Below are 54368 nucleotides of genomic sequence, written 5' to 3' on the forward strand. Positions count from 1 at the left end.
GCCGCGTGAAGGTCTACGAGGCCATCGTCAAGGGCGAGAACATTCCCGAGCCCGGCATTCCGGAGTCCTTCAAGGTCCTCATCAAGGAAATGCAGTCGCTGTGCCTGAACGTCGAGGTGCTCTCCAGTGACGGCATGTCCATCGAGATGCGCGACACCGACGAGGACGTCTTCCGCGCCGCGGAGGAGCTCGGCATCGACCTGTCCCGGCGTGAGCCGAGCAGCGTGGAAGAAGTCTGAGGGGGAGATCGCACAAATGCTAGACGTCAACTTCTTCGACGAGCTCAGGATCGGTCTTGCGACCGCCGACGACATTCGTCAGTGGTCGCACGGCGAGGTCAAGAAGCCGGAGACGATCAACTACCGGACCCTCAAGCCGGAAAAGGACGGGCTCTTCTGCGAGAAGATCTTCGGCCCCACCCGGGACTGGGAGTGCTACTGCGGTAAGTACAAGCGCGTCCGGTTCAAGGGCATCATCTGTGAGCGCTGTGGCGTCGAGGTGACCCGGGCCAAGGTGCGTCGTGAGCGGATGGGCCACATCGAGCTGGCCGCGCCGGTCACGCACATCTGGTACTTCAAGGGCGTCCCGTCGCGCCTCGGCTACCTGCTCGACCTGGCCCCGAAGGACCTGGAGAAGGTCATCTACTTCGCGGCGTACATGATCACGCATGTCGACACCGAGATGCGTGAGCGTGACCTGCCCTCGCTGGAGGCGAAGATCTCCGTCGAGCGGCAGCACATCGAGCAGCGTCGTGACGCTGATGTCGAGGCCCGGCAGAAGAAGCTCGAGGGCGACCTGGCCGAGCTCGAGGCGGCCGGCGCCAAGGGCGACCAGCGCCGTAAGGTCCGCGAGGGCGCCGAGCGCGAGATGCGTCAGCTGCGCGACCGGGCCCAGCGTGAGCTGGACCGGCTCGACGAGGTCTGGAGCCGCTTCAAGAACCTCAAGGTCCAGGACCTCGAGGGCGACGAGCTGCTCTACCGCGAGATGCGCGACCGCTTCGGCCGCTACTTCAAGGGCGGCATGGGCGCGCAGGCGATCCAGGACCGCCTGATCAGCTTCGACCTCACCGCCGAGGCCGAAAACCTGCGCGAGACGATCCGCAGCGGCAAGGGCCAGAAGAAGGCCCGTGCGCTCAAGCGGCTCAAGGTGGTGTCGGCGTTCCTCAACACCACCAACTCGCCGCGTGGCATGGTGCTGGACTGCATTCCGGTCATCCCGCCGGACCTGCGCCCGATGGTGCAGCTCGACGGTGGCCGGTTCGCGACCTCCGACCTCAACGACCTCTACCGCCGGGTCATCAACCGGAACAACCGCCTCAAGCGTCTGCTCGACCTCGGCGCGCCCGAGATCATCGTGAACAACGAGAAGCGGATGCTCCAGGAGGCCGTGGACGCGCTGTTCGACAACGGCCGTCGCGGTCGCCCGGTCACCGGTCCCGGCAACCGTCCGCTGAAGTCCCTCAGCGACATGCTGAAGGGTAAGCAGGGTCGTTTCCGCCAGAACCTGCTGGGCAAGCGAGTCGACTACTCCGGCCGTTCGGTCATCGTCGTCGGCCCGCAGCTCAAGCTGCACCAGTGCGGTCTGCCCAAGCAGATGGCGCTGGAGCTGTTCAAGCCGTTCGTGATGAAGAGGCTCGTGGATCTCAACCACGCGCAGAACATCAAGTCGGCCAAGCGGATGGTCGAGCGCGCCCGCCCCGTGGTGTGGGACGTGCTCGAAGAGGTCATCACCGAGCACCCGGTGCTGCTCAACCGCGCCCCGACGCTCCACCGCCTGGGCATCCAGGCGTTCGAGCCGCAGCTGGTCGAGGGCAAGGCCATCCAGATCCACCCGCTCGTCTGCACCGCGTTCAACGCGGACTTCGACGGCGACCAGATGGCCGTGCACCTGCCGCTGTCGGCTGAGGCCCAGGCCGAGGCACGCATCCTGATGCTCTCGACCAACAACATCCTCAAGCCGGCCGACGGCAAGCCCGTGACGATGCCCACCCAGGACATGGTCATCGGCCTCTACTGGCTGACCACTCAGAAGGACGGCGCGATCGGCGAAGGCCGCGTGTTCGGCTCGATCGCCGAGGCGCAGATGGCCTTCGACCGCAGCGAGCTGGAGATCCAGGCGAAGATCCAGATCCGGTTGAAGGACGACGTCCTGCCGCCGCGCGACTGGGTGGCTCCCGATGGCTGGGAGCAGGGCGATGCGATCCGGCTGGAGACCACGTTCGGACGGTGCCTGTTCAATCAGACGCTGCCTGAGAGCTACCCGTTCGTCGACTTCCAGGTCGGCAAGAAGCAGCTGTCCACGATCGTGAACGAGCTGGCGGAGACCTACCCCAAGATCGAGGTCGCCAACTCGCTCGACGCGCTCAAGGACGCCGGCTTCCGCTGGGCGACCCGCTCCGGCGTCACGATCTCGATCGAGGACGTCGTCGCGCCGCCCAACAAGACCGACATCATGGAGAACTACGAGCGCCGGGCCGACAAGGTCCAGCGCGAGTACGAGCGCGGTCTGATCACCGACGAGGAGCGCCGTCAGGAGCTCATCGAGATCTGGACGCACGCGACGGCCGACGTCGAGACCGACATGGTCAACGCCTTCCCGGCGACCAACCCGGTCTGGATGATGGTCAACTCCGGCGCCCGTGGTAACAAGATGCAGGTCCGGCAGATCGCCGGCATCCGCGGTCTGGTGTCCAACACCAAGGGTGAGACGATCCCGCGGCCGATCAAGGCCTCGTTCCGCGAGGGTCTGTCGGTGCTGGAGTACTTCATCTCCACCCACGGTCAGCGGAAGGGTCTGGCCGACACCGCGCTGCGTACCGCCGACTCGGGTTACCTGACCCGTCGTCTGGTGGACGTGGCCCAGGACGTCATCGTGCGTGAGATCGACTGCGGCACCGACCGCGCCGTCCCGCTGCACGTGGCCGATCGGGACGCGACGGGCAACCTGGTCAAGGCGGAGAACGCCGAGTCCAACGTGCACGGCCGCATTCTGGCCGAGGACGTCGAGGTCGACGGCAAGGTCATCGTTCCCGCGGGTGTCGACATCAACGACATTCACGTGACGAAGCTGGTCGAGGCCGGGGTCGAGACCGTGCGCACGCGCAGCGCGCTCGTCTGCGAGGCGAAGATCGGTGTCTGCGCGACCTGCTACGGTCGCTCGCTGGCCACCGGCAAGCTCGTGGACGTCGGCGAGGCGGTCGGCATCATCGCCGCCCAGTCGATCGGCGAGCCCGGCACGCAGCTGACGATGCGGACCTTCCACACCGGTGGTGTGGCCGGCGCCGACATCACCCACGGTCTGCCCCGTGTCACGGAGCTGTTCGAGGCGCGCATCCCCAAGGGTGTCGCCCCGATCTCCGAGGCCGAGGGCCGGGCTCGCATCGACGAGACCGACAAGACCAGGAAGATCGTCATCACTCCGGACGACGGCTCGGAAGAGATCGCCTACCCGGTGTCGATGCGCTCGCGCCTGCTCGTGCAGGACGGCCAGCGGGTCACGGTCGGCCAGCAGCTGGTCGCCGGTGCGGTCAACCCCAACGAGGTGCTGCGTATCCTCGGCCCGCGGGCCGTGCAGCTGCACCTGGTGGCGGAGGTCCAGCAGGTCTACCGGTCCCAGGGTGTGTCGATCCACGACAAGCACATCGAGATCATCGTTCGGCAGATGCTCAAGCGCGTCAACGTGCTCGAGTCCGGTGACACCGACCTGCTGCCCGGTGAGCTCGTGGAGCGGCCGCGCTTCGAGCTGATGAACCGCGAGACCGTGGCGGAGGGCGGCTCTCCGGCCGCCGGTCGTCCGGTGCTCATGGGCATCACGAAGGCGTCGCTCGCGACCGAGTCGTGGCTGTCGGCGGCGTCCTTCCAGGAGACGACCAGGGTGCTGACGGACGCGGCGATCCACGCCAAGTCCGACTCGCTGCTGGGTCTGAAGGAAAACGTCATCATCGGTAAGCTCATCCCGGCCGGTACGGGCATGCCGCAGTACCGGAACATCCGGGTGGAGCCGACCGAAGAGGCCAAGGCGGCCATGTACACCGTCGGTGGCTACGACGGCTCCGCGGCCGACTACACCTTCGGCACCGGCAGCGGCGAGGCCGTCCCGCTGGAGGAGTACGACTTCGGCCAGTACAACCGGTGAATTCCTAGTCAGCTCTAGGTGACGCGCCCGGATCTCTCATCCGAGAGGCCCGCGCCGTCCAGGTGCTCTAGGCAACGCGCCCGGATCTCTCATCCGAGAGGCCCGCGCCGTCCAGGTGCTCTAGGCAACGCGCCCGAGTCTCTCGTCCGAGAGGCCCGGGCGCGTTGCTTTTCCGCCGAGGTGCTCGACGCGCTCGGGTCGCTCGTTCGACAGGCCCGCGCCGTCTGGGTGCTCTACGTGACGCGCTCGGGTCTCTCGTTCGACAGGCCCGCGCCGTCTGGGTGCTCTACGTGACGCGCTCGGGTCGCTCGTTCGACAGGCCCGCGCGCGTTGCTTTTCTGCGTGGGGTCCGTCGCGCAGGTGGACCGGGCGCGTGTCGCCAACCCCTTCTTTCGTTACGGCGGTGCCGTGGCCGCTCCAGACGCCGTACGGAGCTGAGGGCCCTCCAGGGAGACGGTTTCTGAGCCCTTCAGTGGCGAGCCGCCGTTACGGCGCACAGTGGGCCGGGTCCCTGGGCGAGGCGTGGGCCGCTGCGCCCCTCAGCGGTCTCCTGGCGGCCGTTACGGCGTGCTGTGGGGCTTGTTCCGTGGTTGGGCGGGAGACCCTGGGCGACAGGTCAATCGAACCCCGCGACACCTCGGGATACGGTCGTTGGTTGGTCGCGGTCGGGTGACGGTTGGGCGTACCGAGGACGGAACGCGGCGGGAGCCTATATCATTAACGTGGAGCTGTAGATGGGCTGGATGAATAGGCCCCAGCGATCCGGAGTGGCACGGCCTGTCGGCTTGCCGCGCCGTTTTGACGTGTCGCATGGGCCTGGGTAGTCTTGGACATCGTGCCCGTCTCTATGCGGGCTCTCGACCGTGCGCTCATTACGGGCGCGGGACGGCTTCCTGGCTCGTAATCCTCGCGGGACGTCTGCGTGAATAGCGCGACACGCCCGAGCGCGGGGGCGCCGAGACAGACAAAACCAGCAGGTCATGACACCGGCAGAACCTGCGAAATGCATCACAACTGACGTAACACCGGCCAAGGCACGAAACGGAGTGGCAGTGCCCACTATTCAGCAGTTGGTCCGTAAGGGCCGGCAGGACAAGGTCTCCAAGACCAAGACTCCTGCCCTTAAGGGGAGTCCGCAGCGGCGCGGCGTGTGCCAGCGCGTTTACACCACGACTCCGAAGAAGCCCAACTCGGCACTGCGCAAGGTGGCCCGCGTTCGGCTCACGAACGGCATCGAGGTCACGGCCTACATCCCCGGTGTGGGTCACAACCTGCAGGAGCACTCCATCGTGCTCGTGCGTGGCGGTCGTGTGAAGGACCTGCCTGGTGTTCGTTACAAGATCATCCGCGGTTCGCTCGACACCCAGGGTGTCCGCAACCGCAAGCAGGCCCGTAGCCGCTACGGCGCGAAGAGGGAGAAGAGCTAACAATGCCTCGTAAGGGATCTCCTGGCCGTCGTCAGCTCATGGCTGACCCGGTTTACAGCTCGCCGCTGGTCACCGCTCTGATCAACAAGGTGCTCCTGGACGGCAAGCGCTCCATCGCGCAGTCGATCGTCTACGGCGCCCTCGAGGGCTGCAGGGAGAAGACGGGCAACGACCCGGTCGTCACCCTGAAGCGCGCGCTCGACAACGTCAAGCCCACCCTCGAGGTCCGCAGCCGCCGGGTCGGTGGCGCGACCTACCAGGTGCCGGTCGAGGTGCGCGCCGCGCGCAGCACCACCCTGGCCCTGCGCTGGCTGGTGCAGTACTCCCGCGCCCGCCGCGAGAAGACCATGACTGAGCGCCTCATGAACGAGCTCCTCGACGCCAGCAACGGCCTCGGGGCGAGCGTCAAGAAGCGTGAGGACACCCACAAGATGGCCGAGTCCAACAAGGCCTTCGCCCACTACCGCTGGTAACAGCGGGTTCGACGAGACGACGAGGACGCGAGTTAAAGTGGCCGCTACGACCGCTCTTGACCTGGCCAAGGTCCGCAACATTGGGATCATGGCCCATATCGACGCGGGCAAGACCACCACGACCGAGCGCATCCTGTTCTACACCGGCATCAACTACAAGATCGGTGAAGTCCACGAGGGCGCTGCCACGATGGACTGGATGGAGCAGGAGCAGGAGCGCGGCATCACGATCACGTCTGCCGCGACCACCTGTGAGTGGATCGGTCACACCATCAACATCATCGACACTCCGGGTCACGTCGACTTCACCATCGAGGTGGAGCGTTCGCTCCGCGTCCTCGACGGTGCGGTCGCCGTGTTCGACGGCGTCGCGGGTGTCGAGCCGCAGTCGGAGACGGTGTGGCGCCAGGCTGACCGCTACGAAGTTCCGCGGATCTGCTTCGTCAACAAGATGGACCGGGTCGGCGCGGAATTCCACCGCTGCGTCGAGATGATGGTCACCCGCCTGGGTGCGACCCCGGCCGTGATCCAGCTTCCGTGGGGCGTTGAGGCCGACTTCAAGGGCGTCATCGACCTCATCAAGATGAAGGGTCTCATCTGGAGCGCCGAGGCCGCCAAGGGCGAGATGTACGACACCGTCGACATCCCGGCCGACCACGCCGAGGCCGCTCGCGAGTGGCGGGACCGTCTCATCGAGACTGTCGCCGAGAACGACGACGAGCTGATGGAGCTCTTCCTCGAGGGCCAGGAGCCCACCGAGGAGCAGCTGGTCGCGGCCATTCGCCGCGCCACGCTGGCCAGCGCCATCAACCCGGTGCTGTGCGGGACCGCGTTCAAGAACAAGGGCGTGCAGCCCCTGCTCGACGCGATCGTCGCCTACCTCCCCGCCCCGACCGACCTCAAGGCGTTCAAGGGTCATGCGGTCGGCAAGGAGGACCAGGTGATCGAGCGTCACGCGGACCCGGCCGAGCCGTTCTCTGCTTTGGCGTTCAAGATTGCCAGTGACCCCCACCTGGGCAAGCTCACCTACATCCGCATCTACTCCGGCACGCTCGACACCGGTTCACAGGTTGTCAACTCTGTGAAGGGCAAGAAGGAGCGGATCGGCAAGATCTACCAGATGCACGCCAACAAGCGCGAAGAGCGCCCCTCGGCGATCGCTGGTCAGATCGTGGCGGTCATGGGTCTGAAGGACACCACCACCGGTGACACCCTCTCTGACCCGTCGAACCAGGTCGTCCTCGAGTCGATGACGTTCCCGGCTCCGGTGATCAACGTCGCCATCGAGCCCAAGACCAAGGGCGACCAGGAGAAGCTGTCGACCGCGATCCAGCGGCTGGCCGAGGAGGACCCGTCCTTCCAGGTCCGCCGTGACGAGGAGACCGGCCAGACGGTCATCTGGGGCATGGGCGAGCTTCACCTGGAGATCCTCGTCGACCGTATGCGTCGCGAGTTCAAGGTCGAGGCCAACGTCGGTCGTCCGCAGGTGGCCTACCGCGAGACGATCCGCCGCAAGGTGGAGAAGCTCGACTACACCCACAAGAAGCAGACCGGTGGTTCCGGTCAGTTCGCGCGGGTCATCATCAACCTCGAGCCGCTGGGCGAGGGCAACGACGGCTACGAGTTCGAGAACAAGGTCACGGGTGGCCGGGTCCCGAGGGAGTACATCCCCTCGGTCGACGCGGGCGCTCAGGAGGCCGCCGAGTTCGGCGTGCTGGCCGGATACCCGATGGTCGGCGTGAAGGTTACGCTGGTCGACGGTGCCGCGCACGACGTCGACTCCTCGGAAATGGCGTTCAAGATCGCTGGCTCGATGGCCTTCAAGGAGGCCGCGCGCAAGGCGGACGCCGTGCTCCTCGAGCCGATGATGGCCGTCGAGGTCACCACGCCCGAGGACTACATGGGTGACGTCATCGGAGACCTCAACGGCCGCCGCGGGCAGATCCAGTCCATGGACGAGCGGGCCGGCGCCCGTGTCGTCACGGCGCTCGTGCCGCTGTCTGAGATGTTCGGCTACGTGGGTGACCTGCGTAGCAAGACGCAGGGGCGGGCGAGCTACAGCATGCAGTTCGACTCCTACTCGGAGGTGCCTCCGGGCATCGCCAAGGAGATCGTCGCGAAGGCCCGGGGCGAGTAGTTCCTGGTCCGATCCCGTGAGGGATCGGGTCAGGACTTCTGTCCTGGTCCCTGGTGGGGTGGTGAGAGCCACCCCGCCGCCAAGGGGTTCGGGAGTTCCCGGGCCCGAGTGTGTAGACGAAAGTCAGTCAGATTCTCAAGGAGAGAACCAGTGGCTAAGGCCAAGTTCGAGCGGACCAAGCCGCACATGAACATCGGCACCATTGGGCACATCGACCACGGCAAGACCACGCTGACCGCGGCGATCACCAAGGTGCTTCACGACCGTTTCCCCGAGCTGAACAAGGCGACCCCGTTCGACAAGATCGACAAGGCGCCCGAGGAGAAGGCTCGCGGCATCACGATCTCGATCGCGCACGTCGAGTACCAGACGGAGAAGCGTCACTACGCGCACGTTGACTGCCCGGGTCACGCGGACTACGTCAAGAACATGATCACCGGTGCCGCTCAGATGGACGGCGCCATCCTCGTGGTCGCCGCCACCGACGGCCCGATGCCGCAGACGAAGGAGCACGTCCTCCTGGCCCGCCAGGTCGGCGTCCCCTACATCGTCGTGGCCCTCAACAAGGCCGACATGGTCGACGACGAGGAGATCCTCGAGCTCGTCGAGCTGGAGGTCCGTGAGCTCCTGTCCGCTCAGGAGTTCCCCGGCGACGACCTGCCGGTCGTCCGCGTCTCCGCGCTCAAGGCTCTCGAGGGCGACGAGAAGTGGGCCGACAGCATCGTCGAGCTGATGAACGCCGTGGACGAGAACGTTCCCGAGCCGCCGCGTGAGACGGACAAGCCGTTCCTCATGCCGGTCGAGGACGTCTTCTCGATCACCGGTCGCGGCACGGTCGTCACCGGCCGTATCGAGCGCGGTGTCGTCAAGGTCAACGAGCAGGTCGACATCATCGGCATCAAGCCGGAGAAGACGACCACCACCGTCACCAGCATCGAGATGTTCAACAAGATGCTCGACACGGGCGAGGCCGGCGACAACGCCGCCCTGCTGCTCCGCGGCATCAAGCGCGACGAGGTCGAGCGCGGCCAGTGCATCATCAAGCCGGGCACGACCACCCCGCACACCGAGTTCACCGGCCAGGTCTACATCCTGTCCAAGGACGAGGGCGGCCGCCACACGCCGTTCTTCAACAACTACCGTCCGCAGTTCTACTTCCGTACGACTGACGTGACCGGTGTCGTGCACCTCCCTGAGGGCACCGAGATGGTCATGCCGGGCGACAACACCGAGATGCGCGTTGAGCTGATCCAGCCCATCGCCATGGAGGACGGCCTCAAGTTCGCGATCCGTGAGGGTGGCCGCACCGTCGGCGCCGGCCGGGTCGTGAAGATCATCAAGTAGCTAGACCGTCGGGGCGGCGGTCGGCCCCGAACCTTCGGGTCCGACCGTCGCACCACGTAAGGGCTCCACGTAAAGGGCCGTGATCCAGCAGTAGCTTCGGCCTCGTGACCGAAGTCACTGCCGGATCACGGAAGAAAAGGCAGATCGACTGCGTCTGCCTCGTGGGGTCACGCAGGCTTTGACCTGCACCAGCACAGCGGCAACAGGCCGCACGATACTTTTTCAGACGACAGCGAAGGACACCGAGGCCATTATGGCGGGACAGAAGATCCGCATCCGGCTTAAGGCCTATGACCACGAGGTCATCGATAGCTCGGCCAAGAAGATTGTCGAGACGGTGACGCGGACTGGCGCGAAGGTCGCGGGCCCGGTGCCGCTGCCGACCGAGAAGAACGTGTACTGCGTCATCCGCTCGCCGCACAAGTACAAGGACAGCCGCGAGCACTTCGAGATGCGCACGCACAAGCGGCTGATTGACATCATCGATCCGACGCCCAAGACGGTTGACTCGCTCATGCGGCTCGACCTTCCCGCGGGCGTCGACATTTCGATCAAGCTCTGAGGGAACGCACTGACATGGCTAAGACGATCAAGGGCGTCCTGGGCAAGAAGCTCGGCATGACCCAGGTCTTCGACGCGGACAACCGGATGGTTCCGGTGACCGTGGTCGAGGCCGGTCCGTGCGTGGTGACCCGCGTCCGTACTCCCGAGAAGGACGGCTACGCCGCCGTACAGCTCGGCTTCGGGCAGGTCGACCCCAGGAAGGTCAACAAGCCGCTCGGCGACTACCTGCGCAAGCACGACATCACCCCGCGCCGTTACTTCGCGGAGATCCGCACCGACGACGCGAGCGACTACACCCTGGGCCAGGAGCTGCTGGCCGACACCTTCGAGGCCGGCCAGTTCGTCGACGTGACGGGCAAGAGCAAGGGCAAGGGCTTCGCCGGTGTCATGAAGCGGCACGGCTTCGGTGGTCTGGGCGCGTCGCACGGTACGCAGCGCAAGCACCGCTCGCCGGGTTCCATCGGTGGCTGCGCCACCCCGGGCCGCGTATTCAAGGGCCTCCGCATGGCTGGTCGGATGGGTAACGTCCGCACCACTGTGCAGAGCCTCAAAGTTCACTCCGTGGACGCCGAGAACGGTCTCATCCTGATCAAGGGTGCGATCCCCGGCGCCAACGGCAGCCTGGTCCTCGTCCGCACCGCTGCCAAGAAGGGGGCATCCAAGTGAGCACCACTATCGACGTCCTCGACCCCAGCGGGGCGAAGACCGGCACGATTGACCTGCCCGAGGACATCTTCGGCACCAAGGTCAACATTCCGCTGATCCACCAGGTGGTCGTGGCCCAGCTCGCCGCTCGCCGGCAGGGCACCCACAAGGCCAAGACCCGTGGTGAGGTCTCCGGCGGTGGCAAGAAGCCGTACCGCCAGAAGGGCACCGGCCGCGCCCGTCAGGGCTCGACCCGTGCGCCGCAGTTCGCCGGCGGTGGCGTCGTCCACGGCCCCGTGCCGCGTGACTACGCGCAGCGCACGCCCAAGAAGATGAAGGTCGCCGCCCTGCGTGGCGCCCTGTCCGACCGCGCGAGCGGCGGCCGCGTCCACGTGGTCAGCTCGGTGGTCCCGGGGGAGACCCCCAAGACCAAGGCCGCGCTGGAGGCGCTGCGCAAGGTCACGCAGGCTCCCCGGGTGCTCCTCGTGGTAGACGAGGCCGATGAGCTGACGTGGCTGAGCCTGCGCAACGCCCCTGAGGTCCACCTGCTGGACGCGGGGCAGCTCAACACGTACGACGTGCTCGTGTCCGACGACGTGGTCTTCACCCAGGAGGCGTACGACCAGGTTGTCGCTCGGCTGAGCGGCAGCGGGAAGGAAGAGGCCTGATGGAGAAGATCGCCGACCCGCGTGACGTCATCATCAAGCCGGTCGTCTCTGAGAAGAGCTACGGCCTGATCGATGAGCACAACAAGTACACGTTCCTGGTGAAGAAGACCGCGAACAAGACCGAGGTCAAGATCGCTGTTGAGCAGATCTTCGGGGTCAAGGTCACCGATGTGAACACGATCAACCGGCAGGGCAAGCGCAAGCGCACCCGTACCGGCTTCGGCAAGCGTCCCGACACCAAGCGCGCGATCGTGAGCCTGGTCGAGGGCGATCGGATCGACATCTTCGGTCAGATCGGCTAGCAGCCTTAGAAGTGAGCGTGGGTCGTAGGCCTGCGCGGGGCTGAGACCGTCGCACTTCGGTGCGGCGGGCTCACCCATGTAACCGACGAAGGATGAACGAAAAAGATGGGCATCCGTAAGTACAAGCCGACCACTCCGGGTCGCCGCGGATCGAGTGTCTCGGACTTCTCCGAGATCACCCGCAGCGAGCCCGAGAAGTCGTTGCTTGCGCCCCTTCATGGCAAGGGCGGCCGCAACGTACACGGCCGGGTCACCGCGCGCCACCAGGGCGGCGGTCACAAGCGCGCCTACCGGATCATTGACTTCCGTAGGCATGACAAGGACGGCATTCCGGCAAAGGTCGCTCACATCGAGTACGACCCCAACCGCACCGCCAATATCGCTCTGCTCCACTACGCCGACGGCGAGAAGCGCTACATCATCGCGCCGACGGGCCTCAAGCAGGGCGACCGTATCGAGAACGGCCCCGCGGCCGACATCAAGCCGGGCAACTGCCTGCCGCTGCGCAACATCCCGACCGGTACCTTCATCCACGCGGTGGAGCTCCGTCCGGGCGGCGGCGCCAAGCTCGGCCGTAGCGCGGGCGCCCAGATCCAGCTGCTCGCCAAGGAAGGCCAGTACGCCACCCTGCGTATGCCGTCCGGTGAGATGCGCATGGTCGACGTGCGCTGCCGGGCGTCGGTCGGTCAGGTCGGCAACGCCGAGCAGGCCAACATCAACTGGGGCAAGGCCGGCCGTATGCGGTGGAAGGGCAAGCGCCCCACCGTCCGCGGTGTCGCGATGAACCCCGTCGACCACCCGCACGGTGGTGGTGAGGGCAAGACCTCCGGTGGTCGCCACCCGGTGAACCCGAAGGGTAAGCCCGAGGGCCGCACCCGCCAGGCCAACAAGTCCAGCGACCGGCTGATCATCCGTCGTCGGAGCAAGAGGAAGAAGCGGTAGGAGCAGCCGAAATGCCACGTAGCCTTAAGAAGGGTCCCTTTGTGGACGACCACCTTCAGAAGAAGGTCGAAGTCCAGAACGAGAAGGGCACCAAAACCGTCATCAAGACGTGGTCGCGGCGCTCCATGATCGTTCCCGACATGCTCGGGCACACGATCGCCGTGCACGACGGCCGCAAGCACGTCCCGGTGTTCATCACCGAGTCGATGATCGGCCACAAGCTCGGAGAGTTCGCCCCGACGCGGACGTTCCGCAGCCACGTCAAGGACGACCGGCGCAGCCGGCGATAGACGCCTTCAGAAGCATTAGAGGAGTAAGCGATGGAAGCCAGGGCTCAGGCACGGTTCGTCCGTGTCACGCCCCTCAAGGCCCGCCGCGTGGTGGACCTTATTCGCGGGCTGCCCGCTTCGGAGGCGCAGGCCGTGCTGCAGTTCGCTCCCCAGTCGGCGAGCGAGCCGATCTACAAGGTGCTCAGCAGCGCCATGGCGAACGCTGAGCACAACTTCGATCTCGACCCGAGCACGCTCGTCGTGAGCCGCGCGTGGGTCGACGAGGGCCCGACGCTGAAGCGGTTCCGTCCGCGTGCACAGGGTCGCGCCTATCGGATCAACAAGCGGACAAGCCACATCACTGTGATCGTGGAGTCCCGCGAGCCGAAGGGAAGGACCCGATAGTGGGCCAGAAGGTTAACCCGCACGGGTTCCGCCTCGGCATCACGACCGACTTCAAGAGCCGGTGGTACGCCGACAAGCTGTACAAGTCGTACGTCGCCGAGGACGTGGCGATCCGCCGCATGCTGCAGAAGGGCATGGAGCGGGCCGGCATCTCCAAGGTCGAGATCGAGCGCACCACGGATCGCGTGCAGGTGGACATCCACACCGCGCGTCCGGGCATCGTGATCGGCCGGCGCGGCGCCGAGGCGGACCGTATCCGTGGCGACCTGGAGAAGCTGACCAAGAAGCAGGTCCAGCTCAACATCCTCGAGGTCAAGAACCCGGAGATCGACGCGCAGCTCGTCGCGCAGGGCGTGGCCGAGCAGCTGTCCAGCCGTGTCTCGTTCCGCCGTGCCATGCGCAAGGCGATGCAGTCGGCCATGAAGTCCGGCGCCAAGGGCATCCGTGTCCAGTGCGCCGGTCGTCTGGGCGGCGCCGAGATGTCGAGGTCGGAGTTCTACCGCGAGGGCCGGGTGCCGCTGCACACGCTCCGCGCGGACATCGACTACGGCTTCTACGAGGCCCGTACGACCTTCGGCCGCATTGGCGTGAAGGTCTGGATCTACAAGGGCGAGGCTCCGACCAGCCGCGCCGAGCGCGAGGCGGCTGCCGCCGGTGCTCGTGCCGGCCAGCGTCGCGAGCGCGACGACCGTCGTGGCGGTGGCGAGCGTCCCCGCCGTGGTGGTGGTGGTGACCGTCCGCGTCGCGGCGGCGGCCGCGCCCCCCGTACTGAGGCCGCCTCCCAGGCTGCCCCCGAGACCGGCCCGGCCGCGCAGCCGGGTGCTGAAGGGAGCTGACCATGCTGATCCCGCGCAGGGTCAAGCACCGCAAGCAGCACCGGCCCGACCGCAGCGGAGCCGCCAAGGGCGGCACCAGGGTCACGTTCGGCGAGTTCGGCATCCAGGCGATTGAGCACTCCTACGTGACCAACCGCCAGATCGAGTCCGCTCGTATCGCCATGACCCGTCACATCCGCCGTGGCGGCAAGGTGTGGATCAACATCTACCCCGACCGTCCCCTCACCAAGAAGCCCGCCGAGACCCGCATGGGTTCCGGTAAGGGCTCGCCGGAGTGGTGGATCGCCAACGTCAAGCCCGGACGCGTGATGTTCGAGCTGTCCGGCGTGGCGGAGTCGGTCGCGCGTGAGGCGCTCACCAGGGCGATCCACAAGCTGCCAATGAAGTGCAAGATCGTTAAGCGTGAAGTGGGTGAGGCCTGATGTTCGCTTCGCGAACCACAAGCTGCCAATGCTGCGCTTATTCAACAAGCAAGATTGTTAAGCGTGAAGTGGGTGAGGCGTGATGGCTAAGAGCCTGACCGCCGGCGAGCTGCGAGTGGAGGACCAGGACACCCTGGTCCAGAAGCTCAAGGAGGCCAAGGAGGAGCTTTTCAACCTCCGCTTCCAGGCGGCGACCGGTCAGTTGGAGAGCCACGGGCGGCTGCGTGCCGTCCGCCGCGAGATCGCCCGTATCTACACCGTGATGCGCGAGCGCGAGCTGGGCATCGTCACGGTCGAGAAGGAGACGAGCGATGGCTGAGACCGAGACCACCGAGAACACGACCGAGGACGGGCGGAACTTCCGCAAGGTCCGCGAGGGCCTCGTCGTCAGCGACAAGATGGACAAGACCGTCGTCGTCGCCGTCGAGGACCGCGTGAAGCACCGCCTGTACGGCAAGGTCATCCGCCGTACGACCAAGTACAAGGCACACGACGAGGCCAACGCCTGCGGCGTCGGCGACCGCGTGCTGCTCATGGAGACCCGCCCCCTCTCCGCCACCAAGCGGTGGAGGGTCGTGGAGATCCTCGAGAAGGCCAAGTAGGCCCTCTCGCATATACCGCGCCTCGTGGGGGCTCTGAGAGCCCCCATGACGGCGTCCAAGGACGCGGGGCCAGTGGTCCCGCGTCGCCTGCGGTGCGGGCCTCTGAGAGGGCTGTGGCCGTGGGAACAAGACAACGACGGTTCCGCCAGGCTCAGAAATGAGAACCGGCGCGACTAACAGGAGTTCAACGTGATCCAGCAGGAGTCGCGGCTCAAGGTCGCCGACAACACGGGCGCGAAGGAGATCCTTTGCATCCGTGTGCTCGGTGGCTCGGGCCGACGCTACGCCGGTATCGGCGACGTCATCGTCGCCACTGTCAAGGACGCGCTGCCCGGCAGCACTGGCGTCAAGAAGGGCGATGTGGTCAAGGCCGTCATCGTCCGCACGGTCAAGGAGCGCCGCCGGCCCGACGGCTCCTACATCCGCTTCGACGAGAACGCCGCCGTCATCATCAAGGACAGCGGTGACCCTCGCGGCACTCGTATCTTCGGCCCGGTCGGCCGCGAGCTGCGTGACAAGAAGTTCATGCGCATCATCTCGCTCGCCCCGGAGGTGCTGTAATGCCGAAGTCGTTGCATGTGAAGAAGGGTGACCTGGTCCAGGTCGTTGCCGGCAAGGACAAGGGTGCCAAGGGCCGTGTGATCGCCGCTCTTCCGAGCGAGGACCGCGTGGTGGTCGAGGGCGTCAACATGATCAAGAAGCACTCGAAGGAGACCCACCAGGGTCCGCGCGGCGCCAAGACCGGCGGCGTGCAGACCATGGAAGCCGCGATCCACGTCTCGAACGTGAAGAAGCTCAAGGACGACAAGCCCGCCGACGAGAAGCCGGCCGACGAGAAGCCGGCCGACGAGAAGACGGGTGAGGACAGCTGATGACCGCCACGACCACTGAGACCGAGCGTCAGACGCCGCGACTCAAGACGAAGTACCGCGAGGAGATCGCGCAGCAGCTTCGTGAGCAGTTCGGCATCGAGAACGTCATGCAGATCCCGGCCCTGACCAAGATCAAGGTCAACATGGGCGTCGGCGAGGCGGCTCGCGACTCGAAGCTCATCGAGGGCGCCGTCCGCGACCTCACCGCGATCACCGGCCAGAAGCCGGCCGTGGTCCGGGCCCGCAAGTCCATCGCCCAGTTCAAGCTGCGCGAGGGCATGCCGATCGGTGCGCACGTCACGCTGCGCGGCGACCGCATGTGGGAGTTCTTGGACCGGCTGCTGTCGCTGGCGCTGCCCCGTATCCGGGACTTCCGCGGCCTGTCGCCCAAGCAGTTCGACGGCAACGGCAACTACACGTTCGGTCTGACCGAGCAGGTCATGTTCCACGAGGTCGACCAGGACAAGGTCGACCGGCCGCGGGGCATGGACATCACGATCGTGACCACCGCGAAGAACGACGACCAGGGCCGGGCGCTGCTGAAGCTCCTCGGCTTCCCCTTCAAGGAGGCCTGATCCAATGGCGAAGAAGTCGCTGATCGCCAAGGCGGGGCGCAAGCAGAAGTTCGAGGTCCGGGCCTACACCCGGTGCACGCGTTGTGGCCGGCCGCGCGCCGTCTACCGCAAGTTCGGGCTTTGCCGCGTGTGCTTCCGCGAGATGGCGCACCGGGGCGAGCTGCCCGGCATCACCAAGTCGAGCTGGTAGATACCCTGGGGGGCGGCCCCGCGTCGCCCCCCTGTCAATAGAAGACCGGACGCTCTGTGTAGCGTCCATGACCACGCCGAAGGTCCACCGGTAGAGCACGGAGAGGTAGCCGAAGCGAGACGCTGAGGGATGCGAAGCAGCCCTCAGGGAGCAAGCTGAGGCGGACTCGACCATTAGCACTGCTTGGCCGACTGGAAACCGCGGCGAGGAAGGCCACTGGCCATCATGACGATGACCGACCCGATCGCAGACATGCTGACACGTCTGCGTAACGCAAACTCGGCGTACCACGACAGCGTGTCGATGCCGTATTCGAAGATCAAGGCGCACATCGCCGAGATCCTCCAGCAGGAGGGCTACATCCAGGCCTGGACCGTCGAAGACGCCAAGGTCGGGAAGAACCTCGTGGTGGAGCTCAAGTTCGGGCCCACCCGTGAGCGGTCGCTCGCGGGCCTGCGCCGGGTTTCCAAGCCCGGTCTGCGGGTTTATGCGAAGAAGGACAACCTGCCTCGAGTCCTGGGCGGACTGGGCGTCGCGATCATCTCGACGTCCCACGGCCTCATGACCGACAAGCAGGCCGGCAAGCGTGGTGTGGGCGGGGAAGTCCTCGCCTACGTCTGGTAGAGGGGAGGAACACAGCATGTCGCGAATCGGACGGCTGCCCATCCCTGTGCCCAGCGGCGTAGACATCACGATCGACGGCCAGGATGTCCAGGTCAAGGGCCCGAAGGGCACGCTTTCTCACAAGGTCGCCGAGCCCATCAAGGTGGCTCGGGACGACGACGGCGCCATCGCCGTCAGCCGGCCCAACGACGAGAACAAGGTCCGTGCGCTGCACGGCCTGTCCCGGACGCTGATCGCCAACATGGTGCAGGGCGTCACTCAGGGCTACTCGAAGTCCCTGGAGATCGTCGGCGTCGGTTACCGCGTCGCGGCCAAGGGCCCGACGCAGCTGGAGTTCTCGCTGGGCTTCAGCCACCCGGTCATCGTCGACGCTCCCGAGGGCGTCTCCTTCCGCGTCGAGAGGCCGACCCTGTTCCACGTGGACGGCATCGACAAGCAGAAGGTCGGCGAGGTCGCGGCCAACATCCGCAAGTTGCGCAAGCCAGACCCGTACAAGGGCAAGGGCGTGCGTTACCAGGGCGAACAGATCCGCCGCAAGGTCGGAAAGGCTGGTAAGTAGGCATGGCTCCGAAGACTGCGTTCAGCAAGCACACGGCTGCCCGCACCGTCTCGCGGGCTCGCCGTCACCGCCGCGTCCGCAAGAACGTCGTCGGTACGACCGCGCGCCCGCGCCTGGTCGTCAACCGTTCGACCCGTCACATGTTCGTCCAGATCGTGGACGACACCGTCGGCCACACGCTGGTGAGCGCGTCCACCATGGACCCCTCGCTGCGCTCGCTGGAGGCGGACAAGACGGAGAAGGCCAAGAAGGTCGGCGAGCTCCTCGCTCAGCGGGCCAAGGAAGCCGGGATCACGGCGGTCGTCTTCGACCGCGGTGGCAACCGCTACGCCGGTCGCATCGCGGCCCTGGCGGACAGCGCCCGCGAAGGCGGGCTCGAATTCTGATGGCAACTGAGATGAGGAACCACTGATGGCTGCAGCTCCGCGTCGCGGTGGCGGCACCGGTGGCGAGCGGCGTGACCGTCGTGACGATCGCCGCGGTGGCGCCGCCGACAAGGGCGTCTCGTACATCGAGCGCGTAGTGAAGATCAACCGAGTGGCCAAGGTCGTGAAGGGTGGTCGTCGCTTCAGCTTCACCGCCCTCGTCGTCGTCGGCGACGGCAACGGCCTGGTCGGCGTCGGCTACGGCAAGGCCAAGGAAGTCCCCGCGGCCATCGCCAAGGGCGTCGAGGAAGCGAAGAAGCACTTCTTCAAGGTGCCCCGCATCCAGGGCACCATCCCGCACACCGTGCAGGGTGAGGAGGCGGCCGGCGTCGTCTTCCTGCGTCCGGCCTCGGCCGGTACCGGCGTCATCGCCGGTGGCCCGGTGCGTGCGGTGCTGGAGTGCGCGGGCATCCACGACGTGCTGTCCAAGTCGCTCGGCTCGGACAACCCGATCAACATCGTGCACGCCACCGTGGCGGCTCTGAAGGGCCTTTCCCGGCCCGAGGAGATCGCCGCCCGCCGTGGCCTGCCGATCGAGGACGTGGCTCCGGCCCGGATGCTCAAGGCTCAGCGCGAGGGCATCGCGGAGGCCGCGGCCGCGAAGGCGGTGAGCTAGTCATGGCACGCCTGAAGATCACTCAGGTTCGCTCGAAGATCGGTGGCAAGCAGAACCAGCGTGACTCGCTGCGTTCGCTTGGCCTGAAGCGAATCGGCGATGTCGTCGTCAAGGAGGACCGGCCCGAGATTCGCGGCATGGTCTCCGTGGTGACGCACCTCGTCGAGGTGGAAGAGGTCGACTAGTCATGACTGACAACGCTCCGCTCAAGATTCACGACCTGCGTCCCGCCCCCGGCGCCAACAAGGCCAAGGTCCGCAAGGGCCGTGGCGAGGCGTCGAAGGGCAAGACGGCCGGTCGCGGCACCAAGGGCAGCCACGCCCGCACGACGGTCCCCCTCGGTTTCGAGGGTGGCCAGGTGCCGCTGCAGAGGCGTCTGCCGAAGCTCAAGGGCTTCTCGAACGCCCTGTTCAAGACGACCTACCAGGTCGTCAATCTCGACAGGCTCGGCGAGCTGTTCCCCGAGGGTGGCGAGGTCACCGTCGAGGCGCTGGTCGCCAAGGGTGCTGTTCGTAAGAACCAGCTCGTCAAGGTGCTCGGCACCGGCGAGATCTCGGTCGCGGTGAACGTGCAGGCTCACGCCTTCTCGTCCGCCGCGAAGGAGAAGATCGCCGCCGCCGGTGGCTCCGTTACCGAGCTGTAGTAACGCTATGACGAGGCGTGGGGGCTCTGACAATGGGCCCCCACGCCCGTAGTGCGTTAGAGTTCGCAGACGGCAGGCTTCTGTCCGGCTCGTTTGACAATGAGACTCAGATGACAGATTCCCGCACCATCGCCGCACACTCACATCGCCTTATAGGCGCGCAGGAGGGACCGTGCTGACCGCGTTTACCCGGGCGTTCCGGACGCCGGACCTGCGCAAGAAGTTGCTCTTCACCCTGGGCATCATCGCGCTTTTCCGTCTCGGCTCGGTTCTTCCGACTCCGGGAGTTCACGTACAGAATCTGGCGGCCTGTTTCAACCAGGCGCGCGCTGATCAAGACACCGGCAACATCTACGGGATGGTGCAGCTGTTCAGCGGCGGCGCCCTCCTGAAACTTTCAGTGTTCGCGCTCGGCATCATGCCGTACATCACCGCGAGCATCATTCTCCAGCTGCTCGTCGTCGTGATCCCGCGCCTCGAGGCGCTGAAGAAGGAAGGCCAGTCCGGCCAGACCAAGATCACGCAGTACACGCGTTATCTGACCATCGGACTCGCGGTCCTGCAGTCGACCGCGTTCATCGCCCTGGCCCGCACCGGCCAGCTCTTCCCGAACTGCCAGCAGGACGTCCTGCTCGACCCCGACAACATCTTCGGCATCGTCACGATGGTGGTCATCATGACGGCCGGCACGTCCGTCATCATGTGGCTGGGCGAGCTGATCACCGACCGGGGCGTCGGCAACGGCATGTCCATTCTGATCTTCACCCAGATCGTCGCGGTCTTCCCGTCCGAGTTGGCCAACATCTTCCAGGCCAACAAGTTCACCTTCGCCGTCGTCATGGTGGTCGGCATCTTCATGATCGCCGCGGTGGTCTTCGTCGAGCAGGGGCAGCGGCGCATTCCCGTCCAGTACGCCAAGCGCATGGTCGGTCGCAGGATGTACGGCGGCACCTCCACCTACATCCCGCTCAAGGTCAACCAGGCCGGCATCATTCCGGTCATCTTCGCTTCCTCGCTGCTCTACCTGCCGCAGCTGGTGACGTCGCTCTTCCAGACCACCGACAACGTGGTGATCCGGTGGATCTCACAGAACCTGGCCACGGGCGACACGCCGATCTACATGGCCACGTTCTTCGCGCTGATCGTCTTCTTCACGTACTTCTACGTGTCCATCACGTTCAACCCCACTGAAGTCGCCGACAACATGAAGAAGTACGGTGGTTTCATTCCGGGCATCCGCCCCGGCCGGCCGACGGCTGAATACCTGAACTTCGTGCTCACCCGTCTGACCACACCGGGCGCGATCTATCTGGGTCTGATCTCCATGGTCCCGATCGTCGCGCTGGCGGTGGCCGGTGCGAGCCAGAACTTCCCGTTCGGAGGGACGAGCATTCTGATCATGGTAGGCGTCGGACTGGACACGGTTAAGCAGGTTGAGAGCCAGCTTCAGCAGCGTAATTACGAAGGCTTCCTGCGGTAGTGCGTCTCGTTCTGGTCGGGCCCCCCGGAGCGGGTAAGGGGACACAGGCCCAGTACATCGCATCGAACCTGTCCATCCCGAAGATCTCGACAGGTGACATCTTCCGTGCCAACGTTTCGGGGGGCACGGATCTTGGCAAGCTCGCCAAGACATATATGGACCGTGGCGACCTGGTGCCCGACGAGGTCACCATCGCCATGGTCCGTGACCGTCTCTCGGAGCCGGACGCGCAGGACGGCTTCCTGCTCGACGGCTTCCCGCGGAATGTCGCGCAGGCGGAGATCCTGCGCGACATGCTCAAGGACTGGGGCCAGGCACTGGACCTCGTCCTTGAGCTCGTCGTGGACGACGACGAGGTGGTCAGGCGGCTGGCCGGCCGGCGCACGTGCAGCCAATGCGGCCGTATCTGGCACGTCGAGTTCGATGACAAGAAGGACGACAGGTGCGACGCGTGCGGGGGCGCGCTGTTCCAGCGGGACGACGACAAGGAGGAGACCGTTCGGCACCGCCTGGAGGTCTACCAGGAGCAGACGGCGCCGCTGGTCTCGTACTACGCCGATGAGGGCATCCTCGTGGGGGTCGACGCGACCGGTCCGGTCGAGGAAGTCACCCAGCGAGCCATGGAGGCGATCCGCCCGTTCATGGGCTAGCTGCGGCGGCACCGATGTGCGGAGGTGGCACGGGTTTCCGTGCCACCTCGCGGCTATTGTGGGGGAATTGGGCCCCCAGGTGGCCCGTTGAGACCCAGGGGGGCAGAACATGTTCAAGAGGAACCGCCACGGAATCCAGATCAAGTCACCAGAGCAGCTCGAGAAGATGCGGGCGGCGGGGCTGGTGGTCGGGCGCACGCTCGACCTGCTGAAGCGCTCGGTCGAGCCCGGCATGACGCCGCTCGACCTGGACTCCATCGCCGAGAAGGCGATCAGGGGCGAGGGCGCGGTCCCGTCGTTCAAGGGCTACCAGGGCTTTCCCGCGACGATCTGCGCGTCGGTGAACGACGAGGTGGTGCACGGCATCCCGGGCGACGCCCGCGAGCTGCGCGAGGGCGACATCATCTCGATCGACTGCGGTGCCATCCTCGATGGCTGGCATGGCGACTCGGCGGTCACGGTCCCGGTCGGCGAAGTGGATCCCAAGCTCACGGAGCTGATGCGGGTCACGGAAGAGTCCATGTGGCGCGGCATCGCGGCGCTGCGGCCTGGCCGCCACCTGTCCGACATCGGCCACGAGATCGAGCGGTACGTCAAGTCGCAAGGCCGGTTCGGCATCCCTCAGGAGTACGGCGGCCACGGTATCGGCACCGAGATGCACATGGACCCGTGGATCGCCAACCACGGCCGGCCAGGCCGGGGCCCGGTGCTGGAGGAGGGCATGTGCCTGGCCATCGAGCCGATGGTCAACCTGGGCACGGAGCGTACGCGTGTGCTGGCCGACGACTGGACCGTGGTGACGATCGACGGCAAGGCCTCCGCACACTTCGAACACAGCGTTGCCGTGACACATAATGGTCCTTGGGTGCTGACCGCCCTTGACGGGGGCAAGGAGCGCCTAACTCAACTGCAGACCTAGCCCTGGAGTGGGTGGGATGGCGAACAGCCCCGAAATGCGAGCATCCGACTCCGACCGCGACCGGGTGGCCGCCATCCTTCGCGAGCACACCGCCGAGGGCCGCATCTCGATGGACGAGTTCAACGAGCGGCTCGAAGAGCTCTACAAGAGCAAGACGTATGGTGAGCTCGCCAAGCTGACGGCCGACCTGCCCGACGTGGACCTGCGCAACCGGCCCGCCAAGCAGGCGAAGGCCATCGAAAGCAAAGACGGCATGCATTCGGGCATGAAGGCGGCCTGGGGCGCCTGGGCCATGGCCAGCGGGATCAACTGGGTCATCTGGCTGATCGTGAGCATTTCGGCGGGCGGCGGGGTCTATCCGTGGCCGATGTGGGTGATGGGGCCGTGGGGCGTGATTTTGCTGGTGAGCACCATTTTCGGGAGCGATCCGCCGAAGAAGAACAAGAAGAAGAAGTAGGACATTGTGCATTAGTGCACTGTGTGGATTCGTGCGCAGAACGGATAAGCGCGACTTCCTAACGTGAGCGGTGTCGGGAACACGACTCACGGAGGAAATCCAAATGCGTAAGGTCCTCGCAGCTGCCGCCCTCGCCGGTTCGATCGCCGTCACCGGCCTCGCCATCGCCGCCCCCGCCGCCCAGGCGGCCACCGCAACCCAGACCGCCGCCTCGACGGCGACGTCGATGGGCAACTGGGGCAAGTACTACTCCAGCAACCACAAGGCCTACACCTACGGCAAGACCTGGAAGCAGAACGGCAAGGTCTACACGAAGTGGTACGGCAAGGAGTCCACGTCGAAGCACGGCTACGTGTGGTTCAAGTACTACTCCAGCGGTAGCTGGCACAAGTTCTACCGCGAGTGGAACGGGTCGTACAGCGAGACCTGGTCCAAGCACGGGATCAAGAAGCTGTACACCTACACCTGCTGGGGCGGCAAGTTCTCCTACTGCGGCTCGCCGCACCGCATCTACTAGTCATCTCATGTCGCGAGGCACCGCACTGCCCTGTGAGCCCCATCCCCTGGAAGGCCCGCCGAGTTCTCTCCCTCGGCGGGCCTTCCGCTGTGTGCCTCAGGCCCCAAGAACGTGGGGTAGACTGTCACGTGGTTGTGTCAGGACACCTGGCACGCGTTTCGCGTTTTGAAGTCAGGTGTCGTACACTCCTTAGTCGGCTCACTATGACTATCACGCGTCGGCGGTCCTTGCTGACCGTCGCTCTCTTCGAAGCGTGAAGGTCGCGGCTGCGTAGTGAACCGGAGCCTCAGACGACCGATCAGTGAAACGCGAGGAATTTTGGCCAAGAAAGACGGCGCCATCGAGATCGAGGGCACTGTGGTTGAGTCGCTCCCGAACGCCATGTTCCGGGTGCAGCTCGACAACGGCCATAAGGTCCTGGCCCACATCAGCGGACGGATGCGGATGCACTACATCCGGATCCTTCCAGACGACCGGGTAGTCGTTGAACTGAGCCCCTACGACCTGAGTCGTGGGCGGATCGTCTACCGATACAAGTAAGACGTCTGAGGAACACAAAGGACAATGAAGGTAAAGCCGAGCGTCAAGAAGATCTGCGACAAGTGCAAGGTGATCCGCCGGCACGGTCGCGTCATGGTGATCTGCGACAACCTGCGCCACAAGCAGCGCCAGGGCTAGTCGCCGCAAGGCTTCTCCGAGTCCGCCCCGCGAGGGAGCGGGCTCGACGCATGAGAAGCCTGCAACAGTTAGCGCGTTTCACACCCGGGTAGGCAGGCCTTTTCGTAAGGACCTGAACCACTCGGAAGACCCCCGGTCGGAGGCCGGGGCCCTCACCCCGGGCATTGGGGAGGGGCAGTGAGGCGCAAGACCTCCGCCACAAAGAAGGAGAATGCCCGACCATGGCTCGCCTGGTTGGCGTCGACCTCCCCCGCGACAAGCGGCTGGAGATCGCTCTCACCTACATTTTCGGAATCGGCCGCACCCGCGCCCAGGAGATCCTCCAGGCCACCGGTGTCAGCGGCGACCTCCGGGTCCACCAGCTCTCCGACACCGAGCTCGTCCCGATGCGTGACTACATCGAGGCGAACTTCAAGATCGAGGGTGACCTGCGCCGCGAGGTCCAGGCCGACATTCGTCGCAAGATCGAAATCGGTTGCTACCAGGGCATCCGGCACCGCAAGGGCCTGCCCGTGCACGGTCAGCGCACGCAGACCAACGCGCGCACCCGTAAGGGCAAGAAGAAGACCGTCGCCGGCAAGAAGAAGCCCGGTAAGAAGTAGTCCACGCAGCCGCGGGACCGAAGACCTCAGGAGTAATGGCAAACAATGCCTCCTAAGAGCCGTCAGGGCGCACCGAAGAAGGTGCGCCGCAAGGAGAAGAAGAACGTCGCTCACGGGCACGCCCACATCAAGAGCACGTTCAACAACACGATCGTTTCGATCACTGACCCGCTTGGGAACGTGATCTCCTGGGCCAGCGCCGGCCACGTGGGTTTCAAGGGCTCCAGGAAGTCCACCCCGTTCGCCGCGCAGATGGCTGCGGAAAACGCCGCTCGCCGCGCCATGGAGCACGGCATGCGTAAGGTCGACGTCTTCGTCAAGGGTCCCGGCTCCGGCCGTGAGACCGCGATCCGCTCGCTGCAGGCCACCGGCCTCGAGGTGGGTTCGATCCAGGACGTCACGCCGGTTCCGCACAACGGTTGCCGCCCGCCCAAGCGCCGCCGCGTCTGAATCCCAGGAGATAGAGAGAAATGGCTCGTTACACGGGCGCGGACTGCAAGCTCTGCCGTCGCGAGAAGACCAAGCTCTTCCTCAAGGGCAGCAAGTGCGAGTCCGCCAAGTGCCCCATCGAGATCCGTCCTTACCCGCCGGGTGAGCACGGCCGCGGACGCCCCAAGGAGTCCGAGTACCAGCTTCAGCTTCGTGAGAAGCAGAAGACCCGCCGCATCTACGGCGTCCTCGAGAAGCAGTTCCGCAACTACTACGAGGAAGCTGCGGGCAAGAGCGGCAAGTCGGGTGAGGTGCTGCTCCAGATCCTGGAGACCCGTCTCGACAACGTCATCTACCGCGCCGGGTTCGCCCAGTCGCGTGACGCCGCTCGCCAGCAGGTGCGCCACGGCCACATTCTGGTGAACGGCAAGAAGGTGGACATCCCGTCCTACCGCGTTCGCGAGCACGACATCATCGAGGTCCGCGAGAACAAGCGCAACCTGCTGCCCTACGAGGTCGCTCGGGCGACCGCTGGCGAGCGCTCTGTTCCCGCGTGGCTCGGCGTCGTGCCCGACAAGCTCCGCGTCCTGGTTCACCAGCTGCCGGTTCGCCAGCAGATCGACACCCAGGTGCAAGAGCAGCTCATCGTCGAGTACTACTCGAAGTGAGCCTGAGTTGAGGTGCGGGTTTCCGCACCTCAACTATGCTTTTTATCGGAGTGGCGTCATATAGCGGGCGCCACACGAAAAAAGGGGAGAACCCGCCATGCTGATCGCTCAGCGCCCGACTCTTCTCGAAGAGTCGATCGACGACACCCGGTCCCGATTCGTCATCGAGCCGCTGGAGCCGGGCTTCGGCTACACCATCGGCAACTCGCTGCGCCGCACGCTGCTCTCGTCCATTCCGGGCGCGGCCGTGACGAGCATCCGCATCGAGGGCGTGCTGCACGAGTTCTCGACCGTTCCCGGGGTCAAGGAAGACGTCACCGACATCATCCTCAACCTCAAGGAGCTGGTCGTCTCCTCCGAGCACGACGAGCCGGTCGTGATGTACCTGCGTAAGCAGGGCCCGGGTGAGGTCACCGCCGCCGACATCGCGCCGCCGGCCGGTGTCGAGGTGCACAACCCCGAGCTCCGCATCGCCACGCTCAACGGCAAGGCGAAGCTGGAGATGGAGCTGACGGTCGAGCGTGGCCGTGGCTACGTCTCCGCCGCTCAGAACAAGCAGCCGGGTCAGGAGATCGGCCGTATTCCGATCGACTCGATCTACTCCCCGGTGCTCAAGGTCACCTACAAGGTCGAGGCGACCCGAGTCGAGCAGCGTACCGACTTCGACCGCCTCATCCTCGACGTCGAGACCAAGCCGGCCATGAAGCCCCGCGACGCGGTGGCCTCCGCCGGTAAGACCCTCGTCGAGCTCTTCGGCCTGGCCCGCGAGCTCAACGTCGAGGCCGAGGGCATCGACATCGGCCCGTCGCCGACCGACGCCGCTCTGGCCGCCGACCTGGCGCTGCCGATCGAGGAGCTCAACCTCACCGTCCGGTCGTACAACTGCCTCAAGCGTGAGGGCATCCACACCGTGGGTGAGCTCGTGGCGCGCAGCGAGCAGGACCTGCTCGACATCCGCAACTTCGGTGCGAAGTCGATCGAAGAGGTCAAGCAGAAGCTGCACGAGATGACGCTGGCGCTCAAGGACTCCCCGCCCGGGTTCGACCCGAGCGCGGTGGCCGGGGCCGGCTATGACGACGACGACAGCGCTTACGTCGAGACGGAGCAGTACTAGACACATCCCGCGCTATCGTCTCCGCGCCTTTCTGAGGGCTGAGGTCCCTTGGGGAGGAGAAGACCGGCGAGGAGTCGTCGGTCTTCTCGGGCGTGGGGTGTGCGGGTGAAAGTAACGGTGTCGCGCGTTCGCGGCGCCGGCCCGACCCCGGTACCTGGTACGGCCGGGGCGGGTTAATCCACAAGGAGAGATGAAATGCCCAAGCCCACCAAGGGTGCACGTCTTGGCGGCAGCCCGGCGCACGAGCGGCTGATCCTGGCCAACCTGGCCACCGATCTGTTCCGCCACGGCAAGATCCGTACGACGGTCACGAAGGCCAAGCGCCTGCGTCCGCTGGCGGAGCGCCTGATCACCAAGGCGAAGAAGGGCGACATCCACAACCGTCGCCAGGTCCTGACCGTCGTCAAGGACAAGGGCGTCGTGCACCACCTGTTCACCGAGCTCGCGACGACGTTCGCCGAGCGTCCCGGTGGCTACACCCGCATCACCAAGATCGGCCCGCGTAAGGGCGACAACGCCCCGATGGCGGTCATCGAGCTGGTGACCGAGCCGCTGAACGCCGTCACCACCCGCCGCACCGAGGCTCCCGCCGCCGCCGCGGCGCCCGCCGCGGAGGAGACCGAGGCTCCCAAGGCTGAGGAGGCCGAGGCCGCGGAGGCTCCTGAGGCCGCTGCCGAGGAGGCTCCGGCCGCCGAGGCTGAGGCGAAGAAGGACGAGGCCTGATATTTCAGGCTGAATGAATCGGGCCCGGACCCCTCGGGGGGTTCGGGCCCTTTTCGGTTAAGGAGGATCATCGTGGTACGGCTCCGCCTCGACCTCGCGTACGACGGGACCGACTTCTCCGGGTGGGCCAGGCAACCCGGGCGGCGCACGGTCCAAGGCGAGATCGAGCAGGCGCTCGGCCGGATCCTGCGCCTCGGCGAGCCCGCCATGTTGACCGTGGCCGGGCGCACCGACGCCGGCGTGCACGCCCGCGGTCAGGTCGCCCACGTGGACGTGCCCGACGGGTCGCTGGCCGAACTGGACGGGAACCGAGGGCCGCTCAGCGTGGATGAGCGGCTCTCTGCGCTCGTGCGACGGCTGGGTGGGGTCATGCCACCCGATGTACGGATTTATCGGGTCTCCGTGGCTCCTGAGGGCTTTGACGCACGGTTCTCGGCGACGTTCCGGCGGTACGCGTACCGGGTGAGCGACGCCGTCGGCGGCGTCGACCCGCTGCGACGGCACGAGGTGGTCTGGCACAACCGCCCGCTGGACCTGGACGCGCTGAACGCGGCGGCGGCGCGGCTGATCGGCGAGCACGACTTCGCGGCCTTCTGCAAGAAGCGCGAGGGGGCCACCACGATCAGGGAGCTGCAGCGGCTGGAGTGGGTACGCGAGCCGGACGGCGTGCTGGTGGCCACCGTCGTGGCCGACGCTTTCTGCCACTCGATGGTGCGGGCGCTGGTCGGCTCGCTGCTGGCGGTCGGCGACGGGCGGCGGCCGGCGGAGTGGCCCGGGGAGGTGCTGACCCGGGCAGTACGCGACTCCGGGGTGCACGTGGCGCCCGCCCACGGGCTGTGCCTGGAAGAGGTCGGCTATCCGCCGGAGCCGGAGCTGGCCGCGCGGGCCGAGGCCACCCGGCGCGTACGGATGCTGTCACCCCTTGGTGGCGCGGCGCTCCAGGACGAGTGAGGTCTGGTCGCGGAACGCTCCGCTGACCTTGGTCAGCGTCTTCTCCTTGGCCGCCGGAGTGTGGCCGTCGGCGTGGGTGGCGTAGCTGAAGACGATGTACCGGCCCCACACCAGGCCGGCCGCGTAGCCGCCGGCGATGTGTACGCGCTCGCCGCCTGACCCGTCCGCTCCGGGCAGAGGGCGGAACCAGACGTTCTTGGCGAGGTTTTTCGCTTGGTCGACGGCCGTGGCCGCGTCCTTGGTCGGGAGCACGGCGATGCCCGTGGTGACGGCGTAGCGGCGCTTGTTGTCGACGTATGTGGCGCGTAGGACGCGGCTGCACTTCTGCTCTTTCAGCGCCTCGGCGAAGGCGCCTGCCGCGGCCTTGTCGCAGGTCGTCTCCACGCTGGCCTTGACCCGGGTGAACGTGGTGCCCGCCGCGCTGACCTTCTTCTTCGGGAACGCCTCCGACAGCGACAATTTCTGCGGGTCGGTCTGCTCGGAATTGAGCACGGACGCGCCGGGCGGCTCGGTGGGCGTCGCCTCTGGTGCTTCGGCGGGTGGTTGCGTGGACGGAACGGCGCTGCCGGGGGCGGCGGCCGTGTTGGGGGTGGGGTTGCTCACCGTTTGAAAGGCGAAGAAGCCGCCGGTGGCCACCCCGGCCAGGGCCAGCGCGCCCAGCGTCACCAGGAGGGCTCGTTTGCTCGTGCCTCGAGGCGCCGGGGGAGGGGGCGGGGTCTGGAACGGTGGTTGTTTGAACGCTCCAGGCGGGAAGGCCGGGCCGCCGCTTTGGGGCTGCGTGGGCAGGTCCAGCGCGGTCGACGGCCTCTGGCCCCAGGTGTCCCGGGAGAACGGCAGGTCCGGGAGTTTCTCGGTGACGGGAGGATGGGGCGGCCAGACCGGTACGTCGCCTGGCTCCGCGGGGCGGGCGGTTGCCGGGGTCGGGGCGTTGGGGTCGAAGCCGTGGGCGGCGGTGGGGTGGGGCTGGTCGCGCTTGGCCGCCTTGGGGTCGAAGAACTGGGCTGGGTGCTTGGTCTCGCCAGAGGCCGGTCGTGAGGTGTCCTCGTGGGCGACGGGGCGGGTGTCCTCGCGCTCCGGCGCGATGGGCGCGGCGAGGGGGACGGTCGCCCGCTGCAGGGCGGTGCCCTCGTCCGGCGTGCCCTGCTGCGGTGCGTCGTCGTGTGGCGTGCTTTGAGCGTCCTGCGGCGCGCTCTGCCGCTCGATGGCGCTCGCCTGCCCGGCGGTCGTCTGAGGAGCGGCTGGTTGCGCACCACCCGGCTCAGCGGCGCCAGGGACTCCATTGCCCGGCTGATCGGGTCGCTGCTGGGCGGCTTCCTGTCGTGCGGCCTCAGGGTCGAAGTAGTGGGCCGGCCTGGTGGGGCCGTCCGGCTGGGTGGCGTTCGGGTCGAAGGGTGGGGTGTCCGGCACGTCGGCGTCCGGCTCGGCCACCAGTTCGCCCGTGGCGGCCGGCCACGGTGGCAAGGCGTGCGGATCCGAGATGGGGCCTGGCCACACCGGCATGCCCGCCGCTGCGGCGGTGAACGCGGGCGGCGGCTCCCACGGCGGCGCACCGGGCACGACGGGATCAACGGGCCAGCGCGGCAGCTCCCGCCCGGGCTCCGCCTGCGATGGCCCGTTCCACGGTGGTGCCTGGCCTGCCCAGGGGGTCTCCGGCTTGGCCGGCGCCTGCGCGGACCAGGGGATGCCGGCGGCTGGGCGGTGCTCGGCCGGCGGCGTGTGGCCGGGGTCCGAGGGTCCCTCCGGTGCGTGGTCCGCGCGGGTGGAACCGGTCGCCGGAGGGCGGGCGAGGGCGGGGTCGGTGTCCGTGTGGTCGGCGAACCAGTCGTAGGGCGCGGCGTCGTCGCCGGGCACCTCCCACGGCTGTGCGTCCTCACGCACCGGCTCGGGCAGCTCAGGCGGCGGTCCGTTGGGCACGGGGACGACGGACAGGGTCGCGTCGTCCTCCGCCTCATCGAAAGGTGGGAACGCCGGTGGAACGTCTCCCCCGTTGGTCTGGCCGAAGCTCGGCGGTGGCGTCGCAGGTCTGGCCGAGTCGGCGGCCTCCCTGTGATCGTGCTCGGACCCGGGTTCCTGACCACGCATAGGGCGAGCCTAGCGAGAGTAGCGAGATCGTTATGTCGGTATGGGCGTTCCCGAAGGCATCCGGCATCCCGTTTGGGGGCTTAAGGCATGTAAAGCCGGGTTACGTCAGTGGGCTGCCGGTCAGCGTACGGTTATCCAGGGCCTTGAACACGGTGGCCTGGGTGATGTCGTCGATGGCCTGGAAAAGCCGCTTGGAGCCCTTCTTGTCGGGCTTCGTGCCGTCCTTGTTCTGGAACCAGACCATGATCGCGTAGTGCCCGTGCGTCCAGATCTTGGTGCCGCCGCTGCCCGAGCCGAGGAACTTGGTGACACTGTCCTTACCCGACAGCGGCTTCACGTAGTTCTTCTCGTCGCCGCTCTTGGCCACCTTGCCCGCGGTCTTGCCGGTCGTGAGGTTGGCCACGCCGACCGTGCCGATCACCTTTCCCTCCTTGTCACGGAAGCTGGCCCGGACGAGCTGGTTGCACTTGCCGTCCTTGAGCGCCTTCTGCAGCTTGTCGCCCAGGGCGCCGTCAGTGCACTTCTTGTCCTTGCTGGTGATCGTCATCTCGTAGGCCCGGCCGGAGACCGTGAGCTTCTTCTTCGAACCGAAGATCTCCTTGACCGTGATCGCCTCGGGGTCCGTGGAGCGGGACTCCGCGAAGCCGTACTTGCCGGGCGGAGCCGATGGGAGCGGCGCGGACGTCCGGCGGGCGGTGGCGGTCTCGGCGGTGCCGGCGCCGCCGGCGTTCCACATCACCGCGATGCCGCCGCCGAGCAGCCCGAGCACCAGCACACCGCCGATGGTGAACCACAGCGGCGCGCGCGAGCGCGGGCCGTCGTCGTACGGGCTCCAGCCGATTCTGCTCTGCGGCGCCTTCTCGGAGTCGCCGGTGGGTCCGCCGGTGGGTCCGCCAGTGGGTCCGCCAGTGGGTCCGCCAGTGGGTCCGCCGGTGGGTCCGCTGGTGGGCGCTTCCTTCCGGGAACGGGCGCGGGAGCGGCGCGAGGGGGTGGCCGTCTCCTCCTTCGGGGCGCCTTCCGCGCCGGGCGTCTGCGGGGCACCCTCGAAACCGGCGCCGCCCTGCGGAGCGCCTCCAAAGCCGCCCCCCTGCGGGGCGCTTCCCATTCCATTCGCGGGCGGGGCGCCTCTCATGCCGTTAGCCTGCGAGGCGCTTCCCATGTCGGTCCATGGCGGCGCGCTGCCCATCCCGTAGGGGGCGCTGCCCGTGCCGTTCTCACGTTCCTCGGGAAAAGCCATGCGGCGACATTACCGTGATGAGCGTCATTGGGTTCCGAAGTCCTGAGTCCACCATGGGCCGTTCGGGCCGGAGGCGACGCCGACGCCGATGGCCTTCAACCGGCAGTCCAGGATGTTCTTGCGGTGGTCGCGGCTGCCGAGCCAGCCGCGTATCGCCTCCTCAGGGCTGTTGTATCCGGCGCCGATGTTCTCGGCGGCGCCGTAGCGGTAGCCGGCGCGCTCCATACGGTCCCACGGGGAGGCGCCGTCGGGGGAGTTGTGTGTGAGCTGCCCCATCCTGGCCATCTCCAGCGAGTGTGTACGCGCCGAGCGCATGAGCCCTTGGTCGACCCTGAGCGGCCCGCAGCCCTGCTTGGACCTGGCCGAGTTGGTGAGGGACACGACCTTGGACGCCATGCCGGGGATCACCGCGACGGACGACTGCTCGCCGAGGAACGTCTGGGCGGGGTCGTCCTGGGAGTCGAAGCCGGGGATCTGGCCGTCGGACGTCTTGCCGGTGGGCTTCGGGGTGGCCGCGCCACGCGGGACCCTCTTGGTCGTGACCTCTCGCGGCACGCTCTCCAGCTGCTGCAGGGCCTTCTTCGCGGCCGTCGGCGCGGGGTTGGCCGTGGCGGCGGCGGGCGGGGCGGTTCCGTTGAGGTAGATGTGCGGGTTCGCTTGGGGATCGTCGGTCAGCCGGCCGATCAGCACGCCGGTGAACAGGACGGCCGCCATGAGGCAGGTCAACACGCCCAACTGACTCCGGCGCCGAGCGCCCCGCTGGGTTGGCCGGGTGTGAGAGTTCTGCCACATACCGCAGCCAACGATAGAGATGTCTGGTCCTGAGAAAGAAGAGGTCCCAGGGAAACGAAATCGAACCGTTCTGCGGTCGGGTAGACTCATGCCAGGTTACCGGTCTTTTGACCAGCGCGCCTGTGTGCAGGTAGCCTAATCGTTCGTTGTGTGCATAGGTCCAGCGTGACCAATGCGCGGCGCGTCCGGCGTCATCTCCCATCCTGAGGAGACGGAAGGTCCGGGCTGCCGTGTGCCCGCACCGACCGACCAAATGTAGCTGTCGCATCCGACAGCGCCGAAGACGCGAGCATAAAGAAGGCTACGACCGTGCGCACGTACTCACCGAAGCCCGCCGACGTTCAGCGTCAGTGGTACGTCATCGACGCGACCGATGTCGTGCTGGGCCGGCTGGCCAGCCACGTCGCGACCCTGCTCCGCGGCAAGCACAAGCCGATCTTCGCCAACCACGTCGACACCGGTGACTTCGTCATCGTCATCAACGCGGACAAGATCGCGCTGAGCGGCAACAAGCTTGAGCAGAAGAAGGCTTACCGCCACTCGGGCTACCCGGGCGGTCTGCGTTCCGTCTCGTACGGCGAGCTCATGGAGAAGCGGCCGGACAAGGCCGTCGAGAAGGCCGTCAAGGGCATGCTGCCCAAGAATTCCCTCGGCCGGAAGATGATCAAGAAGCTGAAGGTCTATGCGGGTTCCGACCACCCGCACCAGGCCCAGCAGCCGGTGCCGTTCCAGATCACCCAGATCGCCCAGTAGTAGTTCGAAAGAGTTAGAGGAGAACCGTGGCTGAGCCCACCGGTGTCGAGACGGTCGTCGAGGCCGAGCTGGAGGAAATCTCCAGCGAGGACTTCCCGTCCGAGTACACCACCGAGTCCGCCGCCAGCGCCGAAGCGCCCGTGCGTAAGCCCGTCACCACGGGCAACTCGTACGGCACCGGCCGCCGCAAGGAGGCGATCGCGCGCGTGCGCATCGTCCCCGGCACCGGCAAGTGGACGATCAACGGTCGTTCGCTGGACGCCTACTTCCCGAACAAGGTCCACCAGCAGATCGTCAACGAGCCCTTCGTGGTGCTCGGCGCCGAGGAGGCGTTCGACGTCATCGCGCGCATCGACGGCGGCGGCGTGACCGGCCAGGCCGGCGCGCTGCGCATGGGCCTGTCCCGCGCCCTGTCGGTCCTGGACGTCGAAGTCAACCGCCCGCCGCTGAAGAAGGCCGGCTTCCTCACCCGTGACGCCCGCGCCACGGAGCGGAAGAAGTACGGCCTCAAGAAGGCCCGTAAGGCTCCGCAGTACAGCAAGCGCTAACGTTGGCGCGCCTTTTCGGCACCGACGGGATACGCGGGGTCGCGGGTCGCGACCTCACGGCCGAGCTCGCCATGGACCTGGCGGTCTCGGCGGCTCACGTCCTCGGCGATGCAGGCGCGTTCGCGGCCACGGGATCCAGCCGTAAAAGCAGGCCCGTGGCCGTCGTAGGCCGGGACCCGCGTGCCTCGGGAGAGTTTCTCGAGGCCGCAGTGGTCGCCGGCCTTGCGGCGTCCGGAGTGGATGTGCTGCGCCTCGGCGTGCTGCCCACCCCGGCTGTCGCCCACCTCACGGCCGCGCTCGGCGCCGATCTCGGCGTCATGTTGTCGGCGTCGCACAACCCGGCGCCGGACAATGGCATCAAGTTCCTGGCCAGGGGCGGCTTCAAGCTGTCCGACGCGGTCGAGGACGAGATCGAGCGGCGGCTCGGCGAGGAGTGGACCTTCCCCGTCGGCTCGGGCGTGGGTCGCGTGCGGGACGCGTACGGCGAGGCCGACCGCTATATCTCGCACGTGCTGACCACGATGAGCGCCTCGCTTGACGGCCTCAGCGTGGTGGTCGACTGCGCTCACGGCGCTGCCCACATGGTGGCCCCTGAGGCGCTGGTCCGCGCGGGTGCCAGGGTCGAGGCCATCGGCGCCAGGCCCGACGGCCTCAACATCAACGCCGCCCACGGTTCCACTCATCTGGACAAGCTCCAGCAGGTGGTCGTGTCGCGCGGTGCGGACCTGGGCGTGGCCTACGACGGCGACGCTGACCGCTGCCTGGCGGTCGACCACACGGGTGCGATCATCGACGGCGACCACATCATGGCCATCCTCGCCGCGTCCATGCACGACGAAGGTGTGCTGGCCAAGGACACCGTGGTCGCGACCGTGATGTCCAACCTGGGCTTCAAGCTGGCGATGCGCGATGCGGGCATCACCGTGGTGGAGACCGCGGTGGGGGACCGCTATGTGCTCGAACGCATGAAGTCCGACGGCTACAACCTGGGTGGCGAGCAGTCGGGTCACGTCATCATGCTGGACCACGCCACCACCGGCGACGGCCTGCTCACCTCGCTCCAGATGCTGGGCGTGGTGGCCAAGTCAGGCGTGCCGCTGAAGGAGCTGGCCTCGGTGATGACGCCGCTGCCGCAGATCCTGATCAACGTCAAGGACGTGGACAAGGGCAAGGCCTCCGTGCCCGAGCTCGCCGAGGCCGTGGCCCTGGCCGAGGCGGAGCTGGGCGAGACGGGCCGGGTTCTGATCCGGCCGAGCGGCACCGAGCCCATGATCCGCGTCATGGTCGAGGCCGCGTCGGAGGAGCACGCCACTCAGGTGGCGGGCCGCCTCGCGGACGTGGTCCGCAAGGCCTGCGCTTCCTGATCGGGTACGGCACGTTCGTGTGCCGTACCCGATCTTTTTATTCGTCGCCGGTGAGTGAGAAGGCGCGCAGGCGCAGGCCTGCCCAGAAGACGCCGCCGAGGGTGACGACGATCAGCGCCGGGACGGCGAAGCTCAGCGTGACGTCGGCCTTGAGGAACGGCGAGGCCGAGATCTGGTCGGCGATCGTCGTGCCCCAGTGCTGGATCGAGAACTTGCGCGCACCCGTGATGAAGCCGCCGACCACGGTCTCCCACACCAGGGCGTAGATGACGCCGATCGTGACCGCGTGCCGGGTGACGACGCCCAGCAGCAGGAAGACGGCGGCGTAGGCGATGCCGGCCACCAGGGCGCCCAATGCGAAGCCCGCGGCGATGCCGTCCTCGTTGCTGACCAGGAGCCAGGCCGCGAAGTACGTCGGCACGGCGCCGAACAAGGCCAGCACCGAAGCCGCCACCAGGAACTTCGTCTGGACGATCAGCGGGCGGGAGATCGGCTTGGACATCAGGTGGATGATGGTGCCGTCGTCGATCTCCGGGGCGATGACCCCGGTGCCCGCGATCACGCCGAGCAACGGCAGCACGGTGCCGATGGCGAATTTCATGAGCACTACGGCCGTGTCCTGGTCGGCCTCGCCGAGGAGGCGGAACAACACGGCCAGGCCGACGAGGGCCAGGGGCAGCAGGAGGAGCAGGATGATCCGGCGGCGGCCCAGCAGGGCGCGGTAAGTGATGCCGGCGACCACTGTGTTCATTGCCTCACTCCGTTCGGCGCTCGGTCGCCATATGCCGTCGCACTCCCTCGCGGGTTCATCAGGTGCTCCGGTTGATCAGGTAGGAGAAGACGCTCTCCAGGTCCTCGTCCGCCGGGGAGACCTGGTGCAGGCGTACGCCTTCCGCCTGGGCGAGCTTGGGCAGGAGCCGGGCGAAGCGGCGGAACTCGATGGCCTGGACCTCCAGGCCGTCGGAGCGGAGCGTGATGCCCCCGGCCGAGTGGTCGCGGATGAGGGCGGCGGCGAGTTTCCTGTCGTCGCTGGAGCGGATCATGAACAGGTGCGGCCGGTCGGTCATCAGCCGCCTGATCTCCCGGAAGTTGCCCGACGCCGCGTGCCGCCCCGCCATCAGCACTTCGATGTGCTGGGCGACCCGCTCGACCTCCTCCAGGATGTGGGAGCTGAACAGGATGGTCTTGCCGGCCGTGCCCATGGCGCGGATCAGGTCCATCAGGTGCAGGCGCTGGCGCGGGTCCATGCCGTTGAACGGTTCGTCGAGCAGGAGCACCGGCGGGTCGTGGACCAGCGCAGCGGCCACTTTGACGCGCTGGCGCATGCCCTTCGAGTACGTCTCCACACGCCGGTCCTTCGGCTCCTCCATCTCGACCGTGGCCAGGGCCTTGCGGGCGGCCTCGACCGGGTCGGAGAGGCCGTGGAGGCGGGCGGCGGAGAGCACGAACTGCCAGCCGGTCAGGAACCCATACACACCCTCCCGTTCCGGGACCAGGCCGATATTTCGGTAGATGTGGTGGTTCTTCCAGACTGTGGTGCCGTCCATCGTCACCGTGCCGCCCGACGGCGACAGGAACCCGGCCATCATGTGCAGGAGCGTCGATTTGCCCGCGCCGTTGGGCCCGAGCAGGCCGGTGACGCCAGGGCCGATCGTCATCGTCACGTCGTTGACCGCCACCACGTTGCCGTACCAGCGGGACACCTGCGAGAGCTCGATCTTCATTGCGCGGCCGCCTTCCTGTAACGCAGTGCGAGAGCGGCCAGGCCGATGCCGATCAGCACCACCAGGATCACCGCCGAGGCGGGGCCGTTGGGGTAGCCGCTGCCTTCGATGGAGTGCGGCGGCGTGTTGAACAGCCAGGACTGCACGGAGTCCACCAGCCAGAACGGGTTCAGCAACCATGCCCAGGCGGCACCCGACTCGTTGCCCGAGGAGTACAGCGCGCCGTAGACCATCGGGACCGACGCCGACGACAGCAGGTAGACGACGATCACCGAGGCCACGCCGAGCCCGCGCCGCGGCGTGAACGAGGCCAGCGCCAGCCCGAACGCCGCGAGCAACAGCGCCAGCACCAGGGCCATGGCGATGGAGCCGACGTATTCACCGGTGGCCGGCGGCCCCGGCATGTCCACGACGACCTCGCCCACGTAGACCAGCGTGAGCGGCACCGCGACCAGCAGGAACAGCGCCACGGTCATCGCGGCGACCTTGGCGACGACGTACTCGGTGATCGAGACGGGGCGCGACAGGTAGAGCGGCAGCACGCGGAACCGTAGGTCGGGCGCGACGACGGTGGGGGCCTGCGAGGCCAGGAAGATCGCCACCACGGCCTGCATGAGGACCGCGAAGCCGCTGTACTGGATGATGCGCTGCTGGGCCAGGGCCATCGTGGCGATGCTCACGACAGCGGGCAGCAGCATGATGACGAACAGCGCGAACGGCATGATCTTGCTGCGCGCCGGCCGGCCGAGTCCGAAGACGCCACGCAGGCTGTGCAGGGTCAGCGCCCTGGTCGAGTAGCCGCGCCCGAGCCGGGGGCCGTCGTAGTGGCGGTAGCCGATGTCGTAGATCTCAGACACCCGCGATCTCCTCCCTGAAGACGTCCTCGATGCGGTGACGTCCCTGTTCCAGGCGGATCAGGCAGAGGTCCAGGTCGGCGGCGGCGTCCCTGATGGCGTCGTAGGTCTCGGGCCCCAGCACCTTGACCACCAGCATGCGGCCCTGCTGCGAGACCGTCTGCCCGGCCTCCGTCAGGCGCGCGGCCAGCGGCTCCATGCCCTCGTCGACTTCGACCGTGACCGTCTGCGTGGCCTGCGTGAACTCGCCGATGGCCGAGGAACGCAGCAGCCGCCCGGCGTCGATGATGATCACGTGGTCGCAGATGCGCTCGAGCTCGCCCAGCAGGTGCGAGGTGACCAGGACGCTGATGCCGAACTCGGTGCCGATGCGCCTGATCAGCATGAGCATCTCGTCGCGGCCGCGCGGGTCGAGGCCGTTGGTCGGCTCGTCGAGGAAGATCAGCTTGGGATCGTGGACGAGGGCCTGGGCCAGCTTGACACGCTGCTTCATGCCCGTCGAGTAACCCCCGATGGGCCGGTAGCGCTCTTCGGCCAGGCCGACGTGGCGCAGCACGTCGGCGGCGCGCTCGCGGGCGGCCGTACGCGGCAGCCCGGACATCTGTGCGAGGTGGACGACCAATTCGGTGGCGGAGACGTCGGGAGGCAGGCATTCGTGCTCCGGCATGTAGCCGACGAGCCTGCGGATCTCGGCGCCCTGGGCGGTGACGTCCAGATCGAGCACGCGCGCCGCGCCGCCGGTGGGCGGCAGCAGGCCGAGCAGGATCTTGATCAGCGTCGACTTGCCCGCGCCGTTCGCCCCTACCAGTCCGGTCACTCCGGGTCCCACGGTGACCGAGAGCTGGTCGACCGCGGTGACGGTGGGGAAACGTTTGGTCAGCCCCTCGGTGGCGAGGATGTGCATGTGCCGGACCCTACCTGGGCGGTCAGGGCCGTGGCCTCGGTCATAGGGATGAACGTCGTCCTACTTGAGGCCAGAATCTGCGCTGGATCGCGAGCGTCGCCGTGCCCGAAAGGATCATTCCGGCGATGTTGACCGCGAGTTGCCCGACCGAGGGTCCGACCTCCAGCCAGTGGCCCAGCGCCAGGGCGACGGCCACGTAGCCGGCGGCGGGCACCGTGGTGACCGAGATGAAGACGCCGACCAGGGCCGACGACTTGCCTGCCGTGATCGACAGCACACCGGCCGTGCCGGCCAGCAGCGCCACGATGAACGACCATTTGTCGGGTTTGACGATGAACTGCACCTCCGCGTTCGTGACGAGGTTGGCGTCCCCGATCCAGCCGAGCCAGGTGGACACGAACGCGCACGCGAAGGTGATCGCGATGGCCACCGCGAACCCCACGGCCAGGGTCCTGAGCGAGGTCGTGATCAGGCCCCATCGGCGTTGCAGCAGGCCGAAGCAGATGGCCGCGACCGCGCCGAACTCCGGCCCGAGCACCATCGCGCCGACGATCAGGATGGGCGAGTTCTGCAGGATGCCGATGCCGGCAATCTGTGTGGCGACGGCTAGGAACACCAGGTACGCCCACGTGATGCGGGAGTCGGCGGAGACCCGCTGCGCCAGTTCCTCCCAGATCACCGCGTCGTCGGGCTCGCCCGGCGCCTCCTCGACGGCCTCCTCTGCGACCTTCGACAGCGAGAGATCGATCTGCTCGATGGCGATGGAGCCCTCGGTCTCCAGCCACTTGAGCCGGCCGATCACCTCATTGGCCGACTCCCTGGCCGCGTCGCAGAGGATCACATCGCCCTTCGGCTCGCGGGCGGCACCGGGCAGGACGACGATGTTGGTGATGCCGGGGCAGTCCTCCAACACCGCCGTCACCTCATCGGTGCGCGTGGGCGGGCTGATCATACGCAGATGTAGCACTCGCCCATTGTTGTCCATCGAACGTTGACACCGTATTGATGCACGTATCCGAGGCTGCCTCACATGATCCGGTACAGATGCCACGAACATGGTGAGGGCTGCTGGTTCGCTGACGTCGACGACCAGGAGTGCGGGGGCAGGTTCGCCCGTTACCTGTTCGAGGAGGCGTTCAGGTTCGGCGAAGCCGCACCCGCCGGACCGAGTGATCGGCACCCTTCTGCAGCACGAGGTCGGCGCGGCCTCTCGTGGGGGCGATGTTCTCGACCAGGTTGCGCTCGTTGATGTCGCGCCAGACGTTGACCGCGAAGGTGGTGGCCTCGTCGTAGGACATGTCCGCGATGTGCCGGAAGTATGACTTCGGGTCCTCGAAGGCGGTCCGGCGGAGCTTGTGGAAACGTTCGACGTACCAGGTGCGGATGTCCTCGACCTTGGCGTCGACATAAATGGAGAAGTCGAAGTAGTCGTTGACGGCGAGGGAGGTCGGCGGGGCGGGCTGGAGGACGTTGAGGCCCTCGATGATCAGGATGTCGGGACTTTTCACGGTCTGGGCGGCACCGGGAACGATGTCGTACTCGAGGTGGCTGTACACGGGGGCGTGGATCTCCGCCGCACCCGCCTTGACCTCCGCCACGAACCTGACCAGCGCCCGCCGGTCGTAGCTCTCCGGGAAGCCCTTGCGATGCATGATCCCTTTGGCCTCCAGCACCGCGTTCGGGTAGAGGAAGCTGTCGGTGGTGATCAGCTCCACGTGCGGGTGCTCGGGCCAGCGGGCCAGCAGCGTGTGCAGCAGCCGCGCCGTCGTCGACTTGCCCACGGCGACGCTGCCCGCCAGGCCCAGGATGTAGGGGACACGCTCCTCGGGATGTCCGAGGAACGCGCTCAGCACGCTGCTGCGTTGCTTGGATCCGGTGAAGTGCAGGTTGAGCAGCCGGGTCAGAGGCAGGTAGATGTCGGTGACTTCGTTGAGATCGATGGGGTCGTCGACGCCGCGCAGCTCTTCCAGCTCTTCTGCGGTGAGAGTCAAGGGCGTGTTCTTGCGGAGCTCGCTCCACCGCTCCCTGCTCAGTTCCACGTAGCCGTTGTTCACCTAGGCAGCGTAGCGATCGCCGACAAACCGGCCGTCGGGCGGGGTGTGTCCACAAGCTGTGGATAAAGACGTGGGATTACCGAGACTCAGTTCGGGGAAAGGGATACCGTCTCCGGTTGTGGATCGTCGACGCTTCATCACGAATGTGGTGGCCGGCATTGCCGGGCCCTTTGCTGGGGTCGCGTGCGCCGGAGCGCAGGGTGGGGCCAAACCGGCGCCGGGCGGGTACGGGCCGCTGCGTCCCGTACGCGACCTGCGTGACGGCAAGGTGAGGCTGCATCTGCCCGAAGGGTTCAAGTACCGCTCGTTCAGCGCCGCGGGGGAGAAGTTCAGCGACGGGTCGACCGTGCCGGGCCGGCACGACGGTATGGCGGCGTTCTCCGGTCCCGGCGGCAGCACGATCCTGATCCGCAATCACGAGGTCAACGGGACCGTCGGCGCGTTCGGTGACAAGAACAGGGCCTACGATCGGATGGCCGGCGGCGGCACGTCGACCTTGCGCGTGACCCGCTACGGCGAGGTGACCAAGAGCGCGCCGTCGCTCAACGGCACGATGATGAACTGCTCGGGCGGTCCCATGGCGTGGCGGGCCTGGGTGAGCTGCGAGGAGACGGTCAACGGGCCCGACGTGGCCGACGACTTCGCCGGCGGCGACAACGCCAGGCTCACCGAGAAGCACGGCTACATCTTCGAGGTCCCGGTCGGCCGCGCGGCCACGGCCAGGCCGATCAGGTCGGCGGGGCGCTTCCCGCACGAGTCGGCGGCCTTCGACCCGTCGTCGGGCGCGATCTACCTGACCGAGGACAACTTCGGCTTCCCCTCCGGGTTCTACCGCTACCTGCCGCCGAAGCACCCGGTCCTGGCCGGGAAGCTGCTCGACGGCGGCCGGCTGCAGATGCTCGCCGTCAAGGGCGCCGAGCGCAAGGACCTGTCCCTGGGGCAGGAGCCGGGCGCCGCGTACGCCACCGTGTGGGTGGACATCGACGACCCCGACCCCGACTTCCGCGGCAAGCCGTCCAACGACGAGGTCGTGCAGGCCGTCGGCCGGCAGGGCCGGGCCCAGGGGGCGGCGATCTTCTCCAGGCTGGAGGGCGCGGTCTTCCACCAGGGGACGGTGTACTTCGTCTCCACGCAGGGCGGCGACACCGATCCCGCCGACCCGCCGCCGTCGGGGTTCGGCAAGGGCCGGGGGCAGGTGTGGGCGTACGAGACGTGGAGCGGCCGGCTCAAACTCGTCTACGAGTCGCCGCGCTCCTCGGCGCTCGACCTGCCTGACAACGTGACGGTCAGCAGGCGCGGCACGCTGGTGTTGTGCGAGGACGGCGAGGGCGCCAACTACCTGCGCGGGCTCACCCGGGCGGGGGGAATCTTCGACTTCTGCCGCCTGGAGCCGATCCCCGACGACCCGGGCGCCGAGTTCGCGGGCTCCACGTTCGGGCCTGGCGGCCACACTCTGTACGTCAACGTCCAGGCCAAGCAGGGCAGGTCCATCGCGATCTGGGGCCCGTGGGAACGCGGCCTGTTTTAAGTAACCTGGGACGGTGATCCTGGGTATCGGCGTGGACGTCGTGGACATCGCCCGCTTCGAGGCGGCGCTCGAACGTACGCCACAACTACGCGAGCGGCTGTTCACCGAGGTCGAGCGGCCGCTTCCGGTGCACTCGCTGGCCGCCAGGTTCGCCGCCAAGGAAGCCGTCGCCAAGGCGCTCGGCGCGCCCAAGGGGTTGGGGCATCTGGAGGCGGAGGTGCGCTGCGACGAGCTGGGCAAGCCGGAGCTGCGGGTCACCGGCAAGGCCGCCGAGGTCGCCTACGACCTCGGGGTCAAGCGCTGGCACCTGTCGCTCAGCCACGACGCAGGTGTGGCCGTGGCCTATGTGATCGCGGAGGGATAGCTTCGGATCATGCGCACTGCCTACACCGCCGACCAGATCCGGGACGCCGAGCACGTGCTCATGGCGAAGCTGCCGCCGGGCACGCTCATGCAACGGGCCGCCGCCGGGCTAGCCGCCGTCTGCGCCGACCTGCTCGGCAGCGTGTACGGCAAACGCGTCGTGCTCCTCGTCGGCAGCGGCGACAACGGCGGCGACGCGCTCTACGCCGGCGAGCGCCTGGCCAGGCGCGGGGCGTGGGCGGGCGCCATCCTGGCCGGCTCCAAGACGCACCAGGCAGGCCTGGCGGCGTTCAAGGAGGCCGGCGGGCGGGTCGTCGACCGGGCGGCGCTCGAGCGGGCCGACCTGATCATCGACGGGCTCGTCGGGATCGGGGCGACGGGAGCGCTGCGGGAGCCGTACCGTGAGCTCGTCCAAGAGGCGAATGCCGCCCGCGGCCCGATCGTCGCGGTGGACGTGCCGAGCGGCGTGGACGCCAGCACCGGGCAGGTGGAGGGCACGGTCGTGCGCGCCCGTGTGACCGTCACCATGGGCGCCTTCAAGACAGGCCTGCTCGTCGATCCCGGCGCCGCCTGCGCGGGGAGGGTCGAGCTGGTGGACATCGGGCTCGGGTCGTACCTGCCCGACCCGGACATCGCCGCGCTGACCGACGGCGACGTGGACGACCTGCTGCCGCGCCCAGGCAAGGAGTCGGACAAATACCGCAGGGGTGTGCTGGGCGTCGCGGCCGGGAGCGATTTGTACACCGGCGCCGCCGTGCTCGCCGTGGGCGGGGCGCTGCGTGCCGGGGCGGGCATGGTGCGTTACGCCGGACCGGCCGCGCCCGTGGCGCAGGTGCGCGCGCACTGGCCGGAGGCGGTGATCACGCAGCTGGAGCGGCCCTCCATCGAGGACGTCGGGCGGGTGCAGGCCTGGGTGCTCGGGCCGGGGCTCGGCACCGACGACTGGGCGCACGAGCTGGCGGCCAGGGTGCTCGAATCCCAAGTGCCCGTGCTGATCGACGCCGACGCGCTGACGCTGGTGGCCAGGGAACGCTCGCTGCTGTTCCGCAGCGCGCCGGTGCTGGTCACGCCGCACGCCGGGGAGCTGGCCAGGCTGATCCGGGCCGACCGCGACGACATCGAGGCCGCCAGGGTGGAGCACACCCGGCGGGCGGCCGCCGAGCTGGGCGTGACCGTGCTGCTCAAGGGGTCGACCACGCTGATCGCCGAGGACTCCAGGCCGGTACGCGTCAACGGCACCGGCACGTCCTGGCTGGCCACCGGCGGCACCGGCGACGTGTTGTCCGGCGTGGCGGGCGCGCTGCTCGCCCAGGGGCTGAGCTGCTACGACGCCGGGGCCTGCGCAGCGTACCTGCACGGGCTGGCCGGCCGCATGGCCGCCGACGGCGCCCCGCTGGCGGCGGCCGACGTCGCCACGGCGATTCCCGCGGCCATCCGCGCGGTGAGCACCGACAACAACTGACGGCCTTCACGGCCTACCTCCTAGACCGGCCCTCTTGGCGTCCGGGCCGACGCATACGGCGGGCGCGCACGGCACAGGCCGCCATGCTGCGGGGGCGGGGCGGCTGGCGGCGAGAGCGCGTCCAGGGCAGAGGCGGGGCGGGGCGGGGGCAAAAGTTGCGGGTCAGGGGCGTGAGCGGTGGGAATCGCGCTCGACCACACGTCTGAGCTGCCACACTAGAAGGATGCACTCCCCGATGGCCACGCCCGCTCAGGCTCGGGTGGACCTGGCCGCGATCAGGCAGAACGTGGCCCTGCTCAAGGAGCAGGCGGCCGGTGCCGAGCTGATGGGCGCCGTCAAGGCCGACGCCTACGGGCACGGCCTGGTGCCGTGCTCGACGGCCGTGCTGGAGGGGGGCGCGAGCCGGCTCGGCACCGCGTTCGTCAGGGAGGCGCTGGAGCTGCGTGCGGGTGGCGTGACCGCGCCGATCCTGGCCTGGCTCATCACGCCGGACGAGCCGCTCGATGAGGCGCTGGCGCAGGACGTCGAGCTGTCCGCCGCCGACGAGCGGCTGCTCGACGAGATCGCCGCCGCTGCCCGGCGCACAGGACGCACCGCGAAGCTGCACCTGGAGGCCGACACCGGCATGAGCAGGGGCGGCTGTCCGCCCGCCGCCTGGCCGGCGCTGCTGGCCAGGGCCCTGGAGCTGCGGGCCGAGGGCGTCATCGAGATCGTCGGCCTCTGGTCGCACTTCGCCTGCGCCGACATCCCCGGTCATCCGTCGATCGAGCAACAGCTGGCGGCGTTCGAGACCGCGCTGAAGCTGGCCGAGCAGGCAGGTGCGGCCGGCTCCCACGTGATCAGGCACATCTCCAACTCCGCCGCCATCATGACCCTCCCCGACGCCCGCTACGACCTGGTCAGGCCCGGCATCGCGATGTACGGCCTGAGCCCGATCCCCGAGCTGGGCGACTTCGGCCTCCGGCCGGCCATGACGCTCACCGCCCAGGTCGGGCTGGTCAAGCGGGTCCCCGAGGGCTCGGGAGTGTCGTACGCGCACCTCTACGTCACCGACCGCGAGACCACGCTCGGACTCGTCCCGCTGGGCTACGCCGACGGCATACTCAGACACGCCACGGGAAGGGCCGAGGTGCTGGCGGGCGGCCGCCGCAGGCTGATCGCCGGACGGGTGTGCATGGACCAGTTCATGATCGACATGGGTGACGACAAACTGGCGGCGGGCGACGAGGTCGTGCTGTTCGGCCCCGGCGACGGGGGCGAGCCGACCGCTCAGGAGTGGGCGGATACGCTCGGCACGATCACGCATGAAATCGTGACGAGGATCGGCTCGCGAGTGCCGCGGGTTTACGAGGGTCGGGCATAAGAAGGATCGGGGAGATGACGACGACAACACGGCGCAGGGTAGGGATCGCCGGCGCGCTCGTCGGCGCGGCGTCCGCAGGCGTCGCGGCGGCGGCGCTGGCCAAGCGCTACGCGGTCGGCCGGATCAGGCTGCGCCCCGACACCGAGGCCAGCGAGCCGTTCGGCGAGCTGCGGGGCAGGGAGCGCACGCTCGTCACCTCTGATGGGGTGGCGCTTCATGTCGAGATCGATGGCCCAGACGACGCACCGTTGACTGTGGTGCTCTGTCACGGCTACTGCCTCAGCCTGGAGTCCTGGCACTACCAGCGCAAGGACCTGCGCGAGAACTACCGCATCGTCCTGTGGGACCAGCGCTCGCACGGCCGCTCCCAGCGCGCCGGTGCCGATGACAGCACGATCGACCGGCTGGGCGAGGACCTGGCCGAGGTGATCGAGGAGTTCGTGCCCGGACCGTGCGTGCTGGTCGGTCACTCCATGGGCGGCATGACGATCATGGCGCTCGCCGACCGCCGCCCCGAGCTGTTCGGCGAGAAGATCCGCGCCGTGTCGCTCATCTCGACCTCGGCGGGCAAACTGGCCGAGCTCACGCTGGGCCTGCCGGCGATGGTGTCCAAGGTCGTGCACAAGGTCGCACCCTCCACGGTGTCGATGCTGGGCAAGCGGGGCGCGCTGGTCGACAGGACCCGCCACGCGGGCAGCGACATCGCCTTCCTGATCACCCGCTACATGGGCTTCGGCGACTCCAAGAACATCAGCCCCACCGTCGTCGACTTCGCCGAGTCCATGATCAGGGCGACGCCTACCGAGGTGTTCGCCGACTTCTACCCTGCGCTGATGAACCACGACAAGCTGTCTGCGCTGCACGTGCTCGATCCGGTCCCGACCGCGATCATGGTCGGCGACCGGGACTGGCTGACCCCGACCGACCACAGCAAGGCAATGGCGGCCGCCCTGCCCAAGGCCCAGCTCACGGAGGTGCCCGACACCTCGCATCTGATCCAGCTCGAGCGTCCTGGAGTCGTCAACGACGCGCTGCGCGACCTGATCAAGCGGGTGGAGCAGGAGTGAGAGCCGCGACCGCCGAGGACATGCGCGCGTACGGCGCCCGCCTGGCGGCGGTCCTACGCGCCGGAGACCTCGTCGTGTTGTCCGGGCCGCTCGGCGCCGGCAAGACCACGCTCGTGCAGGGCCTCGCCGAAGGGCTCAAGGTACGCGGCCCCATCACCTCGCCCACGTTCGTGATCGCCCGGGTGCACCCGTCGCTGCGCCAGGGCCCGCCGCTGGTGCACGCCGACGCCTACCGGCTGGGCGGTGACCTGGAAGTGGACGATCTGGACCTGGACGCCTCGTTGGAGGACTCCGTCACGGTCGTCGAGTGGGGCGAGGGCCTGGTCGAAGGCCTGTCCGAGGACCGGCTGGAGGTCCACATCGACCGCGAGGCCGGCGATGAGGCCAGGATCGTGACGTTGCGCGCCGTCGGCCCGCGATGGGCCGACACGCCGTTTGATCGGCTAGAAGATTAAAATCTCGATCAATCCCCGGCAAAGCTGGCACTCTTGACGTACCAGGCCAATGATGTAAATCATGATCGTTGGCTAGGGATTCGCCCAGATTTTCTGGGTATCAGGAGGGGCGACATCCACGAATTGGGTGGATGCTGGTGGCAAGACGGCAAAGTGGGGTGCGGCCGGTGCTCAGGGTCAGGCGAGTCGCGTATGCGGGAGCCATCGTCATGGTCGGTCTGACGACCGGCTGCACGGCCTCGGCCGAAACCACACCCACAGCCACACCGACACCCACAGCCACCGGCACGGCCACCAGCCCGGGTGCGACCCCCACAGCCACTCCCACGACGGCCAGCCCGCGGCCGAGCGTCACCCGGCCCACCATCCAGGTCCAGCTCAACCCCGACCGCGTCACGGCCGGCCAGACTTCGACGGTGTGGATCCTGGCCAACTGCCCCCTCCCGAGCGGCGGTCCCGCCCACACCGGCACCGCGACGTCCACGGCGTTCGTCAGCGGCGCCACGCTCGACCCGGTCCCCTCGGGTGCGAGCTCCCCCACGCCGACCGCTGCCGCGGGCGGCTCGCCCTGGGTACGCGGCTCGGCGCAGGTCGGGGGAACGATCAAGCGCGGCACGTACACCGTCAACGTCAAGTGCGACGGCACCAACGACATGGGCACGGCCCAGCTGCGGGTCGTTTCGGGCGAGGCGCTGCCGACCAACGTGCCGACCAGGGCGCCAAGGGCCGGCGGGGGCGGCACGTACGCGCAGGACGCCAGCGACGAGTCCTCGATCCCGCTCGGCCCCGCGGGCGTGCTGATCGCCCTGGCACTGGCCGGCGGCATCGCCTTCGCGGTCAAGCGGCGCAACCGGGCATAACACGATGGCCCGCCCAGGACGGGTGGTGCTCGCAGGGGCCGTGACGGGTCTGCTGCTGTTCGCGTTCGGCCGGGGCATGCAGCAGACCGGCTCCACTCCCGTCGCGAACGTCGTACCCGAGAGCATCGACATCCCCTCCATTGACGTCGAGGCCCCGCTGATGAAGCTCGGCCTGGAGAAGAACGGCGATGTCGAGCTGCCGCCGTACGAGAAGCCCAAGGTCGCCGGTTGGTACTCGGGCAGCGCGGTGCCCGGCGAGAAGGGCGCTGCGGTGATCATCGGCCACGTGGACACCAAGACCGCGCCGGCCGTGTTCTACAAGCTCAGGCAGTTACGCAAGGGCGAGACGGTGAAGGTCGAGCGCAGTGACGGCAAGACCGTGACGTACAAGGTCGACTCGATCGAGCAGGTGCACAAGGACAGCTTCCCGACCAGGCGCGTGTACGTCGAGGACGGGCTCAAGCTGGTGACCTGTGGCGGCAAGTTCGACTACGCCAAGGGCGAATACCTGGACAACATCATCGTCTACGCTTCGCAGGTATGAGCCATCCGCCTGCGTCCGGCACGCGTGTGCCCTGGCATGACGTGCATCCGGAGGTGCGCGCGGCCGTGGAGGAGTTCCTCGGCGGGCGGGTGGTTGAGGCGAGCACCCAATCGGGCGGGTTCTCGCCGGCGGCCGCTGTTCGGCTGCGTACCGAGGGGGGCAGGCGCGCCTTCGTCAAGGCCGTCGGGCCCGAGCCGAACCCCGACACCCCGGGCATCTACCGGTCCGAGCTCAAGATCGCTGCTGCCCTGCCCGAGTCTGTGCCCGCGCCCCGGCTGCTGACCGGGTTCGAGCTGGCGGGCTGGGTGGTGCTGGTCTTCGAGGACGTCGAGGGCGGCCATCCGGAGCTGCCGTGGCGGCGCGACGAGCTCGAGCGGGTGCTGGAGGCCGTCGGGAGCATGTCGGCGGCGCTCACGCCCACCCCGATCGACGCGCCGACGGTGGGAGAGGTCTTCGGGGCGAAGTTCGACGGCTGGCGCAAGCTGACCCAAGAGGACACCGGCGGGCTCGATCCTTGGGCGCTGCGCCATCTTGACGAGCTGGTCGAGCTGGAGTCCGATTGGGTCGCCGCCGTGGCGGGCGACAGCCTGGTCCACGCCGACCTGCGGGCCGACAACATCCTGCTCACCGACGACCGGGTCTACATCGTGGACTGGCCGTGGGCCTGCGTGGGCGCGCCCTGGTTCGACCTGGTGGCCATGTTGCCGTCGGTCGGCATGCAGGGCGGGCCGCCGCCGCACGAGCTGCTCGACGACCCGGACCCGGCTGTGACCACGGTTGTCGCGGCCGTGGCCGGCTATCTCGTGCGCCAGGGCCGCCAGCCGGACCCGCCGGGGATCCCCACCGTGCGGCAGTTCCAGCGGGCGCAGGGCGTGGTCGCTCTGGATTGGCTGCGGCGGCGTACGGGCTGGTCCTGAGGATACGGCCGGGTGAGAGCCGCCCTGCAGGTAGGCTAATCAGTCGTGCTGGTCCTGGCCTTTGATACCGCGACGCCTGCCGTCACCGCCGCGCTCCACAACGGCGAGCGGGTGCTCGCCGAGTCCACGACGATCGACGCCCGGCGTCACGGCGAGTTGCTCGTACCCACCATCGAGCTGGTGCTGGGCGAGGCGGGGGCGGCGCTGCGCGACGTGACCGCCATCGTGGCGGGCAGCGGCCCTGGTCCTTACACCGGGCTTCGTGTCGGGCTGATGACCGCGCAGGGTCTGGCCACGACGCTGGGCGTGCCCGCGTACGGCATCTGCACTCTCGACGCGGTCGCCTACGGTAGCGGCCTTGCCGAGCCGTTCCTGGTGGCCACCGACGCGCGGCGCAAAGAGGTCTTCTGGGCGCGTTATGCGGACATGCGCTCCAGGCTCGACGGTCCCTTCGTGGACCGGCCCGCGCAGGTGCCGGTCGAGGGGTTGCCGGTCGTGGGAGCGGGTGCGGACCTTTATCCCGATGTATTCCGGCAGAACGACGCTCCCCTCTACCCCTACGCCGGCGCTCTGGCCTCGCTCGCGGCCGAGCGGCTCGCGGAAGGCACGCCGCTCGACCCGCCGCGCCCGATCTACCTGCGCCGGCCCGACGCCGTGGTGCCAGGGACGCCCAAGCGGGTGACGGCGTGAAGCTCCGGCCGATGACCGACGCCGACCTGCCGGCGGTCATGGAGATCGAGCGGGCCACGTTCCCGCTCGACGCGTGGAGCGAGGGCATGATGCGCGGCGAGCTGGCCGACATGCCGCGCTCGCGCCACTACGTGGTGGCGCTGGCCGACGACGAGATCGTCGGCTACGCCGGGCTCGCCGCCGCGGCCGACCAGGCCGACGTGCAGACCATCGCGGTGCTGGAGAAGCACCAGGGCACCGGCATCGGCAGCGCGATGCTGACCGAACTGCTGGCCGAGGCGCGCCGCAGGGGAGCGCGGGAGATCTTCCTCGAGGTACGCGCCGACAACCCGCGCGCTCAGGCCGTCTACCGGCATTTCGGATTCGAGGAGATAGGCACCCGCCGCCGCTACTACGACGACGGCACCGACGCGATCATGATGAGAAGGAACCTGGATGGCTGACGAACCACTGGTCCTGGGCATCGAGACGTCCTGCGACGAGACTGGCATCGGCATCGTCAGGGGCCACACGCTGCTGGCCAACACCATTGCCTCCAGCATGGAAGAGCACGCCAGATTCGGCGGCGTGGTTCCCGAGGTCGCCTCCCGCGCTCACCTGGAGGCCATGACACCGACCGTGGAGGCCGCGCTGGTCGCGGCCGGGCTGAAGTTCGCCGACATCGACGCCATCGCCGTCACCGCCGGCCCTGGGCTGGCGGGCGCGCTGCTGGTCGGGGTCGCGGCGGCCAAATCCTATGCGCTCGGCCTCGGCGTCCCGCTCTACGGCGTCAATCACCTGGCCGCCCATGTCGCCGTCGACCAGCTGGAGCATGGGCCGCTGCCCAAGCCGTGCATCGCCATGCTGGTCTCCGGCGGCCATTCGTCGCTGCTGCTCGTGCCTGACGTGGCCGAGGACGTGATCTCGCTCGGTTCCACCGTGGACGACGCGGCGGGGGAGGCGTTCGACAAAGTGGCACGGGTGCTGGGGCTGCCGTTCCCCGGTGGTCCGCACATCGACCGGGCCGCCCGCGAGGGCTCCGGCACGGCGATCGCCTTCCCGCGTGGCAAGGTCGACGACGGCACGCTCGACTTCTCCTTCTCCGGTCTCAAGACGGCGGTGGCTCGCTGGATCGAGGCCCGCGAGACGGCGGGCGAGTCCATCCACGTGCCGGACGTGGCCGCCTCCTTCCAGGAGGCCGTGGTCGACGTGCTGACCCGCAAGGCGCTGCAGGCGTGCCGGAAGTACGACGTGGCGGATCTGCTGATCGGCGGCGGCGTGGCGGCCAACTCACGGCTGCGGGCGCTGGCCCAGGAGCGGTGCGACGCGGCCGGGGTGCGGCTGCGGGTGCCCCGTCCCGGCCTGTGCACCGACAACGGGGCCATGGTCGCCGCGCTGGGCTCTGACCTGGTCGCGGCCGGCGTCGCGCCCTCGAGCCTGGAGATCCCGGCCGACTCCTCCCTGCCGATCACCACGGTCCACGTCTGACGCCTGCACGCCCTCACCGGACCTGCCGCGCAGGGCGTGCGTCTTCTCCTTACGCCCTCATGCGTGCGCTCTCATGCGTGCGCCCTCAACCGCCACGCCCTCAAGCGGGCGGCCCTCACCGCACGCGCCTACCCGGCGCGCCGCGCAGTGCCCGCTGGGCGTGCGGGGCGTGCCGGCCGTGCCCGCGGTGCCGGGCGTACGGCGTGTTACCCCTGAGGGGGTTCTGGGCGTGCGGACGGACGTAGTGACGGCGCCTAGGCCGGCCTGCCCCGCAGGGCGCGTAGGCGCAAGACCAGCGCCACACCCGTGAGGAGCGAGAACAGGCCCAGGACCCACCAGTCGGACGCGCGCCCGCCCATGGCCTGATCCTGGAGGTGGTTGATCGCGTGGAACGTGTTGGTGAACAGGAAGCCCGCCAGCACGACGGCGATCACGTCCCGCCACCACAAGGCGCCGAGCATCATCAGGCCGATGCCGATCTGGAAAACGCCCGCATCGTGCAGGAAATGGACGTGGTTGGGCCAGCCGGCCCACTCCGCGAAGCTCGCGGGGTCGATCCGCATCCACACGCCGGCGGCCAGCATCATGGCCGCCCCCACCACCACCGCAATCTTGACGAACATGCGTCCGCGCTCCTTTCGTCTCTGAGCAACGGACGCTCCCGATCAGGAGTACGTGACAGCCCCGGCTGTGACCTCCCCCACACTCAGTCCTTGGTCCTGCTGGGGCGCAGCAGCGCCTCGGCCAGGACCAGCATCGTCTCCTCCAGGGCGCTGAGGCGCTTGGTGAGGTCGGTGGCCGCGGGCGCGACGATGCCGGTGACCGTCTGGGCCAGCTCGTCTCGGTCGGGACGGGACCTGACGAGGTCGGTCAGCGTGTCGGCGGCCGCGGCCAGGCGTGCAGTCTGCTCGCCGGCCTGCGACTGGAGCTCCGAGATGCCCAAGGCCGTGGGGAGCCGGCCCACACGCTCGTTGACGGCCTCGATGCGGTCGTCCACCGCCTCCAGGTGAGCGCCGGCCTGCTCGGCGCGGGTGGCCAGGCCGTTCATGTGGGTGTCGAGGCCGTTGAAGCGGGTGTCGAGCCCGCCGAGGTGGCCGTCGATCGTGTCGAAGCGGCCGCTCAGGTGCTCCTCGGCCTCGCCCAGCCGCTCGTCGATGGCGTCCATCTGGCTGTCGAGCCGGTTGAAGCGCCCCTCGTTGCGGGTGGCGGTCTCGCCCAGGCGTTGGTCGGTGGCGACCACGCGCTCGTCGAGCGCGGTGAAGCGGGCGTCGATGCGCACGTCGAGCGCGTCGAAACGGTCATCGTGCCTGCCCAGGTGGTCGTCCATGGTGCCCAGCCGCTTGTCCACCGCACCGAGCCGGCCGTCCATGCCCGCGAGCCGCTTGTCGACGCCGCCCATCCTGCCGTCGAGACCGTCGAGCCTGGTGTCGATGTCGGCCAGGCACTCGTCGGCTGACTCCAGCCGGCCGTCCAATCCTGTGAGACTGGCGTCGAACCCGGTGAGCTTGGTGTCGAGCCCGAGCAACCTACCCTCGGCCCGGTCGAGTCTGGCGTCCACGCCGTCGAGCCTGGCCGTCAGGCGCTGCTCGCCCTCGCCGAGCTGCACGGCCAGGTGCTGGTCGGTCTCGTCGAGCCGGGTGGTGAGGCGCTGCTCGACGTCGGCCAGGTGGCCGTTGAGCTGCGCGTCGGCCTCCTTGAGGCGTACGGCGAGCCGCTCGTCCGCCGCGTCGAGCCGGCCGGCCAGCTGCTGGTCCGCCGCGTCGAGCCGGGCGGACAGCTGCTGGTCCGTCTCCTCGAGCCGGGCGGACAGGTGCTGGTGGCTCTCCTCCAGCCGGGCGGTGAGCCGCTGGTCGGTCTCGTCGAGCTTGGTGGTGAGGCGGTGGTCGGTCTCGTCCAGTTTGGCGGTGAGGCGGTGGTGAGTGTCGTCGAGCCTGAGGGTGAGGCTCTGGTCGGTCTCATCGAGCCGGATGGTGAGGCGTTGGTCCATTTCGCCCAGCCGGGTGGTCAGGTGCTCGCCGGTCTCCTCCAGGCGAGTCGTGAGGCGCTGCTCGGCCGTGTCTACCGTGCCGGCCATTTGCTCGGCCGCGCGGGTCAGCCGATCGTTGACGTCCTCGGACAGCTCGCCGACCGCGGACTCCACGCGGTCGGTGCGGGTGGCCAGCTCGGCCACCGACTTGTCGAGCCTGGTGAAGCGGGTGGCGGCGGCTTCCATGCTGGAGTTGAGGCCGGCCAGCAGTGTGGCGAAATCGGACATATTCCTGGTGATGCCGTCTGTGGTGTCGAGCACGGACTGCAGGCGTTTGAGTGCTTCGTCGACGTTTTCGCCTACGGTGCCCAGGTCGGACCAGAGGCTCGGCAGCTCCGTGATCGGGCTCACGCGGACGTCCACGTGACCCACCCGCTCGCCGACCGCGTCGACGTGGTCGCGGACCGCCTCCACATGCTGGGCCAGGCCTTCCGCCCACATCGGCGGCTTGG

The 54368-nt window shown here is 67.9% G+C and carries 66 protein-coding genes (1 of these 66 running past the window's edge); 55 read left to right on the top strand and 11 right to left on the bottom strand.

Annotated features, from left to right (window positions below; translation table 11 throughout):
* The 40 genes from ACTWPT_RS20550 to truA all read left to right on the top strand — a co-directional run.
* Positions 1-239, top strand: a 239-nt coding sequence (locus ACTWPT_RS20550; RefSeq protein ID WP_443179041.1) for a hypothetical protein, incomplete at its 5' end; no start/stop codon positions are given.
* 16 nt (positions 240-255) lie between these two features.
* Positions 256-4134: a DNA-directed RNA polymerase subunit beta' gene (locus ACTWPT_RS20555; RefSeq protein WP_443179042.1), complete on the top strand. Its 3879-nt coding sequence runs from the start codon at positions 256-258 to the stop codon at positions 4132-4134.
* A gap of 1052 nt (positions 4135-5186) precedes the next feature.
* Positions 5187-5561, top strand: a complete 375-nt coding sequence (gene rpsL / locus ACTWPT_RS20560; protein ID WP_049572713.1) for a 30S ribosomal protein S12 — start codon at positions 5187-5189, stop codon at positions 5559-5561.
* Positions 5562-5563: 2 nt separating this feature from the next.
* A complete protein-coding gene (gene rpsG, locus ACTWPT_RS20565; protein WP_020542314.1) occupies positions 5564-6034 on the top strand; it encodes a 30S ribosomal protein S7 in 471 nt (156 codons plus the stop codon).
* 88 nt (positions 6035-6122) lie between these two features.
* Positions 6123-8171 (top strand): elongation factor G, encoded by a 2049-nt coding sequence (fusA, locus tag ACTWPT_RS20570; protein ID WP_443179043.1) that lies wholly within the window; start codon positions 6123-6125, stop codon positions 8169-8171.
* Between the two features lie 150 nt (positions 8172-8321).
* The gene (gene tuf / locus ACTWPT_RS20575) at positions 8322-9515 is read left to right on the top strand and encodes an elongation factor Tu (protein WP_443179044.1); all 1194 of its coding nucleotides are present in this window, start codon (positions 8322-8324) and stop codon (positions 9513-9515) included.
* 253 nt (positions 9516-9768) lie between these two features.
* Positions 9769-10077 carry a 30S ribosomal protein S10 gene (gene rpsJ, locus ACTWPT_RS20580; RefSeq protein ID WP_012887830.1) on the top strand — a complete coding sequence of 103 codons (309 nt, stop codon included), beginning with the start codon at positions 9769-9771 and terminating at the stop codon, positions 10075-10077.
* Between the two features lie 14 nt (positions 10078-10091).
* Positions 10092-10745: a 50S ribosomal protein L3 gene (rplC, locus tag ACTWPT_RS20585; protein ID WP_443179045.1), complete on the top strand. Its 654-nt coding sequence runs from the start codon at positions 10092-10094 to the stop codon at positions 10743-10745.
* The gene (rplD, locus tag ACTWPT_RS20590; RefSeq protein WP_443179046.1) at positions 10742-11392 is read left to right on the top strand and encodes a 50S ribosomal protein L4; all 651 of its coding nucleotides are present in this window, start codon (positions 10742-10744) and stop codon (positions 11390-11392) included. The genes rplC and rplD overlap by 4 nt, the downstream gene beginning before the upstream one ends.
* Positions 11392-11694: a 50S ribosomal protein L23 gene (rplW, locus tag ACTWPT_RS20595; RefSeq protein ID WP_443179047.1), complete on the top strand. Its 303-nt coding sequence runs from the start codon at positions 11392-11394 to the stop codon at positions 11692-11694. The genes rplD and rplW overlap by 1 nt, the downstream gene beginning before the upstream one ends.
* A 105-nt stretch (positions 11695-11799) precedes the next feature.
* Positions 11800-12636 carry a 50S ribosomal protein L2 gene (gene rplB / locus ACTWPT_RS20600; RefSeq protein WP_443179048.1) on the top strand — a complete coding sequence of 279 codons (837 nt, stop codon included), beginning with the start codon at positions 11800-11802 and terminating at the stop codon, positions 12634-12636.
* A gap of 11 nt (positions 12637-12647) precedes the next feature.
* Positions 12648-12926, top strand: a complete 279-nt coding sequence (rpsS, locus tag ACTWPT_RS20605) for a 30S ribosomal protein S19 (protein WP_138694758.1) — start codon at positions 12648-12650, stop codon at positions 12924-12926.
* Between the two features lie 30 nt (positions 12927-12956).
* Positions 12957-13310, top strand: coding sequence for a 50S ribosomal protein L22 (gene rplV, locus ACTWPT_RS20610; protein ID WP_103960883.1), 354 nt, complete (start codon positions 12957-12959; stop codon positions 13308-13310).
* On the top strand, positions 13310-14146 hold the full coding sequence (rpsC, locus tag ACTWPT_RS20615; protein ID WP_443179049.1) for a 30S ribosomal protein S3: 837 nt from the start codon (positions 13310-13312) through the stop codon (positions 14144-14146). The genes rplV and rpsC overlap by 1 nt, the downstream gene beginning before the upstream one ends.
* Positions 14147-14148: 2 nt before the next feature.
* Positions 14149-14568, top strand: coding sequence for a 50S ribosomal protein L16 (gene rplP, locus ACTWPT_RS20620; RefSeq protein WP_305924409.1), 420 nt, complete (start codon positions 14149-14151; stop codon positions 14566-14568).
* An 82-nt stretch (positions 14569-14650) separates the two neighbouring features.
* Positions 14651-14887, top strand: coding sequence for a 50S ribosomal protein L29 (gene rpmC, locus ACTWPT_RS20625; protein WP_336212882.1), 237 nt, complete (start codon positions 14651-14653; stop codon positions 14885-14887).
* A complete protein-coding gene (rpsQ, locus tag ACTWPT_RS20630; RefSeq protein ID WP_443179050.1) occupies positions 14880-15170 on the top strand; it encodes a 30S ribosomal protein S17 in 291 nt (96 codons plus the stop codon). The genes rpmC and rpsQ overlap by 8 nt, the downstream gene beginning before the upstream one ends.
* A gap of 189 nt (positions 15171-15359) precedes the next feature.
* On the top strand, positions 15360-15731 hold the full coding sequence (gene rplN, locus ACTWPT_RS20635; RefSeq protein WP_026214151.1) for a 50S ribosomal protein L14: 372 nt from the start codon (positions 15360-15362) through the stop codon (positions 15729-15731).
* Positions 15732-15742: 11 nt separating this feature from the next.
* Positions 15743-16042: a 50S ribosomal protein L24 gene (gene rplX / locus ACTWPT_RS20640; protein ID WP_443179275.1), complete on the top strand. Its 300-nt coding sequence runs from the start codon at positions 15743-15745 to the stop codon at positions 16040-16042.
* Positions 16042-16617 (top strand): 50S ribosomal protein L5, encoded by a 576-nt coding sequence (gene rplE / locus ACTWPT_RS20645; RefSeq protein WP_443179051.1) that lies wholly within the window; start codon positions 16042-16044, stop codon positions 16615-16617. Before rplX ends, rplE begins: the two co-directional genes overlap by 1 nt.
* A 4-nt stretch (positions 16618-16621) precedes the next feature.
* Positions 16622-16807 (top strand): type Z 30S ribosomal protein S14, encoded by a 186-nt coding sequence (locus ACTWPT_RS20650; protein ID WP_090769707.1) that lies wholly within the window; start codon positions 16622-16624, stop codon positions 16805-16807.
* A 225-nt stretch (positions 16808-17032) separates the two neighbouring features.
* Positions 17033-17431: a 30S ribosomal protein S8 gene (rpsH, locus tag ACTWPT_RS20655; protein WP_020542297.1), complete on the top strand. Its 399-nt coding sequence runs from the start codon at positions 17033-17035 to the stop codon at positions 17429-17431.
* A 16-nt stretch (positions 17432-17447) separates the two neighbouring features.
* Positions 17448-17990, top strand: a complete 543-nt coding sequence (gene rplF / locus ACTWPT_RS20660) for a 50S ribosomal protein L6 (RefSeq protein WP_443179052.1) — start codon at positions 17448-17450, stop codon at positions 17988-17990.
* 2 nt (positions 17991-17992) lie between these two features.
* The gene (rplR, locus tag ACTWPT_RS20665; RefSeq protein WP_327585753.1) at positions 17993-18376 is read left to right on the top strand and encodes a 50S ribosomal protein L18; all 384 of its coding nucleotides are present in this window, start codon (positions 17993-17995) and stop codon (positions 18374-18376) included.
* Positions 18377-18401: 25 nt separating this feature from the next.
* Positions 18402-19031 (top strand): 30S ribosomal protein S5, encoded by a 630-nt coding sequence (gene rpsE / locus ACTWPT_RS20670; RefSeq protein WP_049572667.1) that lies wholly within the window; start codon positions 18402-18404, stop codon positions 19029-19031.
* 2 nt (positions 19032-19033) lie between these two features.
* Positions 19034-19216, top strand: a complete 183-nt coding sequence (gene rpmD, locus ACTWPT_RS20675; RefSeq protein WP_080043226.1) for a 50S ribosomal protein L30 — start codon at positions 19034-19036, stop codon at positions 19214-19216.
* A 2-nt stretch (positions 19217-19218) separates the two neighbouring features.
* Positions 19219-19674 carry a 50S ribosomal protein L15 gene (rplO, locus tag ACTWPT_RS20680; protein ID WP_443179053.1) on the top strand — a complete coding sequence of 152 codons (456 nt, stop codon included), beginning with the start codon at positions 19219-19221 and terminating at the stop codon, positions 19672-19674.
* A gap of 172 nt (positions 19675-19846) precedes the next feature.
* On the top strand, positions 19847-21154 hold the full coding sequence (secY, locus tag ACTWPT_RS20685) for a preprotein translocase subunit SecY (protein WP_443179054.1): 1308 nt from the start codon (positions 19847-19849) through the stop codon (positions 21152-21154).
* Positions 21154-21804, top strand: a complete 651-nt coding sequence (locus ACTWPT_RS20690) for an adenylate kinase (protein ID WP_443179055.1) — start codon at positions 21154-21156, stop codon at positions 21802-21804. The genes secY and ACTWPT_RS20690 overlap by 1 nt, the downstream gene beginning before the upstream one ends.
* 109 nt (positions 21805-21913) lie before the next feature.
* Positions 21914-22723, top strand: a complete 810-nt coding sequence (gene map / locus ACTWPT_RS20695; protein ID WP_443179056.1) for a type I methionyl aminopeptidase — start codon at positions 21914-21916, stop codon at positions 22721-22723.
* A 34-nt stretch (positions 22724-22757) separates the two neighbouring features.
* Positions 22758-23180: a DUF1707 SHOCT-like domain-containing protein gene (locus ACTWPT_RS20700; RefSeq protein ID WP_443179057.1), complete on the top strand. Its 423-nt coding sequence runs from the start codon at positions 22758-22760 to the stop codon at positions 23178-23180.
* Positions 23181-23283: 103 nt separating this feature from the next.
* Positions 23284-23697, top strand: coding sequence for a hypothetical protein (locus ACTWPT_RS20705; RefSeq protein WP_443179058.1), 414 nt, complete (start codon positions 23284-23286; stop codon positions 23695-23697).
* 318 nt (positions 23698-24015) lie between these two features.
* On the top strand, positions 24016-24237 hold the full coding sequence (gene infA, locus ACTWPT_RS20710) for a translation initiation factor IF-1 (RefSeq protein ID WP_012887858.1): 222 nt from the start codon (positions 24016-24018) through the stop codon (positions 24235-24237).
* Between the two features lie 24 nt (positions 24238-24261).
* A complete protein-coding gene (gene rpmJ / locus ACTWPT_RS20715) occupies positions 24262-24375 on the top strand; it encodes a 50S ribosomal protein L36 (protein ID WP_003956441.1) in 114 nt (37 codons plus the stop codon).
* Between the two features lie 221 nt (positions 24376-24596).
* Positions 24597-24977 carry a 30S ribosomal protein S13 gene (gene rpsM / locus ACTWPT_RS20720; protein ID WP_443179059.1) on the top strand — a complete coding sequence of 127 codons (381 nt, stop codon included), beginning with the start codon at positions 24597-24599 and terminating at the stop codon, positions 24975-24977.
* A gap of 45 nt (positions 24978-25022) precedes the next feature.
* Complete coding sequence (gene rpsK, locus ACTWPT_RS20725) at positions 25023-25427, top strand: 30S ribosomal protein S11 (RefSeq protein WP_132337049.1); 405 nt, start codon at positions 25023-25025, stop codon at positions 25425-25427.
* A gap of 20 nt (positions 25428-25447) precedes the next feature.
* The gene (gene rpsD / locus ACTWPT_RS20730) at positions 25448-26074 is read left to right on the top strand and encodes a 30S ribosomal protein S4 (RefSeq protein WP_443179060.1); all 627 of its coding nucleotides are present in this window, start codon (positions 25448-25450) and stop codon (positions 26072-26074) included.
* A gap of 97 nt (positions 26075-26171) precedes the next feature.
* On the top strand, positions 26172-27188 hold the full coding sequence (locus tag ACTWPT_RS20735; protein ID WP_219469300.1) for a DNA-directed RNA polymerase subunit alpha: 1017 nt from the start codon (positions 26172-26174) through the stop codon (positions 27186-27188).
* Positions 27189-27383: 195 nt separating this feature from the next.
* Positions 27384-27911: a 50S ribosomal protein L17 gene (rplQ, locus tag ACTWPT_RS20740; RefSeq protein ID WP_443179061.1), complete on the top strand. Its 528-nt coding sequence runs from the start codon at positions 27384-27386 to the stop codon at positions 27909-27911.
* 72 nt (positions 27912-27983) lie between these two features.
* Positions 27984-28862: a tRNA pseudouridine(38-40) synthase TruA gene (truA, locus tag ACTWPT_RS20745; protein WP_443179062.1), complete on the top strand. Its 879-nt coding sequence runs from the start codon at positions 27984-27986 to the stop codon at positions 28860-28862.
* On the opposite strand, the gene ACTWPT_RS20750 is transcribed toward truA, so the two are convergent.
* The 3 genes from ACTWPT_RS20750 to ACTWPT_RS20760 all read right to left on the bottom strand — a co-directional run bounded on the left by ACTWPT_RS20750 (position 28827) and on the right by ACTWPT_RS20760 (position 32910).
* Complete coding sequence (locus ACTWPT_RS20750) at positions 28827-30944, bottom strand: hypothetical protein (protein WP_443179063.1); 2118 nt, start codon at positions 30942-30944, stop codon at positions 28827-28829. The genes truA and ACTWPT_RS20750 overlap by 36 nt on opposite strands.
* Before the next feature lie 100 nt (positions 30945-31044).
* Entirely contained in the window at positions 31045-32181 is a 1137-nt protein-coding gene (locus tag ACTWPT_RS20755; RefSeq protein ID WP_443179064.1) for a hypothetical protein, read from the bottom strand.
* Positions 32182-32205: 24 nt separating this feature from the next.
* Positions 32206-32910 carry a CAP domain-containing protein gene (locus tag ACTWPT_RS20760; RefSeq protein WP_443179065.1) on the bottom strand — a complete coding sequence of 235 codons (705 nt, stop codon included), beginning with the start codon at positions 32908-32910 and terminating at the stop codon, positions 32206-32208.
* 372 nt (positions 32911-33282) lie between these two features.
* On the opposite strand from ACTWPT_RS20760, the gene rplM reads away from it, so the two are divergent.
* Genes rplM through glmM form a run of 3 tightly spaced genes read left to right on the top strand, consistent with a single transcriptional unit; the run spans position 33283 to position 35638 of the window.
* The gene (gene rplM / locus ACTWPT_RS20765; RefSeq protein ID WP_443179066.1) at positions 33283-33726 is read left to right on the top strand and encodes a 50S ribosomal protein L13; all 444 of its coding nucleotides are present in this window, start codon (positions 33283-33285) and stop codon (positions 33724-33726) included.
* Between the two features lie 26 nt (positions 33727-33752).
* On the top strand, positions 33753-34274 hold the full coding sequence (gene rpsI / locus ACTWPT_RS20770) for a 30S ribosomal protein S9 (RefSeq protein ID WP_443179067.1): 522 nt from the start codon (positions 33753-33755) through the stop codon (positions 34272-34274).
* Positions 34275-34276: 2 nt separating this feature from the next.
* Positions 34277-35638 (top strand): phosphoglucosamine mutase, encoded by a 1362-nt coding sequence (gene glmM / locus ACTWPT_RS20775; RefSeq protein ID WP_443179068.1) that lies wholly within the window; start codon positions 34277-34279, stop codon positions 35636-35638.
* Between the two features lie 37 nt (positions 35639-35675).
* Here the strand turns inward: glmM and ACTWPT_RS20780 are convergent, their stop codons facing one another.
* The 6 genes from ACTWPT_RS20780 to coaA form a co-directional block, all read right to left on the bottom strand.
* Entirely contained in the window at positions 35676-36389 is a 714-nt protein-coding gene (locus ACTWPT_RS20780) for an ABC transporter permease subunit (RefSeq protein WP_443179069.1), read from the bottom strand.
* Positions 36390-36447: 58 nt separating this feature from the next.
* Complete coding sequence (locus tag ACTWPT_RS20785; protein WP_443179070.1) at positions 36448-37362, bottom strand: ABC transporter ATP-binding protein; 915 nt, start codon at positions 37360-37362, stop codon at positions 36448-36450.
* Positions 37359-38219, bottom strand: a complete 861-nt coding sequence (locus ACTWPT_RS20790) for an ABC transporter permease (protein WP_443179071.1) — start codon at positions 38217-38219, stop codon at positions 37359-37361. Before ACTWPT_RS20790 ends, ACTWPT_RS20785 begins: the two co-directional genes overlap by 4 nt.
* Positions 38212-39120 carry an ABC transporter ATP-binding protein gene (locus tag ACTWPT_RS20795; protein ID WP_443179072.1) on the bottom strand — a complete coding sequence of 303 codons (909 nt, stop codon included), beginning with the start codon at positions 39118-39120 and terminating at the stop codon, positions 38212-38214. Before ACTWPT_RS20795 ends, ACTWPT_RS20790 begins: the two co-directional genes overlap by 8 nt.
* Positions 39121-39160: 40 nt before the next feature.
* Positions 39161-40087 (bottom strand): DUF389 domain-containing protein, encoded by a 927-nt coding sequence (locus ACTWPT_RS20800; protein WP_443179073.1) that lies wholly within the window; start codon positions 40085-40087, stop codon positions 39161-39163.
* A 169-nt stretch (positions 40088-40256) separates the two neighbouring features.
* Positions 40257-41159, bottom strand: a complete 903-nt coding sequence (coaA, locus tag ACTWPT_RS20805) for a type I pantothenate kinase (protein ID WP_443179276.1) — start codon at positions 41157-41159, stop codon at positions 40257-40259.
* Between the two features lie 133 nt (positions 41160-41292).
* Between coaA and ACTWPT_RS20810 the strand changes: the two genes are divergently transcribed.
* The 12 genes from ACTWPT_RS20810 (at position 41293) to tsaD (ending at position 51890) form a co-directional block, all read left to right on the top strand.
* Positions 41293-42702: a PhoX family protein gene (locus ACTWPT_RS20810; RefSeq protein ID WP_443179074.1), complete on the top strand. Its 1410-nt coding sequence runs from the start codon at positions 41293-41295 to the stop codon at positions 42700-42702.
* Between the two features lie 13 nt (positions 42703-42715).
* Positions 42716-43066: a holo-ACP synthase gene (locus ACTWPT_RS20815; protein WP_443179075.1), complete on the top strand. Its 351-nt coding sequence runs from the start codon at positions 42716-42718 to the stop codon at positions 43064-43066.
* Positions 43067-43075: 9 nt separating this feature from the next.
* Positions 43076-44527, top strand: coding sequence for an NAD(P)H-hydrate dehydratase (locus ACTWPT_RS20820; protein ID WP_443179076.1), 1452 nt, complete (start codon positions 43076-43078; stop codon positions 44525-44527).
* A 235-nt stretch (positions 44528-44762) separates the two neighbouring features.
* Positions 44763-45890: an alanine racemase gene (gene alr, locus ACTWPT_RS20825; RefSeq protein ID WP_443179277.1), complete on the top strand. Its 1128-nt coding sequence runs from the start codon at positions 44763-44765 to the stop codon at positions 45888-45890.
* Between the two features lie 14 nt (positions 45891-45904).
* Positions 45905-46957, top strand: a complete 1053-nt coding sequence (locus ACTWPT_RS20830; RefSeq protein ID WP_443179077.1) for an alpha/beta fold hydrolase — start codon at positions 45905-45907, stop codon at positions 46955-46957.
* Positions 46958-46977: 20 nt separating this feature from the next.
* The gene (gene tsaE, locus ACTWPT_RS20835) at positions 46978-47412 is read left to right on the top strand and encodes a tRNA (adenosine(37)-N6)-threonylcarbamoyltransferase complex ATPase subunit type 1 TsaE (protein ID WP_443179278.1); all 435 of its coding nucleotides are present in this window, start codon (positions 46978-46980) and stop codon (positions 47410-47412) included.
* A 209-nt stretch (positions 47413-47621) separates the two neighbouring features.
* Positions 47622-48272 (top strand): hypothetical protein, encoded by a 651-nt coding sequence (locus ACTWPT_RS20840; RefSeq protein ID WP_443179078.1) that lies wholly within the window; start codon positions 47622-47624, stop codon positions 48270-48272.
* Between the two features lie 4 nt (positions 48273-48276).
* The gene (locus ACTWPT_RS20845) at positions 48277-48816 is read left to right on the top strand and encodes a class F sortase (protein ID WP_443179079.1); all 540 of its coding nucleotides are present in this window, start codon (positions 48277-48279) and stop codon (positions 48814-48816) included.
* Complete coding sequence (locus ACTWPT_RS20850) at positions 48813-49733, top strand: phosphotransferase (protein WP_443179080.1); 921 nt, start codon at positions 48813-48815, stop codon at positions 49731-49733. Before ACTWPT_RS20845 ends, ACTWPT_RS20850 begins: the two co-directional genes overlap by 4 nt.
* 45 nt (positions 49734-49778) lie before the next feature.
* Positions 49779-50423, top strand: a complete 645-nt coding sequence (gene tsaB / locus ACTWPT_RS20855) for a tRNA (adenosine(37)-N6)-threonylcarbamoyltransferase complex dimerization subunit type 1 TsaB (RefSeq protein ID WP_443179081.1) — start codon at positions 49779-49781, stop codon at positions 50421-50423.
* Positions 50424-50434: 11 nt separating this feature from the next.
* The gene (gene rimI / locus ACTWPT_RS20860) at positions 50435-50866 is read left to right on the top strand and encodes a ribosomal protein S18-alanine N-acetyltransferase (RefSeq protein ID WP_443179082.1); all 432 of its coding nucleotides are present in this window, start codon (positions 50435-50437) and stop codon (positions 50864-50866) included.
* Positions 50859-51890, top strand: coding sequence for a tRNA (adenosine(37)-N6)-threonylcarbamoyltransferase complex transferase subunit TsaD (gene tsaD, locus ACTWPT_RS20865; protein WP_443179083.1), 1032 nt, complete (start codon positions 50859-50861; stop codon positions 51888-51890). The genes rimI and tsaD overlap by 8 nt, the downstream gene beginning before the upstream one ends.
* A 254-nt stretch (positions 51891-52144) precedes the next feature.
* Here tsaD and ACTWPT_RS20870 read toward each other — a convergent pair whose 3' ends face one another.
* Positions 52145-52513 carry a hypothetical protein gene (locus tag ACTWPT_RS20870; protein WP_443179084.1) on the bottom strand — a complete coding sequence of 123 codons (369 nt, stop codon included), beginning with the start codon at positions 52511-52513 and terminating at the stop codon, positions 52145-52147.
* 83 nt (positions 52514-52596) lie between these two features.
* Positions 52597-54368: the 3' portion of a hypothetical protein gene (locus tag ACTWPT_RS20875; RefSeq protein WP_443179085.1), read on the bottom strand. Its footprint extends 253 nt past the window's final position; only the last 1772 of its 2025 coding nucleotides appear in the window; its start codon lies off the right edge, out of view; the stop codon is at positions 52597-52599.

The sequence above is a fragment of the Nonomuraea sp. 3N208 genome (assembly GCF_052245935.1).
Lineage (GTDB): Bacteria > Actinomycetota > Actinomycetes > Streptosporangiales > Streptosporangiaceae > Nonomuraea.

What these genes read in the sequence shown, in the direction of transcription:
- ACTWPT_RS20555 (WP_443179042.1), top strand. Translation starts at nt 256, where the DNA reads ATGCTAGACGTCAACTTCTTCGACGAGCTCAGGATCGGTCTTGCGACC.
- rpsG (WP_020542314.1), top strand. Translation starts at nt 5,564, where the DNA reads ATGCCTCGTAAGGGATCTCCTGGCCGTCGTCAGCTCATGGCTGACCCG.
- fusA (WP_443179043.1), top strand. Translation starts at nt 6,123, where the DNA reads ATGGCCCATATCGACGCGGGCAAGACCACCACGACCGAGCGCATCCTG.
- rpsJ (WP_012887830.1), top strand. Translation starts at nt 9,769, where the DNA reads ATGGCGGGACAGAAGATCCGCATCCGGCTTAAGGCCTATGACCACGAG.
- rplC (WP_443179045.1), top strand. Translation starts at nt 10,092, where the DNA reads ATGGCTAAGACGATCAAGGGCGTCCTGGGCAAGAAGCTCGGCATGACC.
- rplW (WP_443179047.1), top strand. Translation starts at nt 11,392, where the DNA reads ATGGAGAAGATCGCCGACCCGCGTGACGTCATCATCAAGCCGGTCGTC.
- rplB (WP_443179048.1), top strand. Translation starts at nt 11,800, where the DNA reads ATGGGCATCCGTAAGTACAAGCCGACCACTCCGGGTCGCCGCGGATCG.
- rpsS (WP_138694758.1), top strand. Translation starts at nt 12,648, where the DNA reads ATGCCACGTAGCCTTAAGAAGGGTCCCTTTGTGGACGACCACCTTCAG.
- rplV (WP_103960883.1), top strand. Translation starts at nt 12,957, where the DNA reads ATGGAAGCCAGGGCTCAGGCACGGTTCGTCCGTGTCACGCCCCTCAAG.
- rplP (WP_305924409.1), top strand. Translation starts at nt 14,149, where the DNA reads ATGCTGATCCCGCGCAGGGTCAAGCACCGCAAGCAGCACCGGCCCGAC.
- rpmC (WP_336212882.1), top strand. Translation starts at nt 14,651, where the DNA reads ATGGCTAAGAGCCTGACCGCCGGCGAGCTGCGAGTGGAGGACCAGGAC.
- rpsQ (WP_443179050.1), top strand. Translation starts at nt 14,880, where the DNA reads ATGGCTGAGACCGAGACCACCGAGAACACGACCGAGGACGGGCGGAAC.
- rplE (WP_443179051.1), top strand. Translation starts at nt 16,042, where the DNA reads ATGACCGCCACGACCACTGAGACCGAGCGTCAGACGCCGCGACTCAAG.
- ACTWPT_RS20650 (WP_090769707.1), top strand. Translation starts at nt 16,622, where the DNA reads ATGGCGAAGAAGTCGCTGATCGCCAAGGCGGGGCGCAAGCAGAAGTTC.
- rpsH (WP_020542297.1), top strand. Translation starts at nt 17,033, where the DNA reads ATGACGATGACCGACCCGATCGCAGACATGCTGACACGTCTGCGTAAC.
- rplF (WP_443179052.1), top strand. Translation starts at nt 17,448, where the DNA reads ATGTCGCGAATCGGACGGCTGCCCATCCCTGTGCCCAGCGGCGTAGAC.
- rplR (WP_327585753.1), top strand. Translation starts at nt 17,993, where the DNA reads ATGGCTCCGAAGACTGCGTTCAGCAAGCACACGGCTGCCCGCACCGTC.
- rpsE (WP_049572667.1), top strand. Translation starts at nt 18,402, where the DNA reads ATGGCTGCAGCTCCGCGTCGCGGTGGCGGCACCGGTGGCGAGCGGCGT.
- rpmD (WP_080043226.1), top strand. Translation starts at nt 19,034, where the DNA reads ATGGCACGCCTGAAGATCACTCAGGTTCGCTCGAAGATCGGTGGCAAG.
- rplO (WP_443179053.1), top strand. Translation starts at nt 19,219, where the DNA reads ATGACTGACAACGCTCCGCTCAAGATTCACGACCTGCGTCCCGCCCCC.
- map (WP_443179056.1), top strand. Translation starts at nt 21,914, where the DNA reads ATGTTCAAGAGGAACCGCCACGGAATCCAGATCAAGTCACCAGAGCAG.
- ACTWPT_RS20700 (WP_443179057.1), top strand. Translation starts at nt 22,758, where the DNA reads ATGCGAGCATCCGACTCCGACCGCGACCGGGTGGCCGCCATCCTTCGC.
- ACTWPT_RS20705 (WP_443179058.1), top strand. Translation starts at nt 23,284, where the DNA reads ATGCGTAAGGTCCTCGCAGCTGCCGCCCTCGCCGGTTCGATCGCCGTC.
- rpmJ (WP_003956441.1), top strand. Translation starts at nt 24,262, where the DNA reads ATGAAGGTAAAGCCGAGCGTCAAGAAGATCTGCGACAAGTGCAAGGTG.
- rpsM (WP_443179059.1), top strand. Translation starts at nt 24,597, where the DNA reads ATGGCTCGCCTGGTTGGCGTCGACCTCCCCCGCGACAAGCGGCTGGAG.
- rpsK (WP_132337049.1), top strand. Translation starts at nt 25,023, where the DNA reads ATGCCTCCTAAGAGCCGTCAGGGCGCACCGAAGAAGGTGCGCCGCAAG.
- rpsD (WP_443179060.1), top strand. Translation starts at nt 25,448, where the DNA reads ATGGCTCGTTACACGGGCGCGGACTGCAAGCTCTGCCGTCGCGAGAAG.
- ACTWPT_RS20735 (WP_219469300.1), top strand. Translation starts at nt 26,172, where the DNA reads ATGCTGATCGCTCAGCGCCCGACTCTTCTCGAAGAGTCGATCGACGAC.
- rplQ (WP_443179061.1), top strand. Translation starts at nt 27,384, where the DNA reads ATGCCCAAGCCCACCAAGGGTGCACGTCTTGGCGGCAGCCCGGCGCAC.
- ACTWPT_RS20750 (WP_443179063.1), bottom strand. Translation starts at nt 30,944, where the DNA reads ATGCGTGGTCAGGAACCCGGGTCCGAGCACGATCACAGGGAGGCCGCC.
- ACTWPT_RS20755 (WP_443179064.1), bottom strand. Translation starts at nt 32,181, where the DNA reads ATGGCTTTTCCCGAGGAACGTGAGAACGGCACGGGCAGCGCCCCCTAC.
- ACTWPT_RS20780 (WP_443179069.1), bottom strand. Translation starts at nt 36,389, where the DNA reads ATGAACACAGTGGTCGCCGGCATCACTTACCGCGCCCTGCTGGGCCGC.
- ACTWPT_RS20785 (WP_443179070.1), bottom strand. Translation starts at nt 37,362, where the DNA reads ATGAAGATCGAGCTCTCGCAGGTGTCCCGCTGGTACGGCAACGTGGTG.
- ACTWPT_RS20795 (WP_443179072.1), bottom strand. Translation starts at nt 39,120, where the DNA reads ATGCACATCCTCGCCACCGAGGGGCTGACCAAACGTTTCCCCACCGTC.
- ACTWPT_RS20820 (WP_443179076.1), top strand. Translation starts at nt 43,076, where the DNA reads ATGCGCACTGCCTACACCGCCGACCAGATCCGGGACGCCGAGCACGTG.
- alr (WP_443179277.1), top strand. Translation starts at nt 44,763, where the DNA reads ATGGCCACGCCCGCTCAGGCTCGGGTGGACCTGGCCGCGATCAGGCAG.
- ACTWPT_RS20830 (WP_443179077.1), top strand. Translation starts at nt 45,905, where the DNA reads ATGACGACGACAACACGGCGCAGGGTAGGGATCGCCGGCGCGCTCGTC.
- tsaE (WP_443179278.1), top strand. Translation starts at nt 46,978, where the DNA reads ATGCGCGCGTACGGCGCCCGCCTGGCGGCGGTCCTACGCGCCGGAGAC.
- ACTWPT_RS20840 (WP_443179078.1), top strand. Translation starts at nt 47,622, where the DNA reads ATGGTCGGTCTGACGACCGGCTGCACGGCCTCGGCCGAAACCACACCC.
- ACTWPT_RS20845 (WP_443179079.1), top strand. Translation starts at nt 48,277, where the DNA reads ATGGCCCGCCCAGGACGGGTGGTGCTCGCAGGGGCCGTGACGGGTCTG.
- ACTWPT_RS20850 (WP_443179080.1), top strand. Translation starts at nt 48,813, where the DNA reads ATGAGCCATCCGCCTGCGTCCGGCACGCGTGTGCCCTGGCATGACGTG.
- rimI (WP_443179082.1), top strand. Translation starts at nt 50,435, where the DNA reads ATGACCGACGCCGACCTGCCGGCGGTCATGGAGATCGAGCGGGCCACG.
- tsaD (WP_443179083.1), top strand. Translation starts at nt 50,859, where the DNA reads ATGGCTGACGAACCACTGGTCCTGGGCATCGAGACGTCCTGCGACGAG.
- ACTWPT_RS20870 (WP_443179084.1), bottom strand. Translation starts at nt 52,513, where the DNA reads ATGTTCGTCAAGATTGCGGTGGTGGTGGGGGCGGCCATGATGCTGGCC.